The 57671-nt window shown below is 50.6% G+C and carries 63 protein-coding genes (2 of these 63 only partly in view); 11 read left to right on the top strand and 52 right to left on the bottom strand.

Annotated features, from left to right (window positions below):
- The 3 genes from IPM09_04100 to IPM09_04110 all read right to left on the bottom strand — a co-directional run.
- Positions 1–511: the beginning of a hypothetical protein gene (locus tag IPM09_04100; GenBank protein ID QQS21671.1), read on the bottom strand. Its footprint begins 1814 nt before the window's first position; the window shows 511 of its 2325 coding nt (coding positions 1–511); it begins with the start codon at positions 509–511; the stop codon falls past the left edge of the window.
- A gap of 8 nt (positions 512–519) precedes the next feature.
- Positions 520–1002 (bottom strand): hypothetical protein, encoded by a 483-nt coding sequence (locus IPM09_04105; protein QQS21672.1) that lies wholly within the window; start codon positions 1000–1002, stop codon positions 520–522.
- 71 nt (positions 1003–1073) lie between these two features.
- Positions 1074–3266 (bottom strand): hypothetical protein, encoded by a 2193-nt coding sequence (locus IPM09_04110; GenBank protein ID QQS21673.1) that lies wholly within the window; start codon positions 3264–3266, stop codon positions 1074–1076.
- A 100-nt stretch (positions 3267–3366) separates the two neighbouring features.
- Here IPM09_04110 and ychF point away from each other — a divergent pair, with 100 nt between their 5' ends.
- Entirely contained in the window at positions 3367–4449 is a 1083-nt protein-coding gene (gene ychF / locus IPM09_04115; protein QQS21674.1) for a redox-regulated ATPase YchF, read from the top strand.
- Positions 4450–4560: 111 nt separating this feature from the next.
- On the opposite strand, the gene IPM09_04120 is transcribed toward ychF, so the two are convergent.
- Entirely contained in the window at positions 4561–5724 is a 1164-nt protein-coding gene (locus IPM09_04120) for an LPXTG cell wall anchor domain-containing protein (protein ID QQS21675.1), read from the bottom strand.
- A 33-nt stretch (positions 5725–5757) separates the two neighbouring features.
- On the opposite strand from IPM09_04120, the gene IPM09_04125 reads away from it, so the two are divergent.
- Positions 5758–6381: a hypothetical protein gene (locus IPM09_04125; GenBank protein ID QQS21676.1), complete on the top strand. Its 624-nt coding sequence runs from the start codon at positions 5758–5760 to the stop codon at positions 6379–6381.
- A gap of 4 nt (positions 6382–6385) precedes the next feature.
- Here the strand turns inward: IPM09_04125 and IPM09_04130 are convergent, their stop codons facing one another.
- The 9 genes from IPM09_04130 to rpsF all read right to left on the bottom strand — a co-directional run bounded on the left by IPM09_04130 (position 6386) and on the right by rpsF (position 11607).
- Positions 6386–6634 (bottom strand): hypothetical protein, encoded by a 249-nt coding sequence (locus tag IPM09_04130; protein QQS21677.1) that lies wholly within the window; start codon positions 6632–6634, stop codon positions 6386–6388.
- Between the two features lie 81 nt (positions 6635–6715).
- Positions 6716–7441, bottom strand: a complete 726-nt coding sequence (locus IPM09_04135) for a TlyA family RNA methyltransferase (GenBank protein QQS21678.1) — start codon at positions 7439–7441, stop codon at positions 6716–6718.
- Between the two features lie 12 nt (positions 7442–7453).
- Positions 7454–9133, bottom strand: a complete 1680-nt coding sequence (locus IPM09_04140; GenBank protein QQS21679.1) for a peptidoglycan binding domain-containing protein — start codon at positions 9131–9133, stop codon at positions 7454–7456.
- Positions 9134–9161: 28 nt separating this feature from the next.
- Complete coding sequence (locus tag IPM09_04145; GenBank protein ID QQS21680.1) at positions 9162–9635, bottom strand: hypothetical protein; 474 nt, start codon at positions 9633–9635, stop codon at positions 9162–9164.
- A 1-nt stretch (position 9636) separates the two neighbouring features.
- Positions 9637–10197, bottom strand: a complete 561-nt coding sequence (efp, locus tag IPM09_04150; protein QQS21681.1) for an elongation factor P — start codon at positions 10195–10197, stop codon at positions 9637–9639.
- A gap of 3 nt (positions 10198–10200) precedes the next feature.
- Positions 10201–10398, bottom strand: coding sequence for a 30S ribosomal protein S18 (locus IPM09_04155; GenBank protein ID QQS21682.1), 198 nt, complete (start codon positions 10396–10398; stop codon positions 10201–10203).
- A gap of 3 nt (positions 10399–10401) precedes the next feature.
- Positions 10402–10731 (bottom strand): hypothetical protein, encoded by a 330-nt coding sequence (locus IPM09_04160; protein QQS21683.1) that lies wholly within the window; start codon positions 10729–10731, stop codon positions 10402–10404.
- 29 nt (positions 10732–10760) lie between these two features.
- On the bottom strand, positions 10761–11222 hold the full coding sequence (locus IPM09_04165; protein QQS21684.1) for a single-stranded DNA-binding protein: 462 nt from the start codon (positions 11220–11222) through the stop codon (positions 10761–10763).
- Positions 11223–11250: 28 nt separating this feature from the next.
- On the bottom strand, positions 11251–11607 hold the full coding sequence (gene rpsF, locus IPM09_04170) for a 30S ribosomal protein S6 (GenBank protein QQS21685.1): 357 nt from the start codon (positions 11605–11607) through the stop codon (positions 11251–11253).
- A 121-nt stretch (positions 11608–11728) separates the two neighbouring features.
- On the opposite strand from rpsF, the gene IPM09_04175 reads away from it, so the two are divergent.
- Complete coding sequence (locus tag IPM09_04175) at positions 11729–12535, top strand: ACT domain-containing protein (GenBank protein QQS21686.1); 807 nt, start codon at positions 11729–11731, stop codon at positions 12533–12535.
- Here the strand turns inward: IPM09_04175 and IPM09_04180 are convergent, their stop codons facing one another.
- The 8 genes from IPM09_04180 to IPM09_04215 form a co-directional block, all read right to left on the bottom strand.
- Positions 12536–14776: a DNA translocase FtsK 4TM domain-containing protein gene (locus IPM09_04180; protein QQS21687.1), complete on the bottom strand. Its 2241-nt coding sequence runs from the start codon at positions 14774–14776 to the stop codon at positions 12536–12538.
- Positions 14777–14943: 167 nt separating this feature from the next.
- A complete protein-coding gene (locus IPM09_04185; GenBank protein QQS21688.1) occupies positions 14944–17076 on the bottom strand; it encodes a ribonuclease J in 2133 nt (710 codons plus the stop codon).
- A 199-nt stretch (positions 17077–17275) separates the two neighbouring features.
- A complete protein-coding gene (locus IPM09_04190; protein ID QQS21689.1) occupies positions 17276–18133 on the bottom strand; it encodes a hypothetical protein in 858 nt (285 codons plus the stop codon).
- Between the two features lie 64 nt (positions 18134–18197).
- The gene (locus IPM09_04195) at positions 18198–18941 is read right to left on the bottom strand and encodes a hypothetical protein (GenBank protein ID QQS21690.1); all 744 of its coding nucleotides are present in this window, start codon (positions 18939–18941) and stop codon (positions 18198–18200) included.
- A gap of 95 nt (positions 18942–19036) precedes the next feature.
- Positions 19037–19612, bottom strand: a complete 576-nt coding sequence (locus IPM09_04200) for a uracil-DNA glycosylase (protein ID QQS21691.1) — start codon at positions 19610–19612, stop codon at positions 19037–19039.
- Positions 19613–19627: 15 nt separating this feature from the next.
- On the bottom strand, positions 19628–19906 hold the full coding sequence (locus IPM09_04205; GenBank protein QQS21692.1) for a hypothetical protein: 279 nt from the start codon (positions 19904–19906) through the stop codon (positions 19628–19630).
- Between the two features lie 265 nt (positions 19907–20171).
- Positions 20172–20309, bottom strand: a complete 138-nt coding sequence (locus IPM09_04210) for a hypothetical protein (protein QQS21693.1) — start codon at positions 20307–20309, stop codon at positions 20172–20174.
- 71 nt (positions 20310–20380) lie between these two features.
- Entirely contained in the window at positions 20381–20971 is a 591-nt protein-coding gene (locus IPM09_04215) for a hypothetical protein (protein ID QQS21694.1), read from the bottom strand.
- On the opposite strand from IPM09_04215, the gene IPM09_04220 reads away from it, so the two are divergent.
- Positions 20965–21111 (top strand): hypothetical protein, encoded by a 147-nt coding sequence (locus IPM09_04220; protein QQS21695.1) that lies wholly within the window; start codon positions 20965–20967, stop codon positions 21109–21111. The genes IPM09_04215 and IPM09_04220 overlap by 7 nt on opposite strands.
- Before the next feature lie 458 nt (positions 21112–21569).
- Here IPM09_04220 and IPM09_04225 read toward each other — a convergent pair whose 3' ends face one another.
- Positions 21570–23684, bottom strand: a complete 2115-nt coding sequence (locus IPM09_04225; protein ID QQS21696.1) for a polyribonucleotide nucleotidyltransferase — start codon at positions 23682–23684, stop codon at positions 21570–21572.
- 163 nt (positions 23685–23847) lie between these two features.
- Complete coding sequence (locus tag IPM09_04230) at positions 23848–24357, bottom strand: hypothetical protein (protein QQS21697.1); 510 nt, start codon at positions 24355–24357, stop codon at positions 23848–23850.
- Positions 24358–24573: 216 nt separating this feature from the next.
- Here IPM09_04230 and IPM09_04235 point away from each other — a divergent pair, with 216 nt between their 5' ends.
- Positions 24574–25158, top strand: a complete 585-nt coding sequence (locus IPM09_04235) for a hypothetical protein (protein ID QQS21698.1) — start codon at positions 24574–24576, stop codon at positions 25156–25158.
- Here the strand turns inward: IPM09_04235 and IPM09_04240 are convergent.
- Both IPM09_04240 and rpsO read right to left on the bottom strand, forming a co-directional pair.
- Entirely contained in the window at positions 25147–25614 is a 468-nt protein-coding gene (locus IPM09_04240; protein ID QQS21699.1) for a GreA/GreB family elongation factor, read from the bottom strand. The two genes, IPM09_04235 and IPM09_04240, sit on opposite strands and share 12 nt — an antisense overlap.
- Before the next feature lie 109 nt (positions 25615–25723).
- Positions 25724–25993: a 30S ribosomal protein S15 gene (gene rpsO / locus IPM09_04245; GenBank protein QQS22471.1), complete on the bottom strand. Its 270-nt coding sequence runs from the start codon at positions 25991–25993 to the stop codon at positions 25724–25726.
- Positions 25994–26100: 107 nt separating this feature from the next.
- On the opposite strand from rpsO, the gene IPM09_04250 reads away from it, so the two are divergent.
- Positions 26101–26328 carry a hypothetical protein gene (locus IPM09_04250; GenBank protein QQS21700.1) on the top strand — a complete coding sequence of 76 codons (228 nt, stop codon included), beginning with the start codon at positions 26101–26103 and terminating at the stop codon, positions 26326–26328.
- Between the two features lie 63 nt (positions 26329–26391).
- On the opposite strand, the gene truB is transcribed toward IPM09_04250, so the two are convergent.
- Together truB and IPM09_04260 are read right to left on the bottom strand one after the other, a co-directional pair.
- Positions 26392–27054, bottom strand: a complete 663-nt coding sequence (truB, locus tag IPM09_04255) for a tRNA pseudouridine(55) synthase TruB (GenBank protein ID QQS21701.1) — start codon at positions 27052–27054, stop codon at positions 26392–26394.
- 20 nt (positions 27055–27074) lie between these two features.
- The gene (locus tag IPM09_04260; GenBank protein QQS21702.1) at positions 27075–28802 is read right to left on the bottom strand and encodes a hypothetical protein; all 1728 of its coding nucleotides are present in this window, start codon (positions 28800–28802) and stop codon (positions 27075–27077) included.
- Between the two features lie 159 nt (positions 28803–28961).
- On the opposite strand from IPM09_04260, the gene IPM09_04265 reads away from it, so the two are divergent.
- A complete protein-coding gene (locus IPM09_04265) occupies positions 28962–29318 on the top strand; it encodes a 30S ribosomal protein S20 (GenBank protein ID QQS21703.1) in 357 nt (118 codons plus the stop codon).
- A gap of 55 nt (positions 29319–29373) precedes the next feature.
- Here the strand turns inward: IPM09_04265 and IPM09_04270 are convergent, their stop codons facing one another.
- From IPM09_04270 to IPM09_04370, 21 genes are all read right to left on the bottom strand, one after another.
- Positions 29374–29889 carry a hypothetical protein gene (locus IPM09_04270; protein QQS21704.1) on the bottom strand — a complete coding sequence of 172 codons (516 nt, stop codon included), beginning with the start codon at positions 29887–29889 and terminating at the stop codon, positions 29374–29376.
- Between the two features lie 41 nt (positions 29890–29930).
- The gene (locus IPM09_04275) at positions 29931–30857 is read right to left on the bottom strand and encodes a hypothetical protein (protein QQS21705.1); all 927 of its coding nucleotides are present in this window, start codon (positions 30855–30857) and stop codon (positions 29931–29933) included.
- A gap of 7 nt (positions 30858–30864) precedes the next feature.
- Positions 30865–31737, bottom strand: a complete 873-nt coding sequence (mutM, locus tag IPM09_04280) for a bifunctional DNA-formamidopyrimidine glycosylase/DNA-(apurinic or apyrimidinic site) lyase (GenBank protein QQS21706.1) — start codon at positions 31735–31737, stop codon at positions 30865–30867.
- 16 nt (positions 31738–31753) lie between these two features.
- Positions 31754–32674 carry a hypothetical protein gene (locus tag IPM09_04285; GenBank protein ID QQS21707.1) on the bottom strand — a complete coding sequence of 307 codons (921 nt, stop codon included), beginning with the start codon at positions 32672–32674 and terminating at the stop codon, positions 31754–31756.
- Between the two features lie 52 nt (positions 32675–32726).
- On the bottom strand, positions 32727–35072 hold the full coding sequence (locus tag IPM09_04290) for a hypothetical protein (protein QQS21708.1): 2346 nt from the start codon (positions 35070–35072) through the stop codon (positions 32727–32729).
- Between the two features lie 82 nt (positions 35073–35154).
- Positions 35155–37899 (bottom strand): hypothetical protein, encoded by a 2745-nt coding sequence (locus IPM09_04295; protein QQS21709.1) that lies wholly within the window; start codon positions 37897–37899, stop codon positions 35155–35157.
- 180 nt (positions 37900–38079) lie between these two features.
- A complete protein-coding gene (locus IPM09_04300) occupies positions 38080–38571 on the bottom strand; it encodes a hypothetical protein (GenBank protein ID QQS21710.1) in 492 nt (163 codons plus the stop codon).
- Between the two features lie 18 nt (positions 38572–38589).
- The gene (locus IPM09_04305; protein ID QQS21711.1) at positions 38590–38982 is read right to left on the bottom strand and encodes a hypothetical protein; all 393 of its coding nucleotides are present in this window, start codon (positions 38980–38982) and stop codon (positions 38590–38592) included.
- On the bottom strand, positions 38976–40484 hold the full coding sequence (locus tag IPM09_04310; GenBank protein ID QQS21712.1) for a hypothetical protein: 1509 nt from the start codon (positions 40482–40484) through the stop codon (positions 38976–38978). Before IPM09_04310 ends, IPM09_04305 begins: the two co-directional genes overlap by 7 nt.
- A gap of 107 nt (positions 40485–40591) precedes the next feature.
- Positions 40592–41440: a hypothetical protein gene (locus IPM09_04315; GenBank protein ID QQS21713.1), complete on the bottom strand. Its 849-nt coding sequence runs from the start codon at positions 41438–41440 to the stop codon at positions 40592–40594.
- 35 nt (positions 41441–41475) lie between these two features.
- Positions 41476–42855 carry a LamG domain-containing protein gene (locus tag IPM09_04320; GenBank protein QQS21714.1) on the bottom strand — a complete coding sequence of 460 codons (1380 nt, stop codon included), beginning with the start codon at positions 42853–42855 and terminating at the stop codon, positions 41476–41478.
- 27 nt (positions 42856–42882) lie between these two features.
- Positions 42883–43605, bottom strand: a complete 723-nt coding sequence (locus IPM09_04325; GenBank protein QQS21715.1) for a hypothetical protein — start codon at positions 43603–43605, stop codon at positions 42883–42885.
- A gap of 64 nt (positions 43606–43669) precedes the next feature.
- Positions 43670–44587, bottom strand: a complete 918-nt coding sequence (locus IPM09_04330; GenBank protein ID QQS21716.1) for a hypothetical protein — start codon at positions 44585–44587, stop codon at positions 43670–43672.
- A 10-nt stretch (positions 44588–44597) separates the two neighbouring features.
- Positions 44598–45206 carry a hypothetical protein gene (locus IPM09_04335; GenBank protein ID QQS21717.1) on the bottom strand — a complete coding sequence of 203 codons (609 nt, stop codon included), beginning with the start codon at positions 45204–45206 and terminating at the stop codon, positions 44598–44600.
- 84 nt (positions 45207–45290) lie between these two features.
- On the bottom strand, positions 45291–45866 hold the full coding sequence (locus IPM09_04340; GenBank protein QQS21718.1) for an HAD-IA family hydrolase: 576 nt from the start codon (positions 45864–45866) through the stop codon (positions 45291–45293).
- A 27-nt stretch (positions 45867–45893) separates the two neighbouring features.
- A complete protein-coding gene (locus tag IPM09_04345; protein QQS21719.1) occupies positions 45894–46499 on the bottom strand; it encodes a hypothetical protein in 606 nt (201 codons plus the stop codon).
- A gap of 46 nt (positions 46500–46545) precedes the next feature.
- Complete coding sequence (locus tag IPM09_04350) at positions 46546–47238, bottom strand: hypothetical protein (protein ID QQS21720.1); 693 nt, start codon at positions 47236–47238, stop codon at positions 46546–46548.
- 95 nt (positions 47239–47333) lie between these two features.
- Entirely contained in the window at positions 47334–48308 is a 975-nt protein-coding gene (locus tag IPM09_04355) for a hypothetical protein (protein ID QQS21721.1), read from the bottom strand.
- Positions 48305–48679 (bottom strand): pyridoxamine 5'-phosphate oxidase family protein, encoded by a 375-nt coding sequence (locus tag IPM09_04360; GenBank protein ID QQS21722.1) that lies wholly within the window; start codon positions 48677–48679, stop codon positions 48305–48307. The genes IPM09_04355 and IPM09_04360 overlap by 4 nt, the downstream gene beginning before the upstream one ends.
- Positions 48657–49094 (bottom strand): dUTP diphosphatase, encoded by a 438-nt coding sequence (gene dut / locus IPM09_04365; protein QQS21723.1) that lies wholly within the window; start codon positions 49092–49094, stop codon positions 48657–48659. Before dut ends, IPM09_04360 begins: the two co-directional genes overlap by 23 nt.
- Entirely contained in the window at positions 49091–49576 is a 486-nt protein-coding gene (locus tag IPM09_04370) for an HIT domain-containing protein (GenBank protein QQS21724.1), read from the bottom strand. Before IPM09_04370 ends, dut begins: the two co-directional genes overlap by 4 nt.
- Positions 49577–49615: 39 nt before the next feature.
- On the opposite strand from IPM09_04370, the gene IPM09_04375 reads away from it, so the two are divergent.
- Positions 49616–50023 (top strand): NUDIX domain-containing protein, encoded by a 408-nt coding sequence (locus IPM09_04375; GenBank protein ID QQS21725.1) that lies wholly within the window; start codon positions 49616–49618, stop codon positions 50021–50023.
- Here IPM09_04375 and IPM09_04380 read toward each other — a convergent pair.
- Together IPM09_04380 and IPM09_04385 are read right to left on the bottom strand one after the other, a co-directional pair.
- Positions 50012–50560 (bottom strand): hypothetical protein, encoded by a 549-nt coding sequence (locus IPM09_04380; protein QQS21726.1) that lies wholly within the window; start codon positions 50558–50560, stop codon positions 50012–50014. The two genes, IPM09_04375 and IPM09_04380, sit on opposite strands and share 12 nt — an antisense overlap.
- Complete coding sequence (locus IPM09_04385) at positions 50560–53100, bottom strand: DNA polymerase I (GenBank protein QQS21727.1); 2541 nt, start codon at positions 53098–53100, stop codon at positions 50560–50562. Before IPM09_04385 ends, IPM09_04380 begins: the two co-directional genes overlap by 1 nt.
- A 94-nt stretch (positions 53101–53194) precedes the next feature.
- Here IPM09_04385 and IPM09_04390 point away from each other — a divergent pair, with 94 nt between their 5' ends.
- Both IPM09_04390 and IPM09_04395 read left to right on the top strand, forming a co-directional pair.
- Complete coding sequence (locus IPM09_04390) at positions 53195–53770, top strand: dephospho-CoA kinase (protein ID QQS21728.1); 576 nt, start codon at positions 53195–53197, stop codon at positions 53768–53770.
- A gap of 49 nt (positions 53771–53819) precedes the next feature.
- A complete protein-coding gene (locus IPM09_04395; protein ID QQS21729.1) occupies positions 53820–54479 on the top strand; it encodes a hypothetical protein in 660 nt (219 codons plus the stop codon).
- A 65-nt stretch (positions 54480–54544) separates the two neighbouring features.
- Here IPM09_04395 and rpoD read toward each other — a convergent pair whose 3' ends face one another.
- Together rpoD and IPM09_04405 are read right to left on the bottom strand one after the other, a co-directional pair.
- Positions 54545–55537: an RNA polymerase sigma factor RpoD gene (gene rpoD / locus IPM09_04400; GenBank protein ID QQS21730.1), complete on the bottom strand. Its 993-nt coding sequence runs from the start codon at positions 55535–55537 to the stop codon at positions 54545–54547.
- A complete protein-coding gene (locus IPM09_04405; GenBank protein ID QQS21731.1) occupies positions 55524–57269 on the bottom strand; it encodes a DNA primase in 1746 nt (581 codons plus the stop codon). Before IPM09_04405 ends, rpoD begins: the two co-directional genes overlap by 14 nt.
- A 55-nt stretch (positions 57270–57324) precedes the next feature.
- Here IPM09_04405 and IPM09_04410 point away from each other — a divergent pair, with 55 nt between their 5' ends.
- On the top strand, positions 57325–57671 hold the 5' end (the start) of the coding sequence (locus tag IPM09_04410) for a hypothetical protein (protein QQS21732.1). The gene runs 469 nt beyond the window's last position; only the first 347 of its 816 coding nucleotides appear in the window; its start codon is at positions 57325–57327; the stop codon falls past the right edge of the window.

Raw genomic sequence — 57671 nt, forward strand, 5'->3', positions numbered from 1 at the left:
TACCTACTTGGAGGGTAGTTGTTACTGGACTGCTAGTAGTATTAAGCGGGACGGAACTAATATTGAGTGTAGCTGTAATCTCACCCCCCTTTGTTGACCAGTTGCTCGCAGCCGGACTTGGCAAAGTACCACGAGACAGCGTCGTACTACTGAGGTTTGAAAGAAGCGTCGCGTTAGGAGCATCCGTTCTCACATCGACTGCCTTTACATCACCGGGACTACCATATTTACAACCATAGACCGATCCCCTAATTGAAACATCTACTGTTTGTGCATCACTCGAAACGTTCACTGTATCGTTATAATAGCTCGCGCTGTTTGTGAACCATATTGCACCACGTGCACCGAATGCGGTGCCCTCCCCCCAATAGCATAGGTTATAGGCATTTTGTTCAGCAGTGTTATATGGCACACGATTATCGGCGAAGACCTCTACCGACGGTATAATCGCACCGGCTACACTAAGTAACATAAGTACAAGTAGTGTCACGATTAAGTGGGATCGACTCATGGAAATCGTTATCCTTCACCTTTCGGCGGATTGGCAGTGCTTGTCTGATAGGTCTTAATGGAAATTTCGAGTTGTTCCACGCTGCTCACGCCCCGCAGATTAGTATTAACATATACACCCTTATCGACATTAGACTTCAGTGAACTAAGATAACTAGTGGCGATGACGGTATTACCGTCAACTAAGCTTTTCTGTGTCAGTATATAGAGACAGGTCGAGTCATCCCTGTAGCCACTACGCGATACAATTGTCTTCTCGAGCTGGGACAACCTGGCAGGCTGCTTACTGATATCATCGAAAGCAGCATTGTATTGATCGACAATCTTCTTATCGCATACGTCTGCAACTAACCTCACCTGTTGCGAAGGTTGCTTGATGCCGATATAGCCATAACCGAGCAGCACGCTGCCAACAGCTCCACCGACAAAGACACAGCAAAGAATGAGCACAAAGGCTACTTTGCTAAAACCGGCTGATATACGATAAGGCATAGACTTTCCTCCCAAACTACTTGTGCTTACATATGTATTTAGTATAACAGCCGTATTAAGCTTGCACCACCCTAATACCGTGGTGACAGTTCTCTTAGTGACCGTGTGACCCACTTACCATTGCTGACTGAAACTCGATGGGCCCATAGAAAGGCATCGCTCCGGAGATCGATGACTTCGGCAGGGTTGCGGGCGTTTCCTGCAGTCCGCCGCAAAAATAATTGTTTAGCAACAATCGGGCCCGTTACTATAAGTGGACGCCCGCATATATTAGTCGTTAGTTGATCAGATAAGTGTTCGTCACATGTGCTAACATAGCCAGCAGATGCCACGAGCCACGCGTTAACTGTTTGCACGGTGTCACGGATAATAATGTTGCCAGTGGCAATAATTACCATTTGAGAAATAGTCGTTTCATCGAGTAGTGTAGGATTGGGATGAACTATATCTCGGTCAATAATAACTGTGCCCTTAACGTAGTGGACACCGGGACTATAGGCACTAATTATGTGATTACCGCTGTATACCGTTGTATCTGCGGAGGGCTTCGAACCAAAGTATTGCTCCATATCGGGGAGACCCCCAACAAACAACGGTGCACCAAACTGACCCAGTGTTGGCGCAGTATTTGAAAACGTCAGTTTACTCCAGGCACTCTGCGCGCCCGGCAGACCCAGTCGGTTAAATCCCGATCCCGAAGAAAATCCGTTGATTGAGTCCGGTGCTATGACCCCATATTCACCCCAAGAACCCGTAGCTCCATCTCCCGACAACATCATGCCGCCTACTATACTGCTAGCGATATTGGCACTAGTGCTGGTGGCACTCCCAACTCTCGTATCATTACCCCATATTTGAACAGTTGGCCTCTTGGCAATCTTTACGCAAGCTGGGTATGATACCCGGCGCCAGGCCGTCGACATGTTAGGAAAATCAAACGAACGAACAGCCAGCATACGACACACTATATCGCCAAGGGAATAGTCGTCAGCGCGTATAGGTATGGCGTCGGTAATTGACGTATCGCCTCTGTCAAATATCAAACTACCGTTTGCTGTCCGTGACTGACACACAATATTACCCGCAGCTCCTGGGAGTGTCCTTAACCAATCGTTGCACGCCTCACCGGCATCGGCGTAACTAGCAAGCGCAAAGGCATAACCATCAATCGACTGATTGAACACACCCGCCAGAGGAAAGCTTTTCCCCCTTGGTATTACAAACTGGTAGGCGCCGTACCTTGAGCTATAGTCAGCTTTTTCACCAGAATTATGCACAATCTCGGTTGGCACTACTGATTCACCCAAACTCAGTGTTGTCATAGAAACACCCTTAATTTTTGTACTCGGCAACAAGTTGTTAATCCCACAGCGGCTGGCAGCGTTAATACTATCGTAAGGCAGCTTGAACTGAATAACATTGTTAGTATACACATCGGTGAGTACAAAATTGTATCGGTGGCCTTTGGTATGAGTAAAAACAAACGTGTCCGTCATGCCGTTGCCCGATGACGGCGTACTAAAGTTCTGACGAATACCCGTATCGATATCCTCGACATACGCAGACATAGTACGACTATACTGTGCGGCACCATCACTACTACTAGCGTCATTATCTGGGTCATATACAATAATACTCGCCGTCCCAGTGTCGGCTGTACATGGCGCTGCAAACGGTAGGCTGTAAGTAAAAAAGTTGCCGCAGCCATCGTCATTTGCCTGACGGCATCGATCTTGGTTAAGAATGGCAAATCGCTCATCGTTGTCAGCACTTGAATATCCAATGAGACCCCCATCTGGCAGCCCTAGGCGAAAGCCACGGCGATTGGAATCGGAGATAAGCGAGAACTTTACAAGTGCTTTGTATTTCTTGCTGTCAGCGTTGTAATGAAATTCACTTGCAGGTACCCAGAAACTACCGGCTGTCGAACCGCTATTATTGTCGCACATAGTCCACGGCGACGAAGCACCCGCTACTGGTGAGTCGACTTGGATGCCACGAGGACGGTCATCACACCAAAACGTAACACGCACATTACTGCCCGGTGCGGTGTCGAGGTAGATTGGGATACCAGTGCTCTTAGCACCGCTCACATCGTCAGTATTTGCTAGATAGTACGATACATTAGCACCACCAAACTCAGCTTTGTCGGGGCCGTTGTTCGATATCGCCTGCACGTGATGCTGAAATACCGTCACCCCAATACCCGTCGTCAGCACAACAAAGACCACTACCCACCACTTACGACCGTGAACGCGTTTCATACCCTGCATTATATACCATAAGCGAATTACTGAGTAAGTCTCCCTCCTGTTTCACTAATTCCATAGCAATATCTCGTCACCACTGTTATAATAATCTGCTATGAGCTTATCTATTGGTATCGTGGGCCTGCCCAATGTTGGCAAGTCAACACTATTCAATGCCCTCACTAACAATGATATTTTGGCGGCGAATTATCCATTCGCCACAATCGATCCGAATACAGGCGTGGTACCTGTGCCCGACAAGCGCCTTGGTATGCTCGCACGCATGTACAATGCCGAGCGAGTCATCCCCGCTACCGTCACCTTCGTTGACATCGCCGGGCTCGTCGCTGGTGCCAGCAAGGGCGAGGGCCTTGGCAACAAGTTCCTGGCCAATATCCGCCAGTGCGACGCCATCGTCCATATTGTGCGAGCATTTGAAAATACTGACATTTTACATGTGGAAGATAGCGTCAATCCGCAGCGTGATATCGAAACCATCAATACCGAGCTAGCGCTCGCCGATATTCAAACCATCGACACCCGACTGGTGCGGCTTACAAAAGAAGCAAAAAGCGACCCCAAGGCAAAAGAAACTGTCGCTTACCTAACATCACTCAAGCAGCTCCTTGAGTCGGGCAAGCTACTCAATCAGCAAAGTGATCTCGATCCAGAAATCATTCGCGATCTGCACCTGCTGACAGCAAAACCAGTGATTTATGTGTTCAACGTCAACGAAGAAACACTAGTCGATGAGGCAAAAAAGCGCGAGCTACGGGCACTCGCCCAGCAGAGTCATGCACTGTTTATCTGCGCCAAGCTTGAAGATGAAATAAAAGGACTCAATCCAGCTGACGCAGCAGAATTGCTCGCTGCCTACGATATTCCCGAAGCAGGCCTGGTGCAAATGATTCATGCCGCCTACGATATATTGGGACTACAGAGTTACCTGACAGCCGGCCCCAAAGAAGTGCGCGCTTGGACGATCAGGCAAGGCGCGACCGCACCACAGGCCGCAGGTGTTATCCACACTGATTTTGAAAAAGGCTTCATAGCCGCACAAGTTGTCGACTATTTCGACCTTGTTGCCGCCGGCTCTGAAGCAGCGGCTAAGGCTGCCGGCAAAGTTGCGACCGTGGGGCGCGACTACGTGATGCAGCCAAACGATGTCGTTGAATTTCGCTTCAATGTGAGCAAATAACTTCACATAAAAAAAGCCTGGCCGCCTCATCCTCTGTATTGCTACAGAGAACAAGGCGCCAGGTTATATGGGCTCGCTCACAGTCCTAAGGACTACAAGCGAGCCGTTCGGCTATCCCTCGACGCGGCGGAGGCGCCGGTTCGCCAGCAGCAGACCAGCACCAAGGGCCATGAGCCCCAGACTGATCCACAGCGGCAAACTGATATCGCTACCCGTGTTGGGCAGCTGCTGGCACGTAGCCAGTTCAGCCGCGTCGAGCTTGACGCTCTTCACGGTCGGCTCGCCGACCAGTATCCAATGAGCCCGGTTGGGGTCATTTGTGTACTTGCTGTCCGCCAGAACCTGGGGGACAGAATACGTGCTGGTCTCAACCAGCTTCGTACCTTCGGTGCAGGACACCGAATTAGCAACATCACTGCTGACCAGCACGGTCTTAGGACCGGGGTTAGGCGGCATCGGCGGGGTCACCGGGCACTCCGACTGATCGGTCGCAAAGTTGGCCTGCAGGTAGGGCTCGAAGCCCGCAACCGTAGGACCAAACGACAGATCCACCATCGCATAGGTCGTGGTGAACTGCTCGGTGGCGCCAGGCGCGACCGTGAACTGACCCGAGATGTTCTCGGTGTTCACAAGGTCGTCACCCCAGAGCACCAGCACCGAAGGGTTAGCCGCTGGGTTAGCGACCTTCACCACTCCGCCGCACGTCTTGGTGACGATCAGGGGCGCCAAGTCCTTGTTGGGAACCTGGCACACCACACCGTTGTCAGCTGGCAGCGTGAAGACCTTCGGCGCCGTGGTGCCGTCAGACCAAGTGGTCCGAACAGTGTCACGGAGCGTCGCTACCTTCTGACCCTTGTCGTTCACTGACCAAGTGTACTTGTCGGTGTCGGTGGTAGCGTCCCAAACGGGCGGGACAACCGCACCACCGGCCGGGTTGCACCGGTCAGTCGACGCGGGCTGCGTGGGAATGGCCACCTTCTCGGGCGTGAACGTGTAGACCACGCACTCCGAAGGCAGCGGGTTGTCCGGGCCATACTCGGTCCGACTCAACTCGGTGCCATCAGGGCCGCGAACGACCAGCGTCACTCCGTAGAGTCCCTGCGAGGGCAGCTCAAGACTGATACCATCAGCGACGGGGTTCCACCCGAAGGTAAGGAACTCTTCGCCCTGGTACACGGCGATCGCATACCACTCACTGCCAGCCGGGTAGCCGACGAACGAGCCGCACAGCTTGACGGTAGCGACCGGACATGACGCCTTCTCGGCATCGGTCATGGCACGGGTCTGGGTCTCAGTGGTCGTCACAGCGTGAGCCGGATCAAGCACCCAGGCCGTTCCAAGAGCGTTGAGCATCTTGGGCGTGCTGGTGACGGTCCGCGTCTGCTCGACCGTTCCGGTCGGACAGCTCTTAGCCCCATCAGTCCAGTCACCAAACGAAACGTCGGGCGGCGGCTGTGGACCGGCACACTGGGACTTCTCGTCCGCCGTCATGTCGCGGTTACGCGACTCGGTCTTCGTGGTCCACTCGGACTCAGGAGCATCGACGTACTGACCCACCGAGTCGCCCCACACCTGTGGGATAGTGGTAACAGTACGAGTCTGGACAACCGTTGCGGTTGCGCAGCTCTTGGCCCCATCGACCCAGTCGGTCGTGACCGTGCGCGGGCCAGGGTTGGCCGGCACACAGTTCAACGCCCCGAAGGTCACAGTCCGCGTGTCGGTACCGGCCTGGTTCGCCCACTTCAGGGCGAACGTGACCGTACCGCCGGCCGTGGTGTAGACACCGAGGTCGATAGTGAACTGCTCGGTGGCACCCACCTTGACGGTCTTGGTTCCACCCGACTTGCTGGCCACCGTTGCAGTGACCACCATGTCGAGGCCAGAACTAGCCGGCTCAGTGTTGGTGAACGTAGCGTTCACCTGCACGCCTGAGTTGCTACAGACAGCCGTAGCCGACTGAGACGTCGACCATGCGTAGGCCATGCGAGGACTGAGGCTCACGCCGATCACGGCGATCACCAAGATCGCCAGCCAGCGCCCTACGTTCACACGCCACTTGGGCGCACGATGCGTTGTTGCACTCATGCTTCACACCCCTTCCAGGGATTGAACGTGAGATGATCAGATTGTCAAATGCGCCTGTCATCCAGGCAAGCGCAATTACTGCGACAGCCCGATCAGGCACTCACCCCACCCCACGTGTCGGCAGGGTAGATGCTTTGGCTATATTAGCATATTGTAGATTAAATGTAAATAGTATTCTATACTACTTATGTTTTAAAGTCTGTAGCACAAAAAATCGCTCGTGATTGCCTTTGCTACCCTTCACATCACTGTCTGCTTTATCAACAATAATATAATAATTCTTCACCCATTGTTCGAAACTTTTTAGTATGTCACGACGCACACGGTCATTTTTAATCACCCCGCTCGTGCCTACTTGGGCTTTAGTTGCCTCAAACTGCGGCTTCACCATCGCTAGTACCGTGGTAGTTGGGCAGCATAGGGTGGCAATATAGGGCAAAATATCACGCAAGCTTACAAAACTGACGTCTATCACTACAATGTCGGGGGTCAGTAGTGGCCGAAAACTGCGAATATCGGTTTTTTCGTGTAGTTCTATGCGCGCATCGCCGCGCAGACTCGGGTGCAGCTGATCGGTACCGACATCGACAGCAATCACCTTTTTTGCGCCGTGTTGCAGAGCATAATCGGTAAATCCACCGGTGCTACTACCGACGTCGAGCACTACTTTACCTGCAAATGATACCGTAAACATGTCAGCCACCGATGCAAGCTTTAGCCCGGCCCGGCTGACATAGCGTTCGCTCGCTGTCAGTTCTAATTCGTCATTCTCGTCGACAAAATACCCCGGTTTACTGACCAGTTTACCCTGCACTGACACCTTACCAAGGCGTATCCAGCTCTCGGCCTGCGAGCGCGTAGGCGCCAGCCCGGCTTTCACAACCGCTTGATCAAGTCGAATCTTCATACCCTTATGGTATCAGGGATACATAATCTGCTCAATCTGGCGCGCCACATTGGCAATATAGGCATAGGAATAGCCTTTAGTCATGATCGTCAAAACATAACTACCCTTTGGCCCATACACGATCGCCGTGTCATGCACGTAGTCCCACAAAAATCCTACTTTGTCGTACACCGTGCCCTTGACTCCTGTTGGAATACCATAGCGGTAGGTGTGTGTGCTGAGTGAGTGCAACAGGTGGTCACGGTACGCACCGCCTACCAAACTGCCATTTTCCAGACCAATCATAAACTTTGTCAGGTCGGCCGCTGTGGTATGTACCGCTTCGGGGTGCGTAAAGGTCGTACCGCTACTAAACCCAAGCGAATAGACATAGTTATTCATGGCATCGCGTCCGAACTGGCTGAGCCACTCCACAGCACACGGGTTAGTACTGGCAATCGTCATACGGTCGAAACAGCCGCTAACCGTCGTATCGAGCATTGGGTCATCCCAGTGCACCGTACCGTCGTCCATAGCCTGGAACAAGCGCTTGGCGACAAATAGCTTGTACGTGCTGGCACTGGGGATACTTTCGTCGGCCCTGCCGCTGGCACTCCAGCCCTGCCCGCCGAGCTGTTGCACGGCAATCCGCACATTTTGCGTGCTGGTAGCATAGGCTACATAGGCGCGTAGCCCAGCCTCACTGTGGCTGTAGCTGCGGTTATAGGCTACCCCAGGTGCAACTGGCTGCAGCTGCACGGTAAGGCTAATCGGCGTGTCGGAAAGCAGCGCCGCTTCAAGTTCCGCTGCAACCGCATCGACGTCGAGCGACTGCCCAGGGGTACCAGCCGTGCGAGCGGTTTCGTTCCCATCAACCACCGCCACTGTGGTCGACACTGGCGCAACTTTCAGCTTGTCATTTATGGCTTCGATGTACTGTTTGATCGATTCTTTGTTCGCAACAAGCGCTGCCGATGTCGGTTGAGTGTCAATCTGCAGCCAGCCTGCCTTTGTGGGTGGGTCAGGGGTATAGGTTCCTTTGCCTTCCACAGTAATAGTAATGGGCTTAGCCAGAACTGTTTTGGCCTGCAAGGTGGCACTAGCGATTGCTTTGTCGGGCCGCTGGGGAATGAGTGGCTTTGAAGGCACAGCAATGGTAGTTTTTTCACTACTATAGCTACCAGCTATCAGGGCATTGCGCACCTCACTGGCCGACACATGGTAGCCGTTTTGCGCTGGCGTAACCTCTAGCTGCCCGTTCTTGATTGCTAGCGTTGCATCGACGGGTTCGCTCGATAACTGCGCAGCAACATCAGTTGTTACTTTTGTTACTTGCTGACCATCAAAACTCACATCGAGCGTACTCACCTGCGGCCATTTGAATAATAGTGAAAATGGAATAAAGCGCTGCCACAAAGGGTACGCGACCAGCTGCTCACTCATGCGCTCGGCATTCACCGACGCACCTAGTTTGGTAAGTGGCGTCACGATCGCTCTACTGCCGGTTTTTAGTTCCACATTGGTGCGTTCGAACTGCTGCTGGAACTGGCTCGACAGATCGTTTTGCTTATGCAGTGCTACCCATTCACCGCCCACTTTTGCAAGCGGCACGGCTGATTCATACGGGTACAGTAGCTGTACGCAAAGAACAAGCAGCAAAATCGCCGCCTGTATCACTGCCAGCCGCTTCACCTTGCGCACATGGGGGTGCATGCTACTATTTTAGCACTTATGCTTACGTTTATTCGACCAGTGGTATGGTAGTGCTAACAGTATAGAGTCCACTGCCCGGGTCTTTGCGCAGTATTTTTAGTTCATTGATAGAGCGATGTTCACCCCTAGCAAAGGATCCGCTGCCATTTTTTAGTGTCACATGAGGCTGATACTTATCATATGCATAGGTAGTATCAACAGTGGGAACAATCTCTTCTAATGCGTCCATCGCCAGTTGATGCAGCAATAGTAGTTCGGCTGTCCGCGCCATTCGTCGCACACGCTCAGTATGCGCCGGCCCAAACCAGTCTTCACCTTCACCGATCAGGTCAACTGCGCCAAATCGATGCAAATCAACACGAAGGAGTGACCCAAACTCGTGAGCTTGAGCTTCACTCATCATACAAGGAGGAGTCACTGTGAGATGGAGAGGACTACGCGTCTCCCAGCTGCTGCCTTCATCGAGCACGAGCGCAGTATATGTCTTCGATTCAATCGACATATTATTTCTTTCGCTCACGGTATTCACCTGTCGTCGTATCGACGCTGATGATATCACCCACTTTAATAAATGCCGGTACTTTCACGGTAATGCCGGTTTCAAGCGTCGCGTCTTTCAGCACACTGCTGGTGGTATCACCTTTCACCACATCTTCGGTGTAGGTGACCGTAAGATATAGGTTTTTCGGTAGCTCGACGTTGATGACTCGTTCCCCGAAAAACTGCAGGCTGAGCATATCGCCTTCTTTTAGGTAGCCTTTGGCATCATCCATCAGCTCGGCAGGCAGTTCGTGCTGCTCAAAGCTTTCTGGGTCCATAAAGAAGTAGGTAGCGCCATCGTTATAGAGATACTGCACTTGCTTGGTGCGCACCTCGGCTGGCTCAATCTTATCCTGGCCCTTAAACGTTTTTGGCAGCACACTGCCGTCGAGCAGATTTTTCAGCTTCACATTGACAATACTGCCACCGCGGCCCATGACTTTTTGGCCATATTCAATTACCCGGTAAGGCTTGCCATCAATCTGGCACACAACACCTTTTTTGAGATCAGTTGGTTGGTACACGCCCTACCCCTGAGCAACAAATGGCATCAGCGCGAGATGGCGAGCGCGCTTAATAGCAACTGCCAGTTGGCGCTGCTGCTTGGCGCTAAGGCCCGTTTTGCTGATTGGTTCGATTTGACCATACATATTGATGTAACGCATCAATGTTTTGGCGTCCTTGTAGTCAAAATAGACTGGTGCATCTTTCTTAAATCGTTTCATATTCTATTCTCCATTAATCATTGCTTCAAATTCTTCGTCCGATACCGGTTCGCAGTACCGCTCTACGTCGGCCGCCACATCAGCCGGCGAGCTTGCGGCGATATTTAGTTCAACACTAAATACGTCGCCTAGCGCGAGCGCAGCCCCTTTTTTGCCTAACAGCTCTGCAGTGGAAACCGGGAATACCCCATACCAATTGCAGCATGCGCACTCAGTTCCTTGCTCTTGAATTGGCTCATAGCTCGGGTCTCCATCAAGCTGTAGCGACATTGCAGTTAGCCAAGAAACACCTACAGGCTCATCAATGGCATGAAGGGCTTCTAATGTTTTCATTCGTAAAGTGTTTAACATACTATTTCCTTCTAGAAGGGAATCTCTGACAGATCAATCGGCTTGTCATCGATATCTTCGATCACAACATCTTTGCTTTTACTCGCGCTTTTTGGTGCAGATTGGCTAAAATCATTCTCGCCACTGCTGCTACCGCCGCCGCGACCACCGACAAAGTTGAAGTCTTCCACATTTACTTCGACAGCCTGGCGTTTGTTGCCATCTTTGTCGTCGTAGCTACGCTGATCGAGTCGTCCGCTGACAAGCAGCGCATCGCCCTTTTTCACGTACTGTGCGATGATTTCGCCGGCCTTACCCCAGGCAACACAGTTAATGAAGCTGGTTTGCTCCTGTGTCTGGCCGTCTTGGCCTTTCCAACTGCGACTGACAGCGAGGCTGAAGTTGGCGACAGATTGGCCACTCGGCGTCGTACGCATTTCAACATCGCGCGTCAGATTACCCATCAGGATTACTTTATTAAAACCTTTTGCCATATCCCTACTTCTCCTTGCCTACCCGTTACTATTCTTCGCTATCTTCGTCTTCGTCGCTGTTTGCTCGACGCTCTTTGGCTTCAGCCAGTGCCTTGCGACCCTTTTCGTCGACAGTCACAAGCAGGTAGCGCAGTACTTCGTCGGTGATGTTAAGTGTGTTGCTGATTTTTAGCGGAGCATCAGCTGGCAGCTTAACATCCATGTATACATACACGGCAAAATCTTCGCCTTTGATGCGATACGCTAGGCGCTTCTTACCCCAGTTGTCTTCTTTGACGATCTCACCACCGTTGCTTTTGACAAGTTTTCGCACTTTGTCGAGTGGTGCTTCCAGATCTACTTCGAGATCTGGGTGAATAAGAACGGTTAGTTCATATTCTTTCATAGATGGAACCTCCTTTGGCATCCATTTACGGATAGTTAGTCTGTTGCAACTAACCTCAGGTTGATAACAGATGTAATTATACGCTATTTCAATCTGTATGTCTAGTGGTACAATAGGACGCATGCTCGTAGGGATCCAAGGCCAAGCCGGCTCATTTCATGAACACGTCGCCAAGCAGTGGTATGGCGATACTGCTGAGATTGCCTATTTTACGTCGTTTGCTAACCTTTTCGACGCCTACGAAGCCGGTGATATCGATGCTGTCGTGGCCGCGGTTGAAAACACACTCTATGGGTCGATCAACGATGTCTATCAGCTTGTCGAGCGCTGCAGCGCGCCAATTATTGGCGAGGTCAAACTGCCCATTACCCACAACCTGATTGCTAGGCCAGGTGCGAAACTTGGCGACATCACCGAGATCTACTCGCAAATTATGGCACTTAGCCAATGCCACGACACGGTTCGTACTCTTCTGCCTATGGCCGAAATGGTCGAGTATTTTGACACCGCCGCAGCTGTTGAGTACGTCAAATCGCTTGATTCACCTCATGCGGCTGCTATCGCGAGTGAGCAAGCTGCTCACCTGCACGGAATGACTATTCTGAGGGCGGGTGTTCAAGATGACCCAACAAATATCACGCGGTTTCTTATTCTCGAAGACCGCGCGACCGACCCTATGGCCAACCGTGCTTCGCTCGTCATTACCACCAGCCACAAGCCAGGTGCGCTCGCCGAAGTACTTGCTGTGTTTGCCAATGCCGGCATCAACCTCGTCAAGCTTCAGTCCCAGCCTATTCCTGGCAAGCCGTTTGAGTATAAATTTTTCATAGTCGTCGATGCTGCCGGCAATACCCTACGTAGTCTCGTTGCTGCCATCGAAAAAAGCGACCATCAGGTCACTCTTCTCGGCGAATACGTCGCGGCCTAGCTACAGCGTATCGTCTTCTATGCTGCTGGTGGCATCTAGGTCGGCCATACTACTAATAAGCACGTCGCGCGGGCGGGCGCCATCGGCTGGGCCAATGATTCCCTGTTCTTCCATTTCTTCGATAATTCGCGCTGCTCGAGCATAACCGACGCGTAGTTTGCGTTGCAGCAGGCTCGTACTGGCTTTGCGACTCTGAATCACCACTGCCACCGCGTCACGGAACATGTCATCTCCGCCTTCGTGGTCAAAATCCATCACCACGCCACCCTTGCCATTAAGGTGCACAGGCTGACTAATAATTTCGTCATTGTACTGCGGTGCACTCTGCATCCGTAAGTGATCGGTCACCTTGTTGACCTCTTCGTCCATCACCCATGCACCCTGAATACGCTTTGGCTTTGGCATCGTGGCGGTTTTCATGAGCATGTCACCCTGCCCCAGCAGCTTCTCGGCACCAATTTGGTCTAAAATCGTGCGGCTATCGACTTGGCTCGCCACCGTAAAGGCAATGCGGGCCGGAATATTGGCTTTAATCAGGCCGGTGATCACATCGACACTCGGACGCTGAGTTGCCAACACCAGATGAATACCGACGGCACGGGCTTTCTGGGCAATACGTACCACCAGCGCCTCGACATCACGCGCGGCCACCATCATTAGGTCGGCCAGCTCGTCAATCACAATCACCACATACGGCATCGTACCCTCATCAACTTCTTGCATATTGCCGTCTTCGTCTTCGACGCTTACATGGCCGCCGCGCTTTTTGATCTTGTCGTTGTAGCTTTTGATATCGCGCACCTTTTCTTCGGCAAGCAGTGTGTAGCGACGCTCCATCTCGTTCACCGCCCACTTGAGCGCGCTGATGGTTTTTTCTGGCTCCACAATCACTGGTGTCAGCAAGTGTGGAATTTCGCTGTAGGGTGCCATTTCCACCTGCTTTGGATCGACCAAAATCAGCTTCATATCACTCGGACTGTTGCGGTACAGCAGGCTGGTGAGCAGCGTGTTGATCATCACCGATTTACCGCTACCCGTCTGACCTGCAATCAAAAGGTGGGGCATTTTGTTGAGCTCACCTACTACTGGCGCACCAGAAATATCTTTACCAACGGCAAAAGCTAGCGGCTCGTCGGCTTTGACCCATTCACTACTTTCCAAAATACCGCGAATACGCACATCGGCAGCCTTTTTGTTCGGCACCTCTATACCCACGGCTTTTTGGCCAGGGATTGGCGCTTCCATACGCAGGCTGCTGGCTGCAAGGTTTAGCGCGATGTTGGTTTCGAGTGCGGTAATACGGCTAAGTTTTATACCGGCCGGCGGTTTAAGCGTGTACTGCGTTACCTTTGGCCCAATGTTAGCGCCTTCCATTTCGACATCAATACTAAACTCGCGCAGCGTGTTCTGAATAATATGCGCATTCTGCTGGATGTCACCGGCATCGGCCGGACTTTGCTTTTTCTCGAGTAGTTCCAGGCTCGGTGCTTTCCAGTTCGGATCACTGACTGCTAGCATGGCAGCTTTTTCTTCGGCCTCTTTGTCTGGCTTGACACTGTTCTTCAAACTTGCAAGCCGTGCTTTCTTCTGATCTTCAGGGGTAAGCATCGGTACGCCCGCATTGAGCTTGAAATCGGCCATTGGTGCGTTGGTCTTGGCATCAGCTTCAGCAGCTTTGCGCATAACAGCCACATTGGCGTCATCTTCGCTGCTGCGACGGAACAGTCGTGCAATTGCTGCCAGCACATCCCCAACAGCTTTCTGCATAACAAACAGCGCTGTGATGAGAATGAGTACCAGGTAAATAAAGGCGGCAACTGGCGTATTAACAAGTGAAAGCATGCCGCTGTTCACCGTATCACCCACCACGCCCCCAGTAGTTGCCTGACCATCCTGGCGCATCAGCCCAAACAGGCCCGCAAACCACACGATGAGCAGGAGTGAAGCAAACTTCATAATGCCAGGTAATTTATTGTTTTCGACGCGAAAAACAGCGACTGCCACGTATACACTAACGAGCGGCAGTATGTAGGTGGCATACCCGATAGTGCGCAGCGATGCATCCCTGACCCAATCGAATGCCGGACCGCTAGCGCCAAACCAAGAGATCACAAGTAGAATTGCAAATACAATCAACAGCACGGCTAGTGTTTGCGACCAAAACCCAATCGGCAGCGCATGCTGCGGTGCTTCAGGCTTTTTATTTTTTTTGCCCCTATGTTTTGATGATTTTCTAGCCATAACTTGTATGTATTGTACTCTGTTTTTATCTGTTATGTACAGCGTATTGTATCGATTTCGGGAAATCGATACAATTGTTCGTATTCTCGGAACAGATTGAGCGAGCTAAATCTGTTCACCTGAATACTCCAATTGTAGCATAAATTACTACAAAATGCAATAGTCTGCTAGTAGCTGTGACCACCTTGACGAATGACGGGCTCTATCGCCTCTGTATCTGGATATTGCTTTGGAGGAAATTTACGCTGATTTGGGGTAGGTGCAAATGGCCGCCTCGCCTGCGGCTGCCCTTGCTTTGCAGGTTGTGGTGCGCGGCCAGTTGGTGGTTTCATCGACACACCGATTTCGTTGATAACCGGGATCACAATAGGTGTACGGCGGGTTTGGTCGTACAAAATATGCGTTATTTCGTCTTTGATCTCTTTTTTGACGACATCGAGATCATACTTACCACTGAAACTACGGGCGGCTTTTTGCTTCAAGTAGGCACGAATCATACCCATTAATTCTTCGCTATCACGTAGATAAATAAACCCACGGCTAATGATATCAGGGCTGGTGAGCAGGCGGCCGTTACCTCGAGCAATTGTCAGCACCACCACAAACATGCCCTCTTGGCTCATATGAATACGGTCTTTGAGCACTACCTCACTCACCACCGCCCCGCTGTCGTCGTACATAATACCACCCACGGGCACGCGGCCGATCTTGCGCGCGCCTTCGTGATCAAATTCAACAATATCACCAGCGTCACAAACAAAGATGTTATCGCGTGGGATGCCGCACTCTTTCTCGGCAAGCTCGGCGTTGTGCACGAGCATATGGAACTCGCCGTGATTCGGCAGATAGTACTTGGGATTCACGGCAGTGATCACGCGAATATGATCTTCGTAGTACCCGTGCCCCGAAAGGTGAAGCGGGCCAATGCCAGTAAGGTGTGTTTTGCCATTTTGGATGATTTCACCACCTTCGCGCATCAGGCCATCGACCGTGCGCACGACGTACTTTTCGTTGCCCGGGATCGGATTACTGCTCAGCACTACGACATCAGTATTTTTAATCTTGATGTACTTGTGTGCACCAGTGGCCATACGGTTGAGCACAGCGCTAAATTCACCCTGACTACCGGTACAAACAATGGTAATCTTGCTGTCGGGTAGCTTAATGATATCTTCCATCTTCATGACGGTGTCTTTGGGCACCTTGATCGCCCCCGTACGCAGCGCAACTTCGAGGTTTTGGATCATACTATAGCCTGCAAAAGCTACTTTACGACCGTGCTTTTGCGCTTCCTCGAGAATCATTTGCATGCGGTGCAGCTGGCTTGAGAAGCTACTAATGATCACTCGGCCGTTCGGGTATTTTTCCATCACTTCACCCATGCTGTGCTGAATATCAAACTCACCATGCGTATGCGTGCCATCGCTTTCACAGTTGGTGCTTTCATTCATGAAAAGCAGAAAACCTTCTTTCGTCGCGATCTCGGTGATGCGCTCGAAGTCGAACTTCTTGCCATCAACAGGGTTTTCTTCAATACGCCAGTCGCCACTACTGAGAATGTTGCCAACAGGCGTGCGCACCACGACTGCTGTAGCATCGGGAATACTGTGGTTTACACGTACTAGCTCGATACTAAATGAATCACAAATTTGTACACTATCGTGCGCTTCAGGGTTCATTTCGCGGTAATCAGGGGTATAGCTGCCATCAGTTTCGTCCATCTGACGCTGCAACATTCCGATGGTAAATTTGCTAGCATACACTGGCGCAGGAATTTTTACCGCCAGGTGACGAAAGGCACCAATGTGGTCGAGATGACCATGCGTAAACACCTGAGCACGAATTTTGTGCCTGTTTTCTTCGAGCCACGTGATATCTGGCGTAATGTAGTTGATGCCGGGATAGTCAGCACCCGGGAACAGAAAGCCCATGTCGATGACAATGATGTCGTTGTCGTATTCAATGGCCGTCATGTTTTTGCCGATACCCATTTCGCCTACACCGCCGATAGGAATCACCTTGAGCGTTGGACGTGGTGCACGTGGTCGCTTGGGCTGATCGGCCAAGCTGAATTGGCGACCCTTGTAGCCGTTGTAAACACTTTTGTTTACCGGCACATTGATCATATGCTGGCTAGCCTGCATATTCACATTTTCGCTGGTACGGCGCTGGGCGCGGAATACCTCACCCTTGCGGGTGGTAGTGGCGTTGAGCACGGTATTGTTACTTTTTGGTTTTGCCTGGTTAGGGCGCTTGCTGGCATCATCTGCCATGGGTTTTGTGAGTCGTCGTTGACCCATAAATTATTTGTTCTCCTTATTGATATGTATAAAATAATTTCAAAATCATGTATTCAGAGGTGAGAGGTTTTTGGTAGCTGTCGTGTTCCCTCTCTGAAGTGTTTGTATTGTAGCATAACTGCTCCAGTAATTCAAGACGACTCGTCGATAAGATATCTGGGTAACGTAAACGCTACATTGCCCAGCTTACTATTAGAAATTATCGACGAACAGTACCAGTGGAGTCTTGGGCAGCCTGCCATTTGGCAATAATCTGACCGATCTGATCATCAGTCATAGCATAAGGATCACCAAATGGATCAACTAGTCCTTCACATTCTAGCGTATCAGCAATGGCTCGAAGGACCATCCGCCGATCAAGCTTCTTTGCGCCATAGGCAACCTGACGAGTTAACGTATCGTGCGGCGAGAAAATGACACCTCTAGCTGATTTTAGTTCATCAACAACAAATACTCGACTATTCTCTATCCCCATACGATCAATCACATGTTGCGTGCCGGTATGTGCGGCGCCCTGGACTACACCAATTCGCTTGCCCGGATACTCCCCGGCGAGAGCTAAGAGTTGATATGCGCACAAATCCTCTCTGCGCCTATCACTCAAACCAGAGTACATTGCGTAATCTATCACCGACCTAAAGAACCGTCGATGATCTCCGCTGCGAGCCATAGAGGAGATATTTTCGTCGTATAGATCCTCTCTGTGAGTATCATAGATATCTTTTTGTTCCTTGCGCGCATCAATAAGCCTTATTGCCTTTACTGTACCCTGTCTCTGTAGCTCATTTACCAATTTATACACAACATCACTACAAATACCATCAAGTTGTGCAATGGGTATATCGCCACATATGACAGATTGCAGAAGCGCTTCATGCTTCGCGACATCTCCCTCTGATACACCGATTGCCTCGAGTGCAACAACCTCACAACCCCGTAGGCTTTTTGCTATTTCAACGGCCATATCGGGCGTATGCTCACAGTACACAAAATGAAATGACGTGCCAGGCGGCACTTCTTGTTCTTTGTGTTCTGGTTGCGGCTCACGAATATTCATAGTTGTAGGGTAATTGTCTACATTGTATCATAAAATGTAGAAAAAGTCAATACTCGTGTGAACACTATAGCTTGTTCAGCCTCTCAATAAAATAGTTCATCGCTTCGTCAACATCTTCATCAGTTGGTTTACGACCAAACATTTGGCAGCGCAGGGCGCTACAATAGGGACCGAAGTTCGTGATCTCCTGTGGAAAGAGTGGCAGACGATCGTCGGGATGAGAAATAAACACTCGTGAAGTGCATGCCCGTTTTGCCATATGATGACTCACCCTGGTGTGTATAGAGCCTTGAAACACCGCGTAGCTCGCAGCGCCAAATTGCTCAATATCGCGCACAAGCTGCTTAGTTACAATGGCATCCCGGGCATTGACTGCCCTCGCGTCGAGTTCGAGTATGTGCCGCATCAGTTGCCGCAGCGCTACACGATTTTTCCCGGCTTGAACACCATCAACCCATTCACGCAATAGGCAATCAACATAGTGTACAAGCTGCGCAACTCTATGATCACGGGAAATATCGAGGAGTAATAGCCGCTTTTCACTGTTTTCGAACTTCGAAGCGACATGACTTATGAACCCATCTTCTCTCCCTGACGACTTTATAATGTCAGCTCTGCGCAGGTCATCATGTGGGTCAAAAATACGGTTGAGCACACGCTCAATCGCTTCACGCTCATCCATCGACTCCCCTACCGCTTCAACCGCGATTACTTCAGCATCGCTTTGGGCAAGCGACTCCACTATAGGTGAATAGTTCACCTTAGTGTGATTTGCCAGCGTGAAAGTGATGATGGGTCGATGTGACATGCCGCTCATTGTAGCAACCACCCCACCAGATACCAATCATAAGCAGTCAGATAAAAAGTTTACCCGACCGCCCTAACACCTATAAGTACTTCTTTTTAACCAACCTGTGCTAGAATCTCCGGCATACGCACAAAATCGTCGATAAGTGTTTGCCGCAAGCTACCGTTATACAGTGCTGCTGCTGGATGATACAGCGGTACGATCACCAGCGCGTGTTCGCCAAACCGGATACGCTTGGGCTGACCATGAATCTGGCTTATGTACATACCCGGCAGAAAATATTCCATACTGTGCCGGCCGAGCGTCACCACAACTTTTGGCTGAATAATCTCAAGCTGCTGCAAAAGGTATGGCCAAAAAGCGCGTTTTTCCTCTGGCTCTGGATCACGATTGTTTGGTGGACGATACTTCACGATATTGGTGATATACACGTCATCGCGCTGCATGCCGGCTGCAGCGAGCATTTCATTGAGGAATCTGCCACTTGCGCCGACAAATGGTAACCCCTGTTCGTCCTCTGCCTTACCTGGCGCTTCGCCAATGAAGACGATGTCGGCATCGGGGCTGCCATCACCCATGACCAGCTGCGTCGCCGACTCACGCAAATGAACGCAGACATCGGCAGCGATGATCTCATCGCGGAGCGCAATAAGTTGGTCTAATTTCGTCATATCACTAGTATAGGGCTACTGCCGAGTTTTGCGAGACCGCGACGTATTTTTTGATCTGTGAACGTAGATTGTCCAAAACTTATACTTTATAAAAAGCCAAATAAACCAGCCGAGGAGAATGATGCTCGAAAAAATTGGGGCAAGGCTTCGTCCGCCCGCTACTCGAGAACCATCCCCCTCTATGCCAAGTATCGGATAAATAACCACTGCGTCAACCGCTGCGCCTACCAGGATGATAAATACCAGTATGACGAGCGTATTGGTTATTTCATCCGAGCGGCGTTTTTTGCTCATGCCGTATAGTATATACCATTTCTACACATGGTCAGTGAGTCGGTGCTGTCATGCCGGCCGTAGAGAACTACATTTTAGATTTGCGAGCAAGCATATTCACGCATTTCGTTGCCCACGCCAGCACAAACGGCCAGGCCCATAGATACATATTCCAACCAACATTACTAGAAACCCGGCAATAAGTAAGCATCTGGTGAATGCCTTCTGTTAATGATGCGCCATCGCGCACCGTACCAGGTACGTATATGGCTGCGTAACCATGCATCTACTTCTTATTGTTGGTAGGTTTTTGATCGAGTTTGCTCAAGATCCAGCCAAACAAAAGTGGCAGCACATAGGCGAGCAGCTTCTGCACCGTGGGGCTACGCAGCATAGAACCGATTGTTTGTGTGGGCTTTGCCATAGCTACTATTGTAGCGGAACGACGCAAAAAGAGTAAGTGAAAAACCGAACCAGCAGTTGTACCGATATGGATTAGCTGGTAATAGTAGCCTCTCGACCGAGTCGTGTTTCGATTGGTGTGTAGCGCACGAATCGATCAGCATCATAAAGGCCTGCGAGAGTGCCGGGGTCCATGACGACAAGTGGCTGGCCATCGCCAAGCACGCTCAGTGTCGTATGACTATCGAGCGCTACAAAGCTATGGGCGGGTCGGTCATCCCCTGGCCGCTTGGCATAGTAGAACTTGCTAGGCACGAGCGTGTCGGTCGTACGGATTGTCCCTGTTTCAAGCACCAAATGCTGATAGTCAAGCGCTGGGAGTAAGCCCGTGTCTAGGCGGCCCGCTAGCGCGAACGGTAGCGTGTGACAGTTGTAGGCAGGTGCGTGCACGGGGCTCAAAGCGCGCGTTTGCGCGAAATAGCCCACCGCACGCCGTGCCATCTCATCTGCGAGTGAAATAGTTCGGACGTGGCGTTCGCCCAGCTGATAATACTGGTAGCCACCCTCATGATCCCATATAGGTTCACCTCCGCTACGGAGACCCACTACCCATTGACCATCAATCTGCCCAAGCTGCTGGTGGACACCGACGACAGGTTTGAGGAATAGTTCCAACTGTGCCATATCTCTATATTATATCACAGTTGGTACTAATAGTCAATCTGCGCGGACTGGTCAACACCCTTCATGGTGAGGCTCAGGCGGCCACGCTCGTCGATGCTAGTCAGCAACACGTTGAAGTGACGTTATATGCGCGAGCGTGATAAAATCAAATTATGGCAAAAGCTATACCGTTATATCGCTACTATAAGACAGAAACAGGCATTCTGCTTGTGGTAATTTTGATTAATATTGCTAGTCTCTTTCAACATCCCCGACACTTCTCATTTGCGGTAATAGTTTTAGGTATTTCCTGTATCCTCGGTTTGACACAAAATAAGAATTTATTAAAGAAAAAACGATTCCGAAAAGCAGTCTACTTATCCCTTGCTTTTTCTTGCTTATTGATTTTACTCTACACGTACTGGTCTGTACTAGGACCAAGCGGATGTAGTGCGTTCTTTGGAGATCGCATATCTTGCTACGATACGTTTGGGTATTATGCCTCAGAATTAGTTTTTGTTCCACTAATCTTACTTTTTATTACGTATCCTCTTCGTGGAAAATGACGTATGAAAAATGTCCCGAGCGTGCCCGGGACATTTTATTATTCACGCTATAACTACTGGTCAACACCTTTCATCGTCAGGCTCAAGCGGCCGCGTTCGTCGATACCGGTCAGTAGCACTTTCACGATTTGGCCTTCCTTTAGTACATCTTCTACCTTTTCGACACGCTTGTCGGAAAGCTGCGAAATATGCACCATGCCATCGGTCCCGGGCATGATGTTCACAAAGGCACCGAAGTCTTTAATAGTGACAACCTTGCCGGTGTAGACTTTACCGACTTCTGGCTCTTCGGTCAGACCGCGGATCCAGTCGAGCGCTCGCTCGATGCTAGCGGTGTCGCTGCTGGCAACTGTGATGAGACCATCATCTTTGATGTCGATCATGGCACCGGTTTCAGCCGTAATCTTGTTGATCACTTCCCCGCCCTTACCAATCACTGCACCAATCTTTTCTGGATTGATCTTGATCTTTTCGATACGCGGTGCATACGGGCTTAGCGCTTCCCGTGGACCAGCAAGTGTTGAGAGCATGTGATCGAGAATGTATTTGCGGCCCGGTGTGCTTTTGCGAATCGCTTCGGCAAGTACTTCTACCGGCAGCCCGTGGAGTTTCATGTCCATCTGCACAGCTGTGACACCGCTAGCGGTACCAGTGACCTTGAAGTCCATGTCGCCGGCAAAATCCTCGGCATCGGCAATATCACTTAGCACGTAGGCTTTGTCGCCATCCATCATCAGCCCCATAGCAATACCGCTAACTGGTGCCTTTAGGGGCACACCAGCGTCCATAAGGGCGAGGCACGAGCTACAGGTAGCAGCCATGCTGGTGCTACCGTTTTGGCTCATGATTTCGGTGACGCTACGGATTGCGTACGGGAATTCTTCTTCACTTGGCAATACTGGAATCAATGCGCGCTCAGCCAAGTAGCCGTGGCCGATTTCGCGTCGTCCCGGACTACCAAGGCGACGAACTTCGCCGACCGTATAGCCTGGGGCATTGTAGTGGTGCATGTAGCGGCGCTCGCCGTCAGTGATTTCCATGGTATCAACCATCTGGGCAAAGCTCAGCGGCGCTAGGGTGACGATGTTCATCCCTTGGGTGACACCGCGGGTAAACAGGCTGCTCCCATGCGCGCGTGGCAAAAGCCCGACTTCGCTACTAAGGGTGCGGATATCATCGAGACCACGACCATCAGGCCGTTTACCATCGGCGACAATACCCTTGCGAACATCTTTGTGAACTGCCATCGTAAAGGCTTCGTCGTATTCATCTTTCACGTCAGCGTAGGTTTCACCTACCTTTTCGGTCATGGCTTCATGGAATGCCCAGCGGAGTTCATTGACCATCTCGTTGCGCTCCGGGTATGGCGCACGGATCTTTTCGCCCAATTTGCCATCAACCCATGCATCAACCGCCGCTTGGATGTCTTCATTTGGCAGCACCAGCGTGTATTCCTGTGCGACAGGAGCAACTTTTGCAGCAAGTTCACGCTGCAAAGCGATTGCAGGCTGCAGGGCTTTTTGCGCCCAGGCAATACCGTCTATAACCACTTCTTCGTCAACTTCATTGGCACCAGCTTCAACCATCGTGACACCGCTTTCAATACCAGCTACCACGAGGTCGAGGTCGCTAGCCGCACGCTCTTCGGCAGTCAAGAATGCCTTAAATTCGCCGGCCACACGACCAACACGCAGACCAGCCACTGGACCATCAAATGGCGTACCAGTCAGCATGAGCGCGCTACTGGCAGCGATCATTGCCACCATGTCGGGACGGAAATTCGGATCCATGCTCAGCACACTGCTGACCACCTGGACTTCTTGGCGATAGCCCTTTGGAAAGAGTGGGCGGATAGGGCGGTCGATCAAGCGGCCAATCAAAATCGCTTCGTCACTTGGGCGGCCTTCGCGCTTGATAAAGCGACTACCGCTGATTTTGCCGGCTGCATACATTTTTTCTTCGTAGTCGATGCTCAGGGGGAAATAGTCGAGTACAACAGGCTTAGTACCAACCATCGCCGTGCCGAGCACCACCGTGTCACCGTAGGTAACGAGCACACTGGCGGTGGTGCGAAAGCCCACACGGTTGACTTCGAGTGTTAATTTCTTGCCGCAAAAATCGGTAGAAACGGCAATAATATCCTTGCCATTAGGGTTAATGATAGACATATAGTGTCTCCTTTCTAAAGTGTAGAGAGTAACAGGTAGTAATTCGCCTACGTCGAACTTCTATCTATCACCATCCACACGTGTTTTCACTTTGTAGTATAGCAAAGAATCTCATAAAAAGGGAGAGGCCTCTACTCCGAAGGCGCGGCATCATATCTGTTAGCTACTGCAGTTCAATGGGTGTGCATAGCGACGCTAAATCATCGGCACTATTGATACCAATCCCATACGGGCTGTTAGTAGACTTGAGCAATGTGACGTGAGGCTGGCTTAGGCGGATCGCAGGATCAAATCTATCACGCATTGCCCTTTCAAGCGCGCGAAGACCTACAATCTCAACACTACCTATTAGTGTCATTTGCGTCTCTCCCGCCTGATTGGGCTTACGACATACGTAGTAGTCACCCGTCAGCCCGGCCCACCTGAACTCATGGTCCTGCTCGGCAAAATATTCCTGCAAAAAGGTGACTAATTCGGCTTCTTTCGCAGCATCGCCCCGTGCGAGTGCACGAAGTTTTGCGATCGATACATGATATTCTTCTTTCGGAAGTAGCTCGGTGCCGTCAATCACTAGCGGAGAGATGGCTGGCACACTGTGCGTCACATCAAGCATAGCATAGCCTTTCAGCCCGCCGTCATACCATACATCTCGCCCAAGTTCTTGCCGACTCATATAGCTAGTGTACTACGTAAATATATACTCGATCACTTCATCGCCGCGGCGAGAAAGGTTGGTAATACCGTCAAGTTGTTCTGAATTCCCACCTGTATTGTCTTGTGAATTCATGATACTTTTGTTTATTATATCAGATAGATGCAAATAATGCAACAATTCGCTGTGATTTATAAGGTTTTTTACTACTTTTGGCTAGTAGCGTACAATAGCACTATGAACGAGCGCTATCGCCTGCTCTTGGACCGAGATGAAGTCAATCAGCGGATTAGCGAGCTGGCGCGGCGCATCGTTGTTGATCATTTCGACGATGATCCGCTTTTCGTCGGACTCCTGCGCGGTGCCGCCCCTTTTGCAAGTAAACTCATGTTTGAAATCGCTCGGCAGCCCGCCGGACTGCACCCTGAGCTTGACTACATGATGGTTAGTACCTACGGTTCATCGCACCACGCCGGTGAACCACGCATTGTCACCGACCTTTCACCAACAACAGTGGTCTATGATCGCAAGGTCATCATCGTGGATGACGTGCTTGATCGTGGCATCACTGCAGAGTACGTCACGCGACACCTACAGGGGCTTGGCGCCGTCAGTATTGAACTAGCCGTGCTTGCACAGAAAAATGTCGAGCGGGCATACCCTATCGAACCAACCTACTGCGGCTTCAATGCTGGCGACAAATGGCTAGTCGGTATGGGAATGGATGATGCTCAGAGTGGCAACGAACACTATCGCTGGCTTGAAGAGGTGTGGGAAATCAAGCGCGACGATACACCGCCGCAGCTGGCGCTACTTGGCTAAGTTGATGCAGGAAATTGTCGCCGATACAGGACCGAGCTCTACCAGTTCGCCAACTTTTTTTGCTATGAGCTGTTTTGCAATTGGCGCGTGGCAGCTCACCCATATCACGCCATCGCTATGTTGACCCGCCTTGTGCGTCCAATCACCAGCAATCATATAGCGCTTGCCGTCGCTCAGCACGACTGTATCGCCAATACCCACAGTTCCCCGCTTCTTTTTAGGTGTCTGCAGGGTGCTCGCACGAATAAGACTACGTAGCTTGTGTAGTTCTGCCGCTAGCATTGACTGTTTGTCGCGCACTGCTTCAAACGGCGAATTGTCGTGCCAAGTCTCGCTACTTTGGGTAAATGCGTCTTGAAAGTCTACCCCAAGGTCTTGGATTTCTTTCTCAAGCGTCGCGATACGCTGCTGGGCGTAGGCGCGATCTTCTGGCAATAAGTAAATTTCATGCTTCATCAATAAGCTCCTTTATATATAAGAGGCTATTGATCCGGCTCGTCCGGATGTAGCGCGATAATTGTTCCATTATACCAAAATCCGCCCTTTCGGGCGGGATTTTTGGCGGTTACTTGCGTAAACCTAGTTTGTCGAGCACTGCTTTGTAGGCTTCAAAGTCCGTATTTTCGAGGTATTTCAGCAATTTCTTGCGCTTGCCTACCATCTGAATCAGCCCGCGGCGCGCCATGTGGTCGTGCTTGTTGGCTTTTAGATGTTCAGTCACCTCTTTGATACGAGCCGTCAAAATCGATACCTGAGCCTGCGGGCTCCCGACGTCGTTTTTGCCTACCTGAGTCAAAGCAATAGCTTTCGCTTTTTCATCTTTTGTTATCATAATCAGCTATTATAGCAATGTTTTGCGTATTATTCAAGACAGCCATTGTCACGTGCCTTCAATAGTTATATAGTATCACTCAATGGTCGTCTACAGACGGGAGTGAGAAGATGTACCAGCAAGATCTTTACATCCGGTGTCCCCGCAGCGCTTTTGAAGCAAACCTCTACCGGCTACGAATTGCTGCCGAATCGTGGGGGTTGGAGATGGAAGTCCTGCACGCGCGGGCGTTCCGTAACCCGCAGCGTTTGGGGGTACGTTCGAAAGAGGCCATCGTGAGACTCAGTGGCACCGACAGAAATGAGCTCACCGAGTTCGTCGCTGGGGTGCACTTCTAACATCCCACCTCCCTTGACCCGTAGTTTCTCCACAGCAGAGACTACGGGTGTTTTCTTTGTCTGCTACGTGGTGATACCAAGTGACTCAAGTGTCGAGGCTGCTTCGATATGCCAATCAGCGATGGCGGTGCGGCGCAACTGGCTGCAATACGCACCGGTGCCCAGTGCTTCGCCAATGTCAACGGCGAGACTACGAATATAGGTACCACTGCTTACATGTGCACGGATTTTCAGCGCAGGATACTGATAATCAATCAGATCAAGTGAATATACCGTCACTGTGCGCTCTGGCATCTCGACAGCCTTGCCTTCACGGGCTAGTTTGTACGCCCGCTGACCATTGATTTTTATAGCGCTAAATACCGGTGGTTGCTGGACTATATCGCCTGTAAACTGCGTTAATACTTGTACTATGCGCTCACGTGATAGCTGCTCGGCCGATACCTCTGTTAGCTCGCCTTCTGGGTCGCCCGTCGTGCTCAACTGCCCTAGCACAAACGTCGCCTCGTACACTTTGTCGAGTTTGCTATAGTTCATAGCATTTCGACATTCCTTACCGGTGACAAGAATCATTAGCCCAGTCGCAAACGGATCGAGCGTACCTGTATGTCCTACCTTCACCTTTTTACCGGCTTGCTGGCTGAGTACGCGACGAACCCGCGCCACGACGCCAAAACTGGTCATGCCAGCTGGTTTATCAACCAAAATAATCGTATCGGTATACATACGAGGATAATTATACCCTACTATTGACCAGGTATCTTGAACTGAGCTGGGTCGGCAGTCACCGCAGGAGCAGCCGGAGTAATGGGTGGTGGACCAAGTATGCTACCAAGAGTATCGGGTACCGAAGCGCTCCCAAGCGGGCCAGCTGTTTCACCTGGAAGTGGTGGCAGGGTCGAAAAGTCTGGCATAGGTGGCAGGGTCGGTAATCCAAGCGGCGGGGCAGCTGGGGGTGAACTTGGTACTAACCCTGCTGGAACAGGATTAGGCGCGCCACCAATAACTGGCGGGCCAAAGGCTTGGTTGACAGCATCCATCGCTTCACTATGGTTTGCTCGATTCTGAGCATCAATTTCTGCAAGCGTTGGCGACGACACACTTGGCGCGGGCGGCTGAATTGCATCAACATGTGCCGTAGGTGGCACCGATATGTTACCAGCAAAGACGTCTTGCACCGACGGCTCGTTGTCGGCCTGATCAATCGTGCCATTAATTGGCGCCTGATAGGTTGGGGCACCGGACATATAGCCACTCCCACCATGACTTAGGATGGTGTGGTTTCGATCGTCAGCAACTTCACGACGTTTTTCTTCAGCAGCAATCTCGGTTGTCGCGTTAAGTGTGCCTCCAAGACTTGGTTCATAGGCCTCTTGCTCTGTTTTTGTTTTCCACTGATCCATGGCCACTGGCCCACGCAGAGGGGCATTCTGATCAACAGCTACATTCATAGCTGGCGCGGCACTCGGTACAGACGGTGCAGTTAGCGGAGCTATGTCGGCCTGTTTGGCGATTTCTTCCTCAGCTCGGCTAATCGCCGCCTGGGATTCTTTGGCTGCCACTTGTTTTGTAACTTCCTCGACGTTTCCCTCTGGAACATGCGAGATGGATAGCGCGCCGGCATCTTCTTTCTTCGCTAAGGCTGGCTCAGCTTTATCGACTTTCGCCGACTCGCCTTCCTTCATATCACCATTGTCTTTTAAGGGAGTCGAGATCGCGTTGTCCGCCTGTAATTTCGTCGCAACCAACTGCTGGTTGGCGCCTGCCGACATGAGTTGTGCGGCAATTGTCATGACAGCTGCATTCGTGTGGTCGTTGCTAAACCTATCAGTAGCGGCAACAATTCCTGTCAGAAATGCCGTCGCAATTTGTTCATCGATGATCGCCTTATCTGTCTTGAGTGCTTCAGCGAGGCTAAATAGCATTTCAGAGAAACTGCTCGCCTTGGTGTCTGACCACTCAATTCCGCCAAGGTTACTTGGCGTATCAAGCGACACCGCCGCCACCGTTGCATCATGCAAAATTTTGCCATGACTTTGCAAGGCCTTATCGAGATCTTCTTCCTTTTTGACACCAATAGCCAGCACAAATTCAACATTGTAATCACCTTGGCTAAAATCGAGATCGTTCTGGCTGATCGTAGTACGATACGGCGTGATAAAGATTTTCACCATGTCATCGACAACTTTGTAGCGCAAGTGGTCGGCCTTCTCCTTACTAAGAGCAATGATGAAATCTCGCAGACTATCTACCGTATTCTCAAATGTTTTGGCCGGCTCCAAAAACTCGATCGCCGGAGGAATTGCACCGCTAAACACCGCTGTAGCGTGTTTGTCGAGCTTGTTGATCAGCAGCGTAATCGCCAGTGCCGCACTCAGCTCATCGACAGTTGGGTTACTATTAACCGTCACCAGCACATTGTTGCTGTCTTTTATTTTGTCGACAATCTGTTGCTTAACGCTGGTGTCTGCCATTGGTGTTCCTGTTGTTTCTTTTATCAGAGTTTGAATTCACTATACCATAAGTGATTTACAGGCGTCAACAACTTGCTCACACTTTACAAACAGGGGTTATTCGTCTATAATCAGCTGTTGATTGTAATAATAAGCTAGTAACAAGCGAAGGAACCTCCTATGCCAATCATCAAATCAGCCATAAAACGCATGAAACAGACTGCAAAGCGCCGAGAGCGCAATGTTAGCATAAAGCGTGACATCAAATCTGCAGTTAAAGCATTCACCGCAAAGCCAAGCAGCGAAACGCTGAGTGCTGCTCAGAGCGAAATCGACACTGCGGTAAAGAAAAAACTACTTAACAAGGCAACGGCTGCACGCCGCAAGGCCGGCCTCGCCAAAACTGCCAAACAAGCAGGTGTAAAACTCGCCGCTAAGAAAAAGGTTGTAGCAAAACCAGCCGCTGTCAAAAAGCCAGCTGCCAAGCCTGTCGCAACCAAAAAAGCTCCTGTAAAAAAGCCTGTAGCCAAAAAATAACCTTTAGACTATCAAACAAAACCCGCCGCATTTGCGGCGGGTTTTTTCAGCAGAGTTACGCGAGCCGCGGATCAACCATTTTGCCGTTACGCAGTAATTCAGGCAGTGCAAGGTACTCGAATGAGATCTCAGTTATTGTAACCCCAGAATGGCGGAGAATTTCATCACCCACGAGGATATTTTCGATCCAGTGATCGTTGGTGTGATTGAGTGGTAAGCGAACAATCTCACGTACGCCCATTTCAGCAATCGCACGATCACAGTCCGTGCAGCCAATCCACGCGGCAACAAGTGTTGAGTCGACAACTCGGCGACCACGACGCACTGCATCGTGAAGGGCGCGACGTTCAGCGTGCTCAGTAATTTCGTATTTCCGTGGACGTTCATGGTTTTTGGGGTCATCTGCATCAAAACCAGGCATGAGAGAATTCCAACCTCGTCCAATGACCTCACCCGTTTCACCGAGTAACACCGCACCAGTCCATGACGAACGATCGGTGCTGTGCTGAACCGCAAGCCGGCACGCCTCAAGCATTGCCTCATCGATGACTTCTTGTCCAAAACCTCGCATATACACAATAGTATGCACTCCACTGGTTGAGCGAGCAAGCACTAGCGCGTCGCAATAGAAATGAGCAGCCGATCGACTGCATCCCATGGAGCAATATGTGATAGCTTCATATTGGCATCGAGGCTAGCGGCAAGACCCAATATACTGCGTAACTCGGCGCGGGTTATTTGCTTCGAAAGTGCTGCGAGCTTCTGTGCTACATAGGGATGGATGCCAAATGCGATCGCCTCCCCCTCTGCCATTACAACTGTAGCATACTGTACAAGTTGCCCTATCAGCAGCGCATAAACCTTTTGCGGCTCTTCACTCAGCCTTAGGTTCTCAACCATGCGCCTAGTCGCTGCGCTGTCGCGTCGTACGGCGAGCTCAAACAGTTCAAATATATTCTCGTTGGTATTTGGTGGCAGTACGGCATCAATTGACGAGCTGGTGACTTCAGGCAGTGCAGACAGCGCCTCGAGCGCTACGTAGAGCCGCATCTGGTCAATAACGTAGCGCCCCGGCCTGTCTCCTGGAGTAAGTGCACGCTCAACCATCTGCTGCAACTGTGCTTTTTGGACCTTGCAACCAAGCGCTTTGGCTTCTCTAGCCAGCCATTCGATCGCTCGGTACGTATCCCGATCGGTTAGCGGATCACAGGTGATAACCATTGCCCCTGCTGCGATTGCTTTGTATGCTTTTGTTCGGCGGTCTGGGTACGCCTCACGCAGTACCATGTGGTTATCAGTGCTGGCTCGTGCGCACATATCGGCGCACAGCTGCCACATAGTAGTGTTTTCAGACAATGCGCGGATTACTGGTAACTCTGTTAGGCCAAAAAGCGACGAGCCGACCATGTAATCAGTCAGGATTGCTGCGTTGATCGTCTCGCCATCGATGCGCCGAATGACTAAGCCAGTCTCACGACTAATCCGCCGCACTTCTTGTTCGGCAAAATAATCGTTTGCTCCCGTAATCAGATATAACACCGTAGAACTATTGTACCACTTGACATGCTGAGCAGACGTGCGTGCCACGCCCAGCTACGCGCAGCTTTTCAATCGTCACCGCACAGCGTGGACATGCTTGGCCTTCACGGCGAAATACGCGGGCAAAGTCGATATAGCTCCCTCGCTTGCCCTCAGCATTCACATAGTTGCGATCGGTGCTGCCACCTTTTTCGATACTGAGATTCATAACGTACTTGATCTCATGAAGTAGCAGCGCCAATTGCTCATCGGTTAGCTCACGTACTCGCGTGGCTGGATGGATTTTTGCGCCCCACAGTGACTCGTCGGCGTAGATATTGCCAACTCCTGCTAGCACCGTCTGGTCGAGGATAGCAGCTTTGATTGTCGTGTTGCTGCGACGGCAGACACGTGGAATAAACTCGTTGCTCGTAAACGCTTCTTCGAGTGGTTCCGGCCCAACCCGCTGCATAAAATCAATATTCGGCACCTCCAAGGTAGGGTGCAATTTCATCCAACCAAATTTACGCTGATCATTGAAGTAGAGGTGTGAACCGTCATCAAACGTAATGTCGACACGCGTACTCCGATCTGGAAGCTCGCCAACAAGTGAATCGTTTGGATGCCCTGCACCAAAAACTTGCTCACCGCGATATACTAATTGTCCAGTCATTTTGAGGTGTATCACTAGTGTATAGCCGCTACCTAGCTCAATCAGCAATACTTTCGCGCGACGGCGGATTGCCACGACCCGCGCACCATAAAGAAACTCTCTGACATCTGTGGGATTATTGGGAAAACTCTTGGGTGAGTCGATGCAGTGTGCACGAGTAATTTTAAGGCCGACAATAAGCCCTTCTAGGCCCCGACGGACGGTTTCAACCTCTGGTAGTTCAGGCACGGAAGTATTGCACTTTCTAGGGCTGACCATTCCGCGTATAGCTTGCAAGCAACTCAATCTGCCGCACAATCGCTACTAGCGACCATGTGTGAGAGTAGTAACCAAAATGCGTCACATTGGTCCGCTTTACATCAATCGGTGGCATAGTATCTGGTACTTTAATCGCATTCACCACCGTCATAATACCCTCTTCGGGGCATATGTTGTCTTCGGAACCAATCATTACACTCAGTGGAATACCTTGGTCAGTAACTCTTTGTAGTTTAGACGCCACTAGCGCTGGGTCTGTACCGGTAATAGCGGCGACATCGTTTCGCAGTGCCAGCGGCCGTGTGAAAAGTGAATAGCCCAGTCCAAGCGCTGCCTGTGCAAGGCCAATCTTGCCCGGAATGTCTTCTTTACGCAAACTATATAGACCTTCGCGCACACCTTTGCTCATCATAGTATGCGGCCGCTCGCCCGGTGTTAGCCACGCCGGCCCTGCAAACGATAAGCCCTGTACAGACTCAGGGGTTGCCAGAGCAGCATCGATGATCGCTTCATTGCCCCGGGAGTACCCATGCAGCACTGTTATCCAGTCGCTACCTTTTTCTTGCAGTATCGCTTCAAGCGCGGTCATGAAGGCTTCGCGGCGATAGGCAGGCTCGTCGCGTACCGACATTGCAATACGGTGGTCGGGATATGTGACACCCGCAACTAAAAAGTTTCCGCCATCGGCAAGCGCACTACTAGCCGCCCTCACCATCGCTTCGTCCTCTGCCCATCCCTGTGAATACGGAACCAGCACATCAGGTGAGCCATAGCGTTGCTGCGTAAAAACTGATGGGTTGAAAATATGCAGAATCATCCGCCCAAATTGGGTTTCAACATCGATCTTTTCTTCGCGAACGGCCAGCGTATCGCGAGCAAAACTTGTCGCATCAATCACTCGTACCATAGTATTTTCATTATACGCTTAGTAGCTGAGCATAGGTAGTGCCCTACTACGTTTAGAAGCTATACGGTGATTTCACCCCGTCGACCACAGCTTGGCCACCGCGCGTTTTTTGGTCTAGCGTTGGCCCACCTGCTGATGCAAAGCTGATCTCGGGAATATTCGTGTAGGTATCGAGTAGACCGCCGCTACTTTTGACTGTTCTGAGGCAATAGGTTTTGCCGGCCGCCGCACCTGTAGTAGTAAAAACAAAATCCCACAGTCCGTCACTACCATTTGCAATCGACGAACTTACCACAAATGGATCTGTCTCGTAATATGCCTGCAACACTGTAGGCCTCGCTCCATTCACTGGGTCATTGCCCCCGCTCGAGATCACCGCACCACTTGCAACGGACGTATTGTCAAAGTACTGTAAAGTACCGTTTGACTGTGGTACCCGGTAGTAGACCTTTTCTTGAAAACCATCGACAAACATTGCTGGTGCTTGTGGCAAGCTGGGTAGTTGCACCTGGAAGTTGATGCCAATCCCTGTTCCATTAATTTGCGTTGCCGATGTTATACCCCAGCTGTCAGTGGCACTCCCAAATATTTCTTGTGATCCAGTAGATAAGCTGCCCGATCCACTTGAGTATATATTGTCGCCATTATTACCAGTAATCATAAGCCCAAATGAGTTCCCAGAAGGAGATTCACTGCCCTGCACTGTCAATTCAATCCCGTCTATGATCGCCGACGTAGGTATGTTGAAGTTAAATCCCGTTACATTTAGTATTTTAGTGACTTGCCCGACAGAGTTTGCAATACCAGTTACCATTGCGTCAGTATTGTCGATAAGTCTAGCATTTGCTTCATTTACCCACGCAATTCCAATCCCAGATGAGCTTAGTGACGATGGATCTTGCGTATCAGTCATCGCCACTAGTTGCATAAAGTCCGTGTAAGATTCACCAGAAAACGCGGTGTCACATGACCCGGACTTCTCTGCGTACTGTAGCTTGAAGTCCTGGGCCGACGCAGGTAGAGCAGCGACATTAATGGCCAGTCTCTGGCGCAAACGTATTGGTGTTCCTGTGGCAACATTTGTTATTGGCGTATCCTGCGCGACCAAAGGCGCACCCGGCGTAGCACTATCGGCATTGGTGAACCAGCGGTAGTTAGCTTGCGTGATGGTTGGTGTAGCTACCACAATCTCGGGCATGACACTATACGAGCCGTTCAATACTGCACCAAATCCATCGACAATCCTCATACAGTAGCGCTGACCAAAGCTTGCTCCCGAAGTGCTTAGTACGATATCCCATAGTCCGTCCTGACCTGCAGGTATAGTGCTAGCCATCGTCATGGTCGCCGACTCATGGTAGCGTTGTCCGACAGCAGTGATACCACTGCGCGTTGGGTCATTGGCGCTAGTCACATAAGTAGCTCCATCTGCTGGAGTGGGGTTAGTACTGTACCGAACGACAGTTGAAGCAGTAACATTTGCGTATGTCTCACTAGTAAAGGAGCTGTCGCATACGTTGTCAGCCCCACGAGCGGCAAACTGAAGTGTGTAGGTACGAGTGGTCACTGCTGTTGCCATTGAGCCCCCGCTCGCCACCCCAAGATTGATGCGTAGCCGAAACTGAGCGTCCTTTTCGACTGAGGCTGCGGTATCAATAGCAGCAAGTGGCGTCGACGCTGTCGTGCTATCGGTATTCGCGAACAGTCGGTATGATGCCTGTGAAATCGTTGGAGCAGGTTTTAGCGCAATTAAATGGCCAATATTTACCGCAGTAGCGGCGGCTGTCATCGTCTTTGTGCCAGATGCTCCACTTGTTGCTTGCAAGACATACTGCGTGCCGCTTGTCGTACGAGTCGCAGCCGAACCCCCCGTGCTTGCATCTTGCCCTGCAAGGGTCATACTACTCCCGACGGTGACCGTGGTACCGGTTGCCGTGCTATAGGCAGCAACAAGCATGGCGTTGGGCACTGTTGTTGTGACCGATGGCGCGATCATCGCTGTGTTCGAGGCATTTGCCTGGCTACCGGCGACATCGATCGGGTCACCTATATCAACACCCGTAAAGCCAACGATCACGCCAGATGCTTTCTGAGTACCGTTAAAGGTAAAGACGTACGGGCCTGAATCACTCGGGCCAACAATCTTGTAGTACGTGGTGCTCTTGAGGGTTGTAGTGCTGTCTGCACTTCCACTTGGTACGGCTTTCCAATCATACGGCGCTGATTGCGTTGGTGGAGTAATCGTAGTACCCGTGCCACCTCGGACCGACACAACGGCTATAAGAACATCGCCAGCGAGAGTTCCTGTCGGTTGAGCTATCGAGAGAGTTGTCGCACCAGCCGCATTGTTGCCAGTTCCTGCGGCACGGTACGCCACCGCCGCACTAACTGGCCGCATGACGAGTACTGTTATCAATAAAACTAAGACAACTACAGCCACAACCCGAGGGGATCGCCTGTGCAAGAGTCTCAGCAGGTTATTAGAACTTCTTCTTATACGCAAAGCTGATCTCCCCCGCACGTGCATAGTTATTCTGTCCAGCAATCATATGCACCTTAAATGTCACCATATCGCCCGCAACCGGCGTACATGCACCGAGCGGCGATGCAACCGTCACCTGTACCCAAGTTGCATTACTTGACACTGCATTGCCACTTGTACTGCACGCCGTACCACTACTGTCGACATACATTGCAACTGTCACTTGATCGGTCGTGGTTGATGTCCCCCAGCCCCAGATCTTAAGATTTGTCATACTGCCCGTGTCGTAATCGCTGGGTAGCTGGTAGCGAGCATACACATCGTAGTCCTGTGCACTCGCTTGGGTGGTTGTCCAAGCATAGTAATTATGTGTCTCTGTGGCGGCACAGACGCCCGTGTTGATATTGAGTCGTGAGGAGCCAGAGCAAAAATCGCTGCTGAGTGAGCCGTTATTGTTAGTTCCGTCGCCAGTGAACGTTGCTCCTGGGTACTCTGCCGAGAGTGTAATTTGAGCGCTCGGTCGACCAGTACCTACATAGAGGAGTCCGCTTGCGCCAAGTGTGATACCGTCGCTCGTACTGCCAATCACCACTTGATTTGTGCTTGTATCGGCCGTCAGAAGAGTGACACTGCTCGCATTTTGAATTTGGAGAGCACTTGCGCTAGTCGTCTTGAAAAGATTGGTTCCTGTCCACGTATTATTGGCACTGAGGCTAGCACCCGAGCCACTCCCAATACAATCTGCCCATGCTCCATTCTGGTAGCAGCGAAACTTGTTAAGGCTAGTGTTGTAGTACATGGCCCCGTTGAAACCACCTGGGTCAGTTGCTTGATTGTATGAATCGAGTACGAAGAGTGCGGCATTACTATCGGTTCCGGGTAGTCCTATCTGCACCGTAAAGTTAGTCGTGTCAGCCGTAAATAAATTTACTCCAGCGGCATTGTTGATCTGCACGGCCGTTGTTGAATTGGTCGCATTCTGCAAATTCACTCGTCCACCTACACCGAAGTCACCATTAAACTGCACACTTTGCCCAACTGTCAGTGCACCGCTTATCTGGGCTGCCGACCCAACACTCAGCCCGCCATTAATGATCGCGTCGCCCACCAACTGCGTGTTGCCATTAACAGACAACGTACCGAGCTCTGCCCCTCCGGCCTCGAGTTGCTGAACGTAGGCACCACCGACGTCATAGGTTGTAAGTGTATTGGACGTGTAATTAATGACGTAGGCGTAGCGGCCAACAACGCTCACAGCGATTGGCAAGTTACCGGTTCCAACAGTTCCAACACTAGCAGGAGCGGTCGGCGTCGATACATCATAAATACCGAGGGTGTTACCGGTTCCGTTTGTGACGTATACGTAGCGGCCTTGCACACTGAGAGACTGGGGTGAAGACCCAGTCGCAACTGAGCCGACGCTGGTTGGCGAAGCAGGATTCTTCACGTCAATCACATTGAGTGCGCTACCGCCATTGTCAATAATATAGGCATAGCGACCCTGAACCGAAACTGCTTTTATATTCGTCCCGATTACTAGTGAGCCTATTACGCTCAGGCTGGCGGGGTTACTAATATTCACAATGTTTAGTGTTGAGTTAGTATTATCAACAATATAGGCATACACACCCTGAATATAGACTGACTGCAATGCGCCTGCACCGATACTAAGCGAACCTGCAACGATTGGTGCGGACGGATTACCGACATCGACAATGGTAAATGTGCCGCTGTTACTACCGACGTAGGCGTAGCGACCTTGCACATACACCGAATATGCGCCAGCGACTGATGCTGACCCCATACTCGTTGGGCTTGCTGGGTTACTAACGTCATATATGCTTAATGTGTTACCAACTGCACTTGTCACGTAGGCGTAGCGACCTTGCACCGCCACGAAATAGGCGTTAGTACTCGAGATGGTGCCAACACTGACTGGGCTTGCTGGGTTACTTACATCAAAGACTTTAAGGGCACCAGACGTCGAGTTTGTAGTATAAGCATAACGGCCTTGCACAGCGACTGATCGGGTCGCCGTACCCACGGCCACTGAACCAAGTGAAGCAGTTGGTAGTCTGCCGCTGACATAGAGTTGGCCAGTACTTGTGCCAAGCGTGCCAACCATGAGCCGATTTGCAGTCGTGTCAACCCTCATAACCGTCGTTGAGCCAGCTGCATTTTGAACCTGAAAAGCTGTTGCGCTATCAACCTTGATTAAGTTGGTAGACGTCCAGGTGTTACTTGCCCCTACCTGCGCAAAAGCACTCGAATCCAACCCATCCAGTAGGTCGGAGTTGAAGCTGTAGGCGCTGGAGGCTAGTTTGTTTCTGGGGGTCATAGGTCCTTCAGTGTAGGATTCACAAGATGCACCAGTACAGGTAGCTGTAGCGGGGGTTGGGAGCTCTATCTCAAAGTACAGGGTAGCAGTGTCGGTGGTACTAAAGATATTAGCAGGCAGACTCGATACATCACCGAGCTGGACACTGAACAGACCGCCAGTGGTGACAGTAACACCAGTACTAGCGCTATTGGCACGTTGCTCACTCCACTTTAGGGTTCCCCCACTACTGGCATCATAGATACGGAATTTCATGTTGTAGGTACCAGCAGCCATAGGGTTACCAGAAGCATCGGTCAGGCGGCCTTGGAAGTTTAGCTTGTAGGGGATGGTGGTGAGGGCGTGAATATTATTAGATACGCAAAACAGCGCTACAAATCCGGAGATAAATGGTAGCGCGAACAATAACAACAACGATTTTTTAGTCGTGTTTATTATTTTTCTTCCCGTTTATTATTTATTTTCTCCACACCACTCATAGGTAATGAGAGTATGGCTCATAATAAGTTATACTGGTTGTGTTTACAAATGTCAAACAATCCAAGTGATGCCAGTACGCTAATCTGAGCGCAAAGGCTACTGCAGCTACTGTTTAGCCTTGAGCGCTTGGCTTATTTTGCTGTCATCGCGGAGGTTCTGCCAAAACACTACTTGACTCGACTTTATGGCCATGGTGTCTTCTGGGCCGTATAGTTGGTCGCGAACACGCAAAAGCGTTGTAGTTTGCTCTGTATCTTTGTTACTCGCCTGCTGTGCAGGTGTTTGTGCGGTATACGGACTACTGACAACCAGGTATTCACCACGAGTATTCTGTAGTTTACCAAAGTATGCTTGTCCGTTTGTCAGATAGATCACTTGATACTTTGAGGGATCAATTGGTGTATCGCGACCATTCAGAGCATATAGCACTATCGCAAAAGTCAAGATACCAGCAAGCATCACTGCACCCATTAGCGATAGTGAAGACGTTATTCGGGGTGTGCCTCGTCGCAACACAAACCGCTTGCGAGGTACAGCAACCGGGCGGCTCTCATCTTTTAGCGCTTCATCAGACTTTGACTTCACTTCTACCTTCATACCACTAGTATACCTGACTTACCGTGCGGTTGTGAATTCCATCTCGGCTTGCAAGTAGTCGATGTCGACTGTCCGAGCCGTCGTACCGACCGATTTGAGTATTTGTGAACCAAAACCAAGCGCTCGAGCAGTACCGGTCGGGATATTGGCCGTATGAGTCGCCACTAGTGTGCCATTGATATAGAACCCGACACTGGTACCAGCTGCATTGACAATGATGCCAAGTTTAACCCATGTACCTGCACCGACTGCCGTGGTGGTGGTGGTCCACGTCCGAGTGCTGTTCGAAGACGTGACGACTTGCCAGTTTGCGCTCGCCGTCGAACCAGTCGATACACCACCTTCATCATAGACAAAACTGACAGCATCGACTTGGTTAGCCGTGGTCGAATCATAGAAGCCGACTACCATGCTATAGCGATTCGTCGCACCAGAAAGTGTCGTGACGTTGACGGCTGTTTCGTACAGTGTGAGCCCCCACCTAATGCTAATGCATTTGTTGTCGAGCCGAATGCCGCTCGTCCGGTCGTCGTCGTACCAGTCGTCGAACGAAATGTACCAGGGCGGTTTGTGGCAATGGTTGCGTTACTCGTCGCTGTGGCAGCACCGGTGCCAGTCGAGCTGGCGAAAACATCACCCGTTGTCGTAAATGACCCCAGCAGGTCATTGGCATAGCGATAACCCGATGTAGAGTCAGTATTGCCGATACAATTACGCCATATGCCAGCTTCATAGCAGCGAAAGGCATCTTTCGCGGTGCTATAGTACATCGAACCAGCAACCCCAGTCGGGTCGGATGCCGACGAGGCGTTGCTGAGTACAAGGGTAATTGGGTTGGTTGTTACCGATGAGCCGCCGATATATATCCGCGCGCTTGTACTATCAGCGACAAATAGCTTTGTGCTGGCGGCAGTTTGTAGCGTGAAAGCCGTTGCCGACGCCGATGGCACAGTAAATTGCGCTGCACCAGTGCTGCTAACATCAAAGAGCGCTGTACCGAGCCCACCGGCATTACTCCCCCGCACGGCAAATAACGTACCAGCAATGGTGGTATCGGCATCTTGAATATCGAACCCGGCCCGTGTGGCATCAGCCTTGATCTCCGGTGTTGTGCCACCAGTCGAGGCGGTGTAGGCCGTCTGCAGCGTCGCGCCGCCAGCAGCCGTAATACAATCCGTCCATGCGCCCTGGTAGCAACGAAACTTACCCGACGTTGAGTTGTAGTACATCGCACCGTTGGTCGATGTCGCACCCGCTCCAGGATCTGCAGTGTTAGTATCGAGCACCAGCACCTGACTAGTGCTATCTGCAGTGCCTATCTTGACCAGCGCATTTGCGGTATCAGCTGTCAGTACATTGGTACCACTTGCGCCAACAGTAAATGCCATGCTGCTCGACAGGTTCACGCCAAGTGTACCGGTAAAGCTGGTGTTACTCCCTACCTGTGCAAACGCCGCACTATCCAACCCATCCAATAGGTCACTGTTAAAGCTGTAGGCGCTGGAGGCGAGTTTGTTTCTGGGGGTCATGGGGCCTTCGGTGTAGGATTCACAAGATGCACCAGTACAGGTAGCGGTAGCGGGGGTTGGGAGTTCGATCTCAAAGTACAGGGTAGCAGTGTCGGTGGTACTGAAGATGTTAGCTGGCAAGCTCGATACATCACCAAGTTGGACACTGAACAAGCCGCCAGTGGTGACGGTGACACCAGTGCTAGCGCTGTTGGCACGTTGTTCACTCCACTTTAGGGTTCCCCCACTACTGGCATCATAGATACGGAATTTCATGTTGTAGGTACCAGCAGCCATAGGATTACCAGAAGCATCAGTCAGGCGGCCTTGGAAGTTTAGCTTATAGGGGATGGTGGTGAGGGCGTGGACAGAGGCCGGGAACGCAAAATTGACCAGGAATGCCATGATTGCTGGTACAGCGAAGAATAACACCGCTTGAATTTGTCTTTTAGTGAACCTCAATTACTAGCTCCGTTTAATGCGGCTAAGGTATAGTATACTGCTTATGACAACTATTTGACAAGGATTCGAGTAACTTTTTTGTGAGTACGATACCTATGTTTTTTTCGTCGGTTATATACATAGAGCGCTATCACAATCAATGCAACGGCGATAATCGGCATGAGCCAGCGCCAGTAGCCAGTTATGGCAAAGACTACTCGTGATTTGCTGTCACCCCCAGTCGAGGCTTCAATTAGTACAAATCCGAAGTAATTACCCGGCTGTCGGTAGTCAATGGTACGGGTCCGGCCACTAAAGACAAGTGGGCCCTTTGCCGTAGTGGTACCATAGGGCTTCATGTCAATTTTGATCTTAGGGAAGAAACCGGTGGACAGGTTGGGATCGGCCGTATTGGTAACTGCTAGCTGGGCCTGCACTACCTCACCAATCTGCAAAAATGGTGCCGAAATTTCACTAATCGTCGCATAGTGTTGAGAGGGAGTTCCGTTTTGGATCATAAGCAGTGTACCCACTCGCACTGATTGCATCGCACTCAATGAACCGATGGGTGTTGTCGACGCAAAAATCACTGCAAATACATCTCCCCCAGGCAACTTTTTACTATCGATTGCAAATGCCAGCCGCAGCGTCTCGCGCGGGCCAATCTGCGCTTCAGTGTAGTCAAGTCGTATACCCGCTGCAATTTGTTCGCTTGGGTAAAACTGCAGCGACCCGTCATCATCAATCTGACGAAATGCCTGGACCTCAAATCGAACCGTTTGCGCAGTGCTATCGCTGTTTGAAATATCCACGAACCCCTTTTTGGTTTCGCCTTTTGCGAGCGTAGTTTCGTAACTGAGTGGTGCGGTGCGCAGCGACAGTGCCGATGCGTGCGCACCAATTGCTACAGAAACTGTCAATGCGCACACTACACCCCAGGCTAGATGCAATACTCTCACGGGGTCATCGTTCCTGTAGTGGTAATCACATTGGTATATGTGCCAGTAGGCTGACTCAAACTGACATCAAGCCGAAGCCGCATATTAAGCACGTCTTTAGATGAGGGCTGGCCAGTACGTGTATAGAATGTGGTGCTCGTTCCTGGAAACGCGGCATAGGCCGCGCCACTACTCCATTTACCCGGTATCGCTGTTGCGTTGGTACCATACAGCGTAAAGCCGAGTCCTTTTGTCGTCCCCTCTACCCACGTCACAGGGCTCGCTATCGTGCCCGACACTGCATTAATAGTATCGGCACCTTTAGTGAGGTCATTATTCTGATTAACAGCCAACGTATAGCCATTAATCGAATCAGTTAGCACCACCGCATCGTAATTGCTTGTCTGCGAAATACCAGGCACGATGCCAGATGCAAACCCTAGTCCGGCGGTATTCCCAGCCACACCCGCGTCATATTCAGCTTTTACCTCGCTTGGTGTAAATGAGCGATTAAACATTTTCACTTCGTCAAGCGAACCATTAAAATACCTACCGAGGCCACGCATCGCACCAATCGTCAGATACGATGAGCTGTCCTGTAATGAACTTGGTATCGTCCCTAAACAGACAGACATTGGGCGAACAACACCGTCAATATATACCTTTGCTCGATCGAGTGCAGTGCTCTGCGTCCCATCATAGACAAGCGCAACATGATGCCATGAACCAGCCGACCAGGCTCCGTCTGTGTCGACACAGTTTCCGCCTGTATCGCCCTGACTGCTCGCGATAAAAACGCGCAGGACACTTGCACTTGTCCCGGTCTGCAGCGCCCATGAACTACTTACTGCTTGATTCCAATGTGCAATGAGCGCTTTGTCCGTCGAGGCGGATGCCTGATTTGCCCAGAGTGAAACCGTCATGTTCTGGCTAAACGTAAGGTTGGCGCTGTCAGGCACCTGCACATACGAACTGGCATTGGCGCTAACGCCGTTTCCTACTTTGCCGGTCACCCATGTTGCACCAACCTGAAGATCAGCATTATTCGTGTTTATGCTGCTATCTCTCGTGAACGTACCTGAGTTTTCTTCTAGTGGATAGTAGGCTTTCAGACCACCCGGCTGCACTGTCAGTTGCAGACTGTTCTTCAACTGCGCCACGTATCCACCGGCCAACATGTAGCTACCGCCTGCGCCATTACCAACAATACTTTCTCCACCGCTACCCGTCAGCTTATAGCTTGTTGAACTCTCGCTGCCACCGAAATTATTGGCAACACTAGCATCGATCACGTAACTTGTCGATGTAAAGCGATAGGCGGCAATAGTATCAACAAAGCATCCTGCCAACACCAGCACAAATGCCGTCATCATCCCCTTGGTATACATACCTCTCATGCTATGTTTAGTATAGCAAACTGTAATCTATAGCGCCAAAAACGCAATTCCAAGCAATACGATACCCAGGCCTCTCAGGAAAAAGAGTGTGTGGTGACGGACAAGTAACGGCAGTGCATGAATATTCCACTTTAAAACTTGGTAGCGGATCCAATGATATGCGATGAACATCGAATGCGACAGCACAAGCAGCGCAGTACCGCCAACTATCAGCCAAAAACGTAGTAGCATTTTGCCAACAGCTTCAGCATTCGAAGAGGGTGTTGCAATATCGAGTAGTATCATCCCCTTATGGACTAGTGTGCTCAAATTGTTAACAGGCTTGGTGGTGGCCGCCTGGTCGATTTGCTGGTTTAAATACGAGCTGGTATCGATGACTCCCTGGCGAGCATCGCGGATCACATTTGGAACAGTTGAAGGTGTGCCGTTACTCGGCTGAGCAGATGGGTTATATACGATGGACACTAGGTCGGGCACGGAATTACTCGTAAATGGATCTAGACCCTGTACGGTAATGTCGTGGTTGCCTATTGGTACGGCCACACTTAATGTAACTTGTGATGAGCCAATATCGACTGCAACTGTATGGCTATATACCCCATCAATGTAAATCATTACTTGGCCGATGTTATGGACTTGTATCGTAACATCTACTGGTGATGAATTGAATACTGTACCCGGTACTGGTGCGACAATATTCAAGACAGCAGGCTGACCATCATAGACGGTTGTGCTAATTTCAGTCTCCATCGCTCGCACCGGAAGTGATGTAATACAGCATAGCACACCAGTAACAGCTAGGCTGAGGGCGAGTTTAAATACGCCTACGAGGCGTGTGTTTACGCTTGTCGCGCAAAACATTTGCTCCCCCTACTAGTACAAGTACTCCTACCACAAGTAGCAGCCATCGTGGCACAACAAGCACTATAGACTCTGTAGTCTTGTTCTCATTCAATAGTTGACTCTGGACAGAGACTCTAAATAATCCGATCCAGGGAGAGTTGTCCCAAGCCAACTCTGTACGTCGCGTAGTACTAGGGAGAATAATATTTTCGCTGCTTGTACTGAATTTTTCCTGTCCAAACAGGTCTTTTACGGTCATACGCGATACTGCATTAAAGTCTGTTTTACCTGTATTCTCAACGACAGTTTCACTTTTTATAGGGGCGGCGGGCTGGAAGAAATCGAGCAGCAGGCTTTTTACCTTCCCCACTGTTTGTGTCTCACCTTTTACATTTGTATATAGTATCAGCCCAAGTCTTTTCTTGCGCGCAACTCCCATCTCATCTCCGTTTGGTAGCACCATTGTCTCAACAAAAATCGTCCCGTAGTGTCCACCCGCTGGGATACCGGCACCAACTCGGACAGTAAAGGGCACTGTTACCTTTTGCCCAGCTTCGAGATGCCATTTACTTTGCGGAAATGAAACCCATTTGTAGGCGTCTCCGTTGCCAGTCTGTGTAGTGAAGTCTTGCTCATATTGTTCACCTTTCACGGAATATGGTGCAGTATAGACGGTAAAATCATATGACGTATCGCCGTCGTTGACGACAATAAATGAGTCATTTGTGGTACCTCCTGCTTCAAGCTGTAGCCTTTTGGCTGCCGGAGACAGGGTTATACTATCCCTCTGCTCAGCGGCCGCCACAGTGCCAAAAGGCACCACCGTGAGAAACAGGGCTATTGCTAGCCCCGTTCTCAGGCAAGATTGTAGAGTCTTGGCAATATTCACACAATTCTTCCTATTTTGCAGTAGCCGTGTACACAACTACGTCGGAGTACGTACCGGTAGGCTTACTTGAGTCAACTTTCGCAGCATACCATATATCAGTTACTTCGTTTGTTGCAACTGCTGAGGTATCCTTCAGTGTGAACGGTGAGCCGCTTGCTGGCATACCAGCCCATTTGCTTGTCGCAGATGTTGAGCTCGATTCAGCAGAATATGTTGTGTCAAATGGTGCACCAGGTGTCGCAAAACCCCATGTATTAACTGCAAGCGTATTAGGAGAGCCCACTGTGTTCGAGGAAGCGGCAATAGTATACGCACCGCTCACTAAGGTAGTAGTAGCATCAACATCTTGTACAGTTAGTGTATACCCGCTTGTACTATTACAGTTAATCGTGATGGCATCTTTTGCACTCGACTCAACGGCGCTCGCACCAGGGAGCAAAGAGAAGCTGACTTTGTTTGCTGTGCCTTGGGAAGTTGTTGTCATGCTTATTGTCGAGTTCACAGTTGCTTCTACGGTGACGTTTTGTGTAATAGCACTCGCTGTTGGTGCTACGACCAGCCCGACAACAGCAATAACGCCAGCACTGGCGACTAACGCTGATTTTATGGGTTGTTTCATGGTGGTTTGTTTCCTTTTTGTTAGTATCTGCGGTGATTATCGCATAGCGCTAATGGTAATGTCAAGCCAAGTATTCTACCAATACTATTGTGGATTTTGCAACAATCTTGCAAGCGCTTGCCTCGTACCGTCGTTGGTTACATGCCAAATACTCTGCATACCGGCTACTTCTGCTCCATCACAGTTTTCTTCGATATCATCAATCATCACACATTCGCCAGTCGGTACTGCAAGTCGCTCAGCCATAAGTGTGAAAATGGCCGGATTGGGTTTGAGTAAATGTTCTTGGTACGAAAGCACTACGGCGTCAAATAACTCATGTAGCTCGTCACCGAATAGCCGTTCCACCGTCCCGTTACTGACATTGCTCAGTAACCCGATCTTGTACTCACCATCTTTTTTTAGCAAGCGCACAAACTCAACCAGCTCCTCATTACGTTGGTGTTTCATACGCAGTATGGTCTCAACGTCTTCGTACGATGCATCAAACAGTTCGGCAATCCCCGCTATATAGTCATGCGTTTCGATAAACCCATAGTCTGCTTGCTTATTGAGATCACGCAGGTCCTGGAGCCGATCCTCTGGGCACATACCGGTAATAGTGTTCAGGCTCCCGCCATACAGTACCCCAAAACAATCGAATACGATGCCACGCGTCATGCCTCCAGTATAGCGCGATAACCGCACTTAGTAAATTTCGTCGAACTGTGGCTTAAAATCTGGGATTTGATTGACAAATAGTGCCTGTACTCGCCCCGAATCAGCGGCCATCGTACCCTTAGAACCGTTACAGGTGGTCGTCCACAGTGTGTGGTCTGCAGTGCCATCGTTCAATGATTCATATTTAAACGCCAGGCCATGAGTAGCGCAAACACCTCGAAAATCAACGCCTGTTGCACTGCGAGTTTTGGCAATATCGGCTTTTTCGAGCGCGTAAACAAACTCTTCGTATGCGCGAGCAGTGTTGCTATAGGTCTTCGTATCTATCACCTGCTCTTCGTAGCCGCTATAGGTTACAAAGCTACGCTTAGTAGGAGTGATGGTGATAGCGTAGGTCTTAAACTTCTCGTCAGCAACAATCGGCCCGCGCACCGTCCAGCGAACAGCGCGGTTATCACCAGTTTCGTGCAGTGCCGTTAGCACCGCTTCAGTTGATTCAACACCCGCCGGGCCCTGTGAGGTGCCGCTTGTGAACACCATGCGACCTACCGAAACAATCGCCGCAATCACCAGCGCAATCACAAGAATGATAATGATGATGGGTAGAATACGTGGTCCTGATCCTCGATACATACCACTATCTTGCCACTCCCAGTGCCAAAAGTCAAAGGTAAGCGTATTAAGCCGCAAGTGCTATGCTGCGTATGCCCATCGCCTGTTGCACTGCCGTACGGTGTGTGCGCTCAAAGCTATCTGAGTATTCAATCTCGCGCATTTGTTGCACCGCCACAATCATTGACTCTAGCGCCTCAATATCTTCGTAGTACACCGCGCCGTCGCAACCATCGCGGTACTCAAGTTCGTACAAGTGCCATTTCTTGTCCATGCGGCCTTCGATGCGCAACTGGTCACGCGGCGGCGCAAACAATGCTGGGTGTTTACCGGAAGGCCAATTACTGTAGCCTCTTGGCGCAACTTGGAGCCACAGTCGCCGAGCTGCGTCTATGTTGACCCTCAGAATTCGCGGTTCAACATAGCGACCATTCAACAAGTTTTGTTCAACAACAAGCCAACTCGTCGTGTCGCTCGGGTCAGTCCATGGGTCTTTGCGCACGGCAAGCAAACTGCCCGTCTCGGCAGAGTAGCCAGAGAAAACTGGTACCGAGAATACCCGTTCGTTTCCGTATACATCATGCCGCTTTGGCCAAGGGTGGTGACCAGCAAACCGTTCATTTGAGTCGGCGTGCCCTAGTAAGTTCCATTTCGTGGTGTCGTAGACCTGCATTTTTACCGGGTCGTCGACAAGCTGTTCGGCAAGACTATAAAGGTCTGCCTCTGGGCATGAGCCCAGTTTGTACTGCACCATTTTCATGCTGCTGTTCACCCTTTTTCTAGACTTTTTGTGTTAGACGTACAAAAGCCTAATCCTGTAATACACCCTCTGCATAATAAACACAAGTGAGATGATCAATATAGGTAGCCAAATCGATTGTCAGTCAGTCCATGCTCACGGATGATCCGGTTGAGCATGTCACGAGCCGGTATATCATTCACAAATCGAAAGTACGCAAGATCCCCGAAGGTATCTGGCAAAATACACAGTAGTATGGTTTGCGCTCGTTGTATACCGTGCCCGTTCATAACCACAACATAGCTTTGCTCATCAGCCCGCAGTCGCTCGTGCTCGGTCAATCGTCCTTCGTTCACTAGTTCATCAAGCCGATGGCGAAACGATGATGGTGTTTTAACATCAATATTTACATAGCGACCGTCCTCCGGGTCAAGCACTTGCATATCAATCCCCATTGCATCATGCGAGCGGTCGGTCATATGGGCATGAAACCCGTTGTTGATGGCAGCATAGTACAGCGCGATTTCGCGCGTCAGCCCACGAATGATTGCCGTCCATTGCTCATCGGTAAAACATGGCGCACCAACCCGTTTACATATACGATCAGCGCATTGTTTGGTCGCCTCACTAAACCTCATGCGCTTTGCGTCATCCAGTAGCATCACGGTCGCCACAAGTGTATCGTTGAAATCAATAAGCTCAAATAGCCGCTCCTGCTTGTTGCGGTAGCCGTGAGGGTGTTGATCCATCTGTATTTGTGCCAGTACCGCCCGAGGCACTTGAACGAGCAGCGCTACCAGTCCATCATGTGCATTATTTGAGCGAGTAAACTTTTTGCGCAGCCTACTAATGTCTCTGTCGAGATCGTGAACCTCTGGACGCCGCTGCAGCATGCCCACCACTTGCTCTTCGGCACATTCAAAGAAATCTGTGCTATTACAAACATACTGCACGTCCTCGCGCGGGCTAATAAATTGTCGGTCTCGCCGCCTATCTCGACGTTTGAACTGCCGATACGCATAGCGACTATGGCGAATACGGTGCGGCCCAAACCGACGCCAATGATGCCTAAATCCATGAAACATTGTCATAAATCCTTGATGTTTATTTCAATTTTTTTATGCCTTGCATCAGTATACCAAGCTTCGTAGATTTGTGCACAGTAACGCGCTACACCAGGGAGGCTGAGTACTTTTTTCGCATGGGCCCTCGCATATAGGCCGAATTCTCCTTGGCTACTCTCTTTTGCGGTAAACGCCGTGAGCATCACTTCGGGGTTCGCCGCAATTGCTTTACTGTGCAGCGCATTTGTCTTACTGAACCACTCGACCGCACCAGCCTCGTACTTTGTCATTGTCACCGGTACTGCCCATGGCCTGCCCGAAGCGTCGATCGTCGCCACGGTAATATGTGCAAGCCCTTTCATAAATTGCCGTACCTTAGTTATGTCCTGTGCTGCCATACGCGCCCTTTCCTCTTTTTGTATCGTCAAGACTCGCGGCGTCTTGCCAGTCAACTCTTTCGTATTGGCTGACAACCATTTGCGCAATCCTCATGCCTGGTTCAACAGTAAATACTTCATTGCTCGTATTGAGCAAAATCACTCCCACTTCCCCGCGGTAGTCAGCGTCAATCGTGCCCACGCCATTGGCGGGCATTATGCCATACTTCGCCGCCATACCACTACGCGCCCGAATTTGCGCTTCGTAACCCGGCGGCAGCGCAATCGCAAAGCCAGTCGGGACAATCGCCCGCTCATGCGGTGCAATCGTCACTGGCGCATCGATACAAGCCACCACATCCATCCCTGCTGCATACTCAGTTTGGTACTCTGGGTACTGTGCGGCTTTGTGTAATTTTTTTATTCGGATCTTCACCGCAGCTCCTTATAACTGTCGTTTGGGAAGATATTACGCACTCCACCACGCGGATTTTTCATATCACCCTGCCAGCGCGGCATAAGATGCAGGTGGAAATGCGGCACGCTCTGTCCCGCCTCAGGTCCATCATTAAGCCCAAAGTTAAATGCATTGGGTTCACCTGCCCGTAGCGCCAGGCTAGCAAGGGCACCTTGTTGTAATGAACGATTGGTGTCGTCTGCCGCTTCAAGCATTGTTCGGTAAAGTTGCTCAAGGTCTGTTTCACGAATCGTCTGCATCACCCAGCGCGCAAAACGCAGCAGGGTCGCATCTTCTTCATCGCTCAACTGCTCGATATACTGCACATGCCGTTTCGGTGTTCGCTCCACATGCCCGGGCGTCACAGGGTACAAATCCCAGCGGGCTCGCCGCAGCTCGGTTTCGGCGAACGTATTGTCACCCCGGCTCCACTCATCACAAAACACACATAGTTCTGACATGATTTTTATTATAGCAATCTATCACCTATACTCTAAGCTATGAAGCCAGTGACCCTACAGGTGGGAGTAAAAGTACTACTCGTCAATAACGATGGGCAATTCTTGTTTCTCAAACGTAACCAAGCCATCTACCCAGGTGTAAACGAGTGGGACATCCCTGGCGGCAGGATTGCCAACCATGAACCACTGCGCAACGCACTGGCGCGGGAAGTTCTAGAAGAAACGGGCCTAAAGCTGACCGGCGAACCCGTACTACTAAACGCGCAGGATATATTCCCCACTAGTAACTCAGTGCATGTCGTTCGGCTCACTTACAAAGCGAAAGCCAGCGGCACGGTGCAGCTTAGTAGTGAGCACATAGAGTACCAGTGGCTTACTTTAAATAACGCTCTCAAATACAACATCGATCCGTACATCCGCGTAGTGCTTACAGACCTAAAAATATAGTTTTATGGCTGCAATCAACACGACTACTTCTACCGACACAAAGAAAATCATCTGTGTAAGCCAGAAATGTTTATGCCTCATGAGCGACGACCATGCATAGACAATAAAAAGCCAGACGAGATAGCATATAACGAGCAGGTTTGGTACGCCAGCATTTTGCATAAATACAACCGAAAATAGTAGATATGCACCAGCCATAATCCAGGCAGTCACCTGATGAGCGTCTTTCAGGCTAATTGGTGCATGGAGGGTTTTTATACTAAGCGCAAATGCCTGAGCAATATCAAACGTTGCTGCAACTGCTAATATGCCCGCCGACCATCGTAGTTGTGTAGAAGGCCACATCCATAGAGCGAATATATAAAAGCATACGGCACCAATCACATGCATTGTGCGGTGCAATACTAGTGTGTCTTTGCCCGCAAGTGCGCTCTCGCTAATCGAGCGCCAAACCTTTCCTCGTTTACGTGCGATTGCAATGACTAATCCGTGCCATAGATTCACGAAGATCAGGGGAACAAGCAGTGCAAACTGCACTATACCTCCCCCCAATTCTCACCTACATGTACATCCACCTGCAACCGCACACCAAGCTCTGGATAAATATGTTCCATTGTGTCGACAAGCATTGTCGAAATGCTTTCTGCCATGTCCTTCGGGCACTCGATAAGAATCGAGTCGTGAATTTGCAGTAACTGCTCGGCCGCCTTGAATTGCTGGTCAATGTTCGACTGCACTTTTAGCATCGCCATCTTCATTAGGTCGGCTTCGGTGCCCTGTATCGGCATATTAGCCGCCGCTCGCTCCGCCGCAGAGCGAACAACAAAATTACTCGACTTTACATCTGGTGTCCACCGCCTTCTACCAAACAGCGTTTCAACAAACCCATCGTCGTGAGCTTTTTTGACTGTCGCATCAATGTACCTACGAATGCTCGGGCGTACCCGAAAATACTCGTCGATAAACTTTTGCGCCTCAGCGAAACTCATATTCGCCGCCGCCGCAAGGCCGTGCTGGCTCATACCATACAGCACGCCAAAATTCACAACTTTGGCCTTGCGACGCTGCTCTTTGGTAACCGCATCGAGTGAGACATGGTACACTTCGGCTGCCGTTTTTGCGTGAATGTCGGTGCCAGCATTGAAATCGTTGATCATGGCTGCGTCACCAGCCAGCACCGCAGCAAGACGTAGCTCGAACTGCGAATAGTCGGCGCTCACAAATACATTTCCCTTCTCGGGCACAAAGGCATTGCGTATTTGCCGGCCCAGCTCGGTACGAATGGGAATATTCTGAAGATTCGGGTCGGTACTGCTCAACCGCCCAGTCGCTGCCACGTCTTGCCGAAAGTCGGTATGGACTCGCCCACTTGCATCTGCTTGTTCGGGGAGCGTCCTGACGTAGGTATTTTGTAGCTTGGTGAGTTCACGAAATTGTTCAATTAGCTCAACTATGGGGTGCTGCCCGCGTAGTTTGTCGAGCTCTTTCTGGCCGGTGCTAAAGCCCGTTTTGCCCTTTTTTACTCCAGCCGTCGAAAGGCCAAGCTCGTCGTATAGTACCTCGGCTAGTTGTGCAGGGCTAGCGATATTAAACTCATGTCCAACCATCGCATACATCGACTTCTGAATCTCGGCAATGTCGTGCGTGAGCATGTTGTCCATCTGGGCAAGCTTGCTACTATCAAGTTTGATACCGCGATGCTCCATGCGTGCCAGCACCGGAATCAGCGGAAAATCCATAGCGCGCGCCACATACCCAAGCTCTGGCAACGCATCGAGTGCTTGTGATTGCTCACTATACAACGTCCAGATAGCACTAATTGCATACTTTGGATCGTCCACCGACTCAACACCTATAAGGTCGGCAAGTTCACGCGATTTACGCAGCGGGTTAAGCAAAAATGAACCCTGAGCCGTATCATGATGAACTTCGGGCAGCGTGGTGTGGCCCGCCGCCAGTAGCTGCTTCAGCAACACTTTCGTGTCGTGCCCCACAATCGGTACACTTGCGATAATCGCTACCGCACCCGCCACATTTAGCTTGGCCGCTTTGCCCGGCTCATGGCTCAGCCACAGGTCATCACCGTCTGGGTACACCACCAGTTCTTTCGCCATCGTTAGCAGGGCGAGTGCGTTCTTGCCCGTCAGTTCTTCGCTCACTTCCACTGCCGCTAGGTCTGGTGTACCGACGCTAGGGCTAGCGTCACGCATGTGTTCGGGCAGGTTGCGCAATAGGCTACGAAATTCCAGCTTGTTCAGCAGCTCTTTTAGCCGTGCGGTGTCGAGGTCGTGGGCATCCATGTCGTCAAGGTTCAGCGCTACTGGCGCATCAAACCACAGCTCGGCAACTTTTTTACTCACTTCGGCGCTTGCGCGCCCGGCTTCGAGTTTTTTGGCTACGCTATCTTTTACCTGCCATAGGTTCTCATAAATATTTTCAAGCGTACCAAACTGCTGCAACAACCCCACGGCAGTCTTTTCACCAATCCCCGGTACACCCGGTATATTGTCGCTGCTGTCGCCTTTGAGTGCCTTCAGGTCAAGGAATTGATCGACCCGTATGCCATACTTTTCCGTAAAACTTTCGGGCTTAAACAAATCGATATTAGTCAGCCCCTTTTTCAGTGCGTACACATGCACTAAGGGGCCAACCGTTTGCAGCGCGTCAAGGTCGCTCGTAATCAGGCAGGTCTCAATCCCCTGCTCACTGGCTTTTTTGGCCAGCGTCGCCATTATGTCATCGGCCTCATAGTCGTCCAGTTCGTACAGCGGCCACCCAAACGCTTCCAGCAACTCGTGAAGCACTGGTATTTGCGCATAAAAATCAGCCGGTGCTGGCTTACGCCCGGCTTTGTAGTCTGGGTAGATTTCGAGGCGCTTGCGAATGTTTGTCTTGGGTTTGTCCCACGCGACGCACACATAGTCAGGCTTTAGCTTTTTATAAAGTTCCAGCGCCAGCGCCGCAAAGCCATACACGCCACCGGTCGGCGTGCCATCACTGGTACTTAGCCCCGGCATCGCATAATAGCCGCGATAAAACACGCTCTTGCCATCGATAATCACCAACCGCTTTGTCATACCGTATAGTATACCACTCACAGATACGTCGGGTGGTGCAGCAACATCATATTTGCTAGTTTCGTATCAAGTCCTAGTAAGGTAAACTAGAGGTATGAACGATGAAAAAACTGTCAAAATTTTGGCCTTTGTATGCCTAGCTGGTGCTGGCAAAACCAGTGCCGTCGACTATATTACCGCAAAAGGCGTGCCCAAGGTCTACTTTGGCGGCGTGGTACTCGACGCCATGAAAGAAGCGGGGCTGGAGTGGAATGAAACTAACGAAAAAGAATTCCGTGAAGGTATTCGCAAACGAGAAGGCAATGATTTTGTCGTCAAGCGTATCATCCAGCAAATCCACGACCTAGTCAATGCTGGGCAGCATCGCATCGTCGCCGATGGTATCTATTCGTGGACAGAATACAAAGCTATGAAGCATGAATTTCCTGGTGAACTCACAGTTGTAGCGGTAGTTGCCCCCAAACACCTGCGCCACCACCGGCTCACCACGCGCCCACTACGGCCGCTCACAGTTGAGCAAGCCAACTCGCGTGACTGGGCCGAGATCGAAAACCTCGAAAAGGGTGGCCCGATCGCTATCGCCGACTACTATGTCCACAACGATGGCAGCATAGAAAAATTTTATACTCAAATCGATTTTATACTCAAAGCTATCAACTTCCTCGACTAGCGTATAGCTTATGTTATACTGTAGCTAATTAATCACTTAAGGAGTTCTTATGGACCAAACACCAAACCAAGATCAACCACAACCAATTGAGCCACAGGCACAACCCGAAGCACAGTCTCAGCCAGTACCTACTCCTGTTGGAGCACCCGAGTTCACACCTGCTCCCGCCCCCGCAACTCCTACTCCTATGGTACAGGCAGAAAACCCCGGTAAAACACTCGGCATCGTCGGTATTGTCCTCGCATTGATCGGACTCGCACCTATTGGCTTAATACTCAGTATCGTGTCGCTGCTAAAATCATCAAAGGCACATGCTTCTAAGACACTCGGTCTTATCGGCGTCATTCTCAATGCACTCGCCGTACTACTAATGCTTCTCCTTATTCCGGTTATTATCGTCGCGACGGTTGGCGTCCAAGACCGGACTAAAGACGCGTCTGCTCTCAACTACGCGAATGACGTTGTTAGAAAAGCGGAAGTATATGGTGTCGAAAACAATGCGTATCCCTCATCAATTGCTGACTTTAACTCAAATAGCCTCTCAAAGCTTACTAGCAAAGAGTATACCGTCGTCGATGGCCAACCCACGAAATACAATGAGGTCGGCTACGAACTTTGTAGCGAAGACAAGGCTGTCATTTATTACTACGTCACCACCGAAAATACCGTAAAAGCCGTCGCTTCAGACGGTTCCGGTACCGGCTGCTAAGCGCTCCTTGCCTTAACAAAATATCCTCGTGTTTAGAGCGAGGATATTTTTTGGTAGAATAGAGCCTACTGCAGGTATTCGTATAGCTTCTTCGCGTCTTTATGCTTGCGCAGTTTTGCCAAAGCTTTGGCCTCAATTTGGCGTATGCGCTCACGCGTAACAGCAAATTCTTGCCCGACCTCTTCGAGCGTGTGGCTCTTGCCATTTTCTAGGCCAAAACGCATTTTGATGATTTTCTGCTCGCGCTCACTGAGCGTGCTCAGCACTGACTGTACTTGTTCTTTTAGCAGCTGGCTGCTCGCCGACTCTTCGGGTGTAGCACTGTCTTCATCTTCGATAAAATCACCAAGTACCGAGTCTTCATCTTCACCATCACGTCCCACGCCAGCGTCGAGCGAACTAATGTCTTGCTTGATTTTAATCACGTACTCAACCTTGTCCGGCTCCATTTCAAGCTCTTTGGCGAGTTCTTCAATAGTTGGTTCGCGGTTTAATTCCTGCGTCATGCGGCGCTGAGTACGTAGCAACTTGTTAATCGTTTCAACCATGTGTACAGGAATACGAATGGTGCGCGCCTGATCGGCGATGGCACGGGTAATCGCCTGGCGAATCCACCAGGTTGCGTAGGTGCTAAATTTAAAGCCTTTGTCTGGATCGAACTTTTCTACCGCACGCAGCAAGCCAGTATGGCCTTCCTGTATGAGGTCAAGAAAGTCTAGTCCGCGGCCGCTATAGCGCTTGGCGATACTCACAACCAGACGCATATTAGCCTCGGCCATCTTATCTTTGGCTTTTTTGTCGCCGGCAACTACTCGCTGAGCAAGCTCGAGTTCTTCTTCGGCGCTCAGCAGCGGGATCTTTCCGATTTCACGCAGGTGCAGCCGTACCGAGTCATCGCTGATATCATCGAAATACTGCCCGCTGTTAAGTACGTCCTCAGGCGTATCCTCGTCTTCATCTACTAGCTCATCAGGGGCTGGCTCATCAAATTCCGGAACAATTAGTTCTTCCTGCTCTTGTTCATGTAGGTCAATTGGTACTTGGTCATCGTTTGCCACGCGGTATCTCCTTGATTAGTGTGTTGAGCGTCACCCGCAACTCGGTCGCCTGGGGTTCATTGCCCTCAGCCTCGGCGTTACGAAGTTGCTCAATTAATTCTTGTTGTCGGTGTTTCTTGTGTTCGGTTTCAATCAGCCGTAGTAGGCGCGCGGTTTCATATACTCGTTCTCGAGCATCCATACCACCGTAGCGCGCCTCGGCACGTAATAGTAGTATTTTTACATACGTGTCATATTTTTGCAACTGTTCTGGCGTTTCAGTCAGTACCTGACCGGGATGAGTTGCGAAATAGCTTGCCACGGCGCGCCGCTCATCACCGATAAACATGTCGAGGTTTATGTGCCCAAATGCATCCTGGCTCGGCGCGTCGAGGCAAGTCGCTGCCAGTACGTCATCTTGGTGAACCAGTAACTCTGGTGTCGGCTCGATAGACGTAGCTTTGACGGGCCTCAGTGGCTTTTTATCCGTTGGTTCTTGGGCTAATTTGGTTCTGACGGCCTCTAGTGAACTGCCTGTCATCTCTGCGACGATACGCTCGTAGTGTTCTTGCTCAATAGGATCGCCAATAAGCCGTACGACAGCAAGTGCTGCGGTGGTAAAAGCTCGCTTCCCAGCGGCTGATTGTATGTCAACCCGCGCCCTATATTGTTCCAACACCCAATCGACTGCTGGTTGTTTGGCGTCAATCGACTGCTGCCATTGTCGCGGGTCACTTTTCACCAATTCATCGGGGTCTTTCACTCCTGCCGGCAACGAAATGATAGCTAACTCCACTCCAAGTTGTCCAGCAATGCCAATTGCTCGTTCAGTTGCTGCTATCCCCGCCTTATCGGCGTCAAACGCCAATCGCACGTCAGGAGTTAATCGCTTCAAGGCTCTTAAATGATGTTCGGTCATTGCCGTGCCAGCAGTGGCGACAACCTGTCGTATGCCCGCCTGGTGACTGCTTACCACATCGAGATTGCCTTCGACCACCACCACATACCCCTGCGCCCGGATGGCTTCTTTAGCTTGTGAAAAACCAAATACGTGCCGGCTCTTGTCATAAAGAAGCGTTTGTGAAGTGTTAAGATACTTCGGCGCACCCGGTTCATCGGCAAGTATACGACCCGTAAAGCCGACCACCTGGCCACTCGCGTCCATCAGTGGTACCATCATCCGCCCACGAAACATATCACCCCCATAGCGATTGGTTAATCCAGCGTCAGCCATTTCTTTTTTACTAAAACCACTTTTCGCCAATGCCATTGTCAGAGCATTCCCAGTATCGGGTGCATATCCCAACATAAACCCTTGCACGACCGCTTTACTTAGCTCACGCTTTTTAAACACGTACTCCATTGCATGCTGGTTGCGCAGCAAGCTTTGCTGATAGTATGTAGCTGCTAGTCGATTTGCCTCAAGCAGCCGCCTCTTGCGTTTGGCCAATTCTTGCGCATTTTGGTTCTCGTATAAACTTAGATCGACGCCGGCTTTTCGCGCTAAATGCTCCAGCGCCGCACGAAAATCCATGCCTTCGACTTCCATCACAAAGGCGAACACATCACCGCCTTTGTTACTACTAAAATCATGCCAAATATTCTTGTCGGGGCTGACAAAAAAACTAGGAGTTTTCTCGCCACTGAATGGGCTGAGTCCTTTGAAATTACGACCCGCACGCTTGAGCTGGACGTACTCGCCAATCACATCTTCAATTGCAAGCTTGGCTCGCACCTCCTCTTTCGCGTCCATGAAATTATTATAGCATTCTTTACCTCTGTTACTGTTTATGGTAAATTGGAACTATATGTTTCCCAACCAGGCGCAGCCCTCACAGCAACCACCCACCTCGGCACCCGAGCCAGGTTCGGGACTGCCGCCAGTACTCAATCATTCCGGACCTGTCATACCGATTGACCCCAACCCGCCACAACTAGTGGCTAGTGAGCCCGCTCCAGATCCGCCGCAGCCATCAATCGTGCCTGTCGGCGTAGCTAACGCTACCCCAGAGGACGCTCAACCAACAGTCAGTAATCTGAACATAGACTACCTCAATCAAATTGCACCAACACAACAAAAAACCGTCAATCGTTTTGCCATATTCGGACTTATCGGCGGTGTACTCATGGCTGTTGTAGTTTTTTTGATAATTGT

Source organism: Candidatus Saccharibacteria bacterium, from assembly GCA_016700015.1.
Lineage (GTDB): Bacteria > Patescibacteriota > Saccharimonadia > Saccharimonadales > Saccharimonadaceae > Saccharimonas.

Bases quoted from the DNA above. Each gene is read 5' to 3' on its own strand.
- IPM09_04105 (QQS21672.1), bottom strand. From the start codon at position 1,002: ATGCCTTATCGTATATCAGCCGGTTTTAGCAAAGTAGCCTTTGTGCTC.
- IPM09_04110 (QQS21673.1), bottom strand. From the start codon at position 3,266: ATGAAACGCGTTCACGGTCGTAAGTGGTGGGTAGTGGTCTTTGTTGTG.
- ychF (QQS21674.1), top strand. From the start codon at position 3,367: ATGAGCTTATCTATTGGTATCGTGGGCCTGCCCAATGTTGGCAAGTCA.
- IPM09_04120 (QQS21675.1), bottom strand. From the start codon at position 5,724: ATGACCGATGCCGAGAAGGCGTCATGTCCGGTCGCTACCGTCAAGCTG.
- IPM09_04135 (QQS21678.1), bottom strand. From the start codon at position 7,441: ATGAAGATTCGACTTGATCAAGCGGTTGTGAAAGCCGGGCTGGCGCCT.
- IPM09_04140 (QQS21679.1), bottom strand. From the start codon at position 9,133: ATGCACCCCCATGTGCGCAAGGTGAAGCGGCTGGCAGTGATACAGGCG.
- IPM09_04145 (QQS21680.1), bottom strand. From the start codon at position 9,635: ATGTCGATTGAATCGAAGACATATACTGCGCTCGTGCTCGATGAAGGC.
- IPM09_04155 (QQS21682.1), bottom strand. From the start codon at position 10,398: ATGAAACGATTTAAGAAAGATGCACCAGTCTATTTTGACTACAAGGAC.
- IPM09_04160 (QQS21683.1), bottom strand. From the start codon at position 10,731: ATGAAAACATTAGAAGCCCTTCATGCCATTGATGAGCCTGTAGGTGTT.
- IPM09_04165 (QQS21684.1), bottom strand. From the start codon at position 11,222: ATGGCAAAAGGTTTTAATAAAGTAATCCTGATGGGTAATCTGACGCGC.
- rpsF (QQS21685.1), bottom strand. From the start codon at position 11,607: ATGAAAGAATATGAACTAACCGTTCTTATTCACCCAGATCTCGAAGTA.
- IPM09_04175 (QQS21686.1), top strand. From the start codon at position 11,729: ATGCTCGTAGGGATCCAAGGCCAAGCCGGCTCATTTCATGAACACGTC.
- IPM09_04180 (QQS21687.1), bottom strand. From the start codon at position 14,776: ATGGCTAGAAAATCATCAAAACATAGGGGCAAAAAAAATAAAAAGCCT.
- IPM09_04185 (QQS21688.1), bottom strand. From the start codon at position 17,076: ATGGGTCAACGACGACTCACAAAACCCATGGCAGATGATGCCAGCAAG.
- IPM09_04190 (QQS21689.1), bottom strand. From the start codon at position 18,133: ATGAATATTCGTGAGCCGCAACCAGAACACAAAGAACAAGAAGTGCCG.
- IPM09_04195 (QQS21690.1), bottom strand. From the start codon at position 18,941: ATGTCACATCGACCCATCATCACTTTCACGCTGGCAAATCACACTAAG.
- IPM09_04200 (QQS21691.1), bottom strand. From the start codon at position 19,612: ATGACGAAATTAGACCAACTTATTGCGCTCCGCGATGAGATCATCGCT.
- IPM09_04205 (QQS21692.1), bottom strand. From the start codon at position 19,906: ATGAGCAAAAAACGCCGCTCGGATGAAATAACCAATACGCTCGTCATA.
- IPM09_04210 (QQS21693.1), bottom strand. From the start codon at position 20,309: ATGGCAAAGCCCACACAAACAATCGGTTCTATGCTGCGTAGCCCCACG.
- IPM09_04215 (QQS21694.1), bottom strand. From the start codon at position 20,971: ATGGCACAGTTGGAACTATTCCTCAAACCTGTCGTCGGTGTCCACCAG.
- IPM09_04225 (QQS21696.1), bottom strand. From the start codon at position 23,684: ATGTCTATCATTAACCCTAATGGCAAGGATATTATTGCCGTTTCTACC.
- IPM09_04230 (QQS21697.1), bottom strand. From the start codon at position 24,357: ATGAGTCGGCAAGAACTTGGGCGAGATGTATGGTATGACGGCGGGCTG.
- IPM09_04235 (QQS21698.1), top strand. From the start codon at position 24,574: ATGAACGAGCGCTATCGCCTGCTCTTGGACCGAGATGAAGTCAATCAG.
- IPM09_04240 (QQS21699.1), bottom strand. From the start codon at position 25,614: ATGAAGCATGAAATTTACTTATTGCCAGAAGATCGCGCCTACGCCCAG.
- IPM09_04250 (QQS21700.1), top strand. From the start codon at position 26,101: ATGTACCAGCAAGATCTTTACATCCGGTGTCCCCGCAGCGCTTTTGAA.
- truB (QQS21701.1), bottom strand. From the start codon at position 27,054: ATGTATACCGATACGATTATTTTGGTTGATAAACCAGCTGGCATGACC.
- IPM09_04260 (QQS21702.1), bottom strand. From the start codon at position 28,802: ATGGCAGACACCAGCGTTAAGCAACAGATTGTCGACAAAATAAAAGAC.
- IPM09_04265 (QQS21703.1), top strand. From the start codon at position 28,962: ATGCCAATCATCAAATCAGCCATAAAACGCATGAAACAGACTGCAAAG.
- IPM09_04270 (QQS21704.1), bottom strand. From the start codon at position 29,889: ATGCGAGGTTTTGGACAAGAAGTCATCGATGAGGCAATGCTTGAGGCG.
- IPM09_04285 (QQS21707.1), bottom strand. From the start codon at position 32,674: ATGGTACGAGTGATTGATGCGACAAGTTTTGCTCGCGATACGCTGGCC.
- IPM09_04290 (QQS21708.1), bottom strand. From the start codon at position 35,072: ATGCGGCCAGTTAGTGCGGCGGTGGCGTACCGTGCCGCAGGAACTGGC.
- IPM09_04300 (QQS21710.1), bottom strand. From the start codon at position 38,571: ATGAAGGTAGAAGTGAAGTCAAAGTCTGATGAAGCGCTAAAAGATGAG.
- IPM09_04305 (QQS21711.1), bottom strand. From the start codon at position 38,982: ATGGTAGTCGGCTTCTATGATTCGACCACGGCTAACCAAGTCGATGCT.
- IPM09_04310 (QQS21712.1), bottom strand. From the start codon at position 40,484: ATGGCATTCCTGGTCAATTTTGCGTTCCCGGCCTCTGTCCACGCCCTC.
- IPM09_04320 (QQS21714.1), bottom strand. From the start codon at position 42,855: ATGAGAGGTATGTATACCAAGGGGATGATGACGGCATTTGTGCTGGTG.
- IPM09_04325 (QQS21715.1), bottom strand. From the start codon at position 43,605: ATGGAGACTGAAATTAGCACAACCGTCTATGATGGTCAGCCTGCTGTC.
- IPM09_04335 (QQS21717.1), bottom strand. From the start codon at position 45,206: ATGAAACAACCCATAAAATCAGCGTTAGTCGCCAGTGCTGGCGTTATT.
- IPM09_04340 (QQS21718.1), bottom strand. From the start codon at position 45,866: ATGACGCGTGGCATCGTATTCGATTGTTTTGGGGTACTGTATGGCGGG.
- IPM09_04345 (QQS21719.1), bottom strand. From the start codon at position 46,499: ATGTATCGAGGATCAGGACCACGTATTCTACCCATCATCATTATCATT.
- IPM09_04350 (QQS21720.1), bottom strand. From the start codon at position 47,238: ATGAAAATGGTGCAGTACAAACTGGGCTCATGCCCAGAGGCAGACCTT.
- IPM09_04355 (QQS21721.1), bottom strand. From the start codon at position 48,308: ATGACAATGTTTCATGGATTTAGGCATCATTGGCGTCGGTTTGGGCCG.
- IPM09_04360 (QQS21722.1), bottom strand. From the start codon at position 48,679: ATGGCAGCACAGGACATAACTAAGGTACGGCAATTTATGAAAGGGCTT.
- IPM09_04370 (QQS21724.1), bottom strand. From the start codon at position 49,576: ATGTCAGAACTATGTGTGTTTTGTGATGAGTGGAGCCGGGGTGACAAT.
- IPM09_04375 (QQS21725.1), top strand. From the start codon at position 49,616: ATGAAGCCAGTGACCCTACAGGTGGGAGTAAAAGTACTACTCGTCAAT.
- IPM09_04385 (QQS21727.1), bottom strand. From the start codon at position 53,100: ATGACAAAGCGGTTGGTGATTATCGATGGCAAGAGCGTGTTTTATCGC.
- IPM09_04390 (QQS21728.1), top strand. From the start codon at position 53,195: ATGAACGATGAAAAAACTGTCAAAATTTTGGCCTTTGTATGCCTAGCT.
- IPM09_04395 (QQS21729.1), top strand. From the start codon at position 53,820: ATGGACCAAACACCAAACCAAGATCAACCACAACCAATTGAGCCACAG.
- IPM09_04405 (QQS21731.1), bottom strand. From the start codon at position 57,269: ATGGACGCGAAAGAGGAGGTGCGAGCCAAGCTTGCAATTGAAGATGTG.